The sequence below is a fragment of the Microcoleus sp. BROC3 genome (genome assembly GCF_036702515.1).
In the GTDB taxonomy this organism is placed as follows: domain Bacteria; phylum Cyanobacteriota; class Cyanobacteriia; order Cyanobacteriales; family Microcoleaceae; genus Microcoleus.
Genome location: NZ_JAUBTQ010000018.1, coordinates 57,672 through 115,342, shown reverse-complemented (window position 1 = coordinate 115,342; position 57,671 = coordinate 57,672). Strand labels below are relative to the sequence as shown.

Annotated in this window: 50 protein-coding genes and 1 tRNA gene (2 of these 51 cut by a window edge); 34 read left to right on the top strand and 17 right to left on the bottom strand. The window is 45.7% G+C overall.

Features of this window, described 5'->3' with window-relative positions; all coding sequences use genetic code 11:
- Positions 1 to 2,087: the 3' portion of a PAS domain S-box protein gene (locus tag QUB30_RS13950; RefSeq protein ID WP_333334136.1), read on the top strand. The gene continues 1,330 nt to the left of window position 1, outside the view; only the last 2,087 of its 3,417 coding nucleotides appear in the window; its start codon lies beyond the left edge, outside the window; the stop codon is at positions 2,085 to 2,087.
- A gap of 112 nt (positions 2,088 to 2,199) precedes the next feature.
- On the opposite strand, the gene QUB30_RS13945 is transcribed toward QUB30_RS13950, so the two are convergent.
- Positions 2,200 to 3,564 (bottom strand): HEAT repeat domain-containing protein, encoded by a 1,365-nt coding sequence (locus QUB30_RS13945; protein WP_333334133.1) that lies wholly within the window; start codon positions 3,562 to 3,564, stop codon positions 2,200 to 2,202.
- 223 nt (positions 3,565 to 3,787) lie between these two features.
- On the opposite strand from QUB30_RS13945, the gene QUB30_RS13940 reads away from it, so the two are divergent.
- Complete coding sequence (locus tag QUB30_RS13940; RefSeq protein ID WP_333334132.1) at positions 3,788 to 4,657, top strand: lipid kinase; 870 nt, start codon at positions 3,788 to 3,790, stop codon at positions 4,655 to 4,657.
- Positions 4,658 to 4,906: 249 nt separating this feature from the next.
- On the opposite strand, the gene QUB30_RS13935 is transcribed toward QUB30_RS13940, so the two are convergent.
- From QUB30_RS13935 to hemW, 3 genes are all read right to left on the bottom strand, one after another.
- The gene (locus QUB30_RS13935) at positions 4,907 to 6,472 is read right to left on the bottom strand and encodes an FAD-dependent oxidoreductase (protein WP_333334129.1); all 1,566 of its coding nucleotides are present in this window, start codon (positions 6,470 to 6,472) and stop codon (positions 4,907 to 4,909) included.
- Between the two features lie 254 nt (positions 6,473 to 6,726).
- Positions 6,727 to 6,999, bottom strand: a complete 273-nt coding sequence (locus QUB30_RS13930) for a DUF1830 domain-containing protein (protein WP_333235468.1) — start codon at positions 6,997 to 6,999, stop codon at positions 6,727 to 6,729.
- 589 nt (positions 7,000 to 7,588) lie between these two features.
- Complete coding sequence (gene hemW / locus QUB30_RS13925; RefSeq protein ID WP_333334127.1) at positions 7,589 to 8,956, bottom strand: radical SAM family heme chaperone HemW; 1,368 nt, start codon at positions 8,954 to 8,956, stop codon at positions 7,589 to 7,591.
- A gap of 376 nt (positions 8,957 to 9,332) precedes the next feature.
- Here hemW and QUB30_RS13920 point away from each other — a divergent pair, with 376 nt between their 5' ends.
- Both QUB30_RS13920 and QUB30_RS13915 read left to right on the top strand, forming a co-directional pair.
- A complete protein-coding gene (locus QUB30_RS13920; protein WP_333334125.1) occupies positions 9,333 to 10,412 on the top strand; it encodes a PIN/TRAM domain-containing protein in 1,080 nt (359 codons plus the stop codon).
- 589 nt (positions 10,413 to 11,001) lie between these two features.
- Positions 11,002 to 11,457 (top strand): hypothetical protein, encoded by a 456-nt coding sequence (locus QUB30_RS13915; protein ID WP_333334123.1) that lies wholly within the window; start codon positions 11,002 to 11,004, stop codon positions 11,455 to 11,457.
- Between the two features lie 218 nt (positions 11,458 to 11,675).
- On the opposite strand, the gene QUB30_RS13910 is transcribed toward QUB30_RS13915, so the two are convergent.
- A complete protein-coding gene (locus tag QUB30_RS13910; protein ID WP_333334121.1) occupies positions 11,676 to 12,749 on the bottom strand; it encodes a radical SAM protein in 1,074 nt (357 codons plus the stop codon).
- A gap of 451 nt (positions 12,750 to 13,200) precedes the next feature.
- Here QUB30_RS13910 and QUB30_RS13905 point away from each other — a divergent pair, with 451 nt between their 5' ends.
- The 3 genes from QUB30_RS13905 (at position 13,201) to QUB30_RS13895 (ending at position 15,902) form a co-directional block, all read left to right on the top strand.
- Complete coding sequence (locus QUB30_RS13905; protein ID WP_333334119.1) at positions 13,201 to 13,995, top strand: ABC transporter permease; 795 nt, start codon at positions 13,201 to 13,203, stop codon at positions 13,993 to 13,995.
- Between the two features lie 222 nt (positions 13,996 to 14,217).
- On the top strand, positions 14,218 to 15,081 hold the full coding sequence (locus QUB30_RS13900; protein ID WP_333334116.1) for an aldo/keto reductase: 864 nt from the start codon (positions 14,218 to 14,220) through the stop codon (positions 15,079 to 15,081).
- Between the two features lie 143 nt (positions 15,082 to 15,224).
- On the top strand, positions 15,225 to 15,902 hold the full coding sequence (locus QUB30_RS13895; RefSeq protein WP_333334114.1) for a GIY-YIG nuclease family protein: 678 nt from the start codon (positions 15,225 to 15,227) through the stop codon (positions 15,900 to 15,902).
- A gap of 145 nt (positions 15,903 to 16,047) precedes the next feature.
- On the opposite strand, the gene QUB30_RS13890 is transcribed toward QUB30_RS13895, so the two are convergent.
- Positions 16,048 to 16,896 carry a DUF3598 family protein gene (locus QUB30_RS13890; RefSeq protein ID WP_333334112.1) on the bottom strand — a complete coding sequence of 283 codons (849 nt, stop codon included), beginning with the start codon at positions 16,894 to 16,896 and terminating at the stop codon, positions 16,048 to 16,050.
- Between the two features lie 18 nt (positions 16,897 to 16,914).
- On the opposite strand from QUB30_RS13890, the gene QUB30_RS13885 reads away from it, so the two are divergent.
- The gene (locus tag QUB30_RS13885; protein ID WP_333334110.1) at positions 16,915 to 17,724 is read left to right on the top strand and encodes an SAM-dependent chlorinase/fluorinase; all 810 of its coding nucleotides are present in this window, start codon (positions 16,915 to 16,917) and stop codon (positions 17,722 to 17,724) included.
- Between the two features lie 207 nt (positions 17,725 to 17,931).
- On the opposite strand, the gene leuS is transcribed toward QUB30_RS13885, so the two are convergent.
- The 3 genes from leuS to aat form a co-directional block, all read right to left on the bottom strand.
- Positions 17,932 to 20,490, bottom strand: coding sequence for a leucine--tRNA ligase (leuS, locus tag QUB30_RS13880; protein WP_333334108.1), 2,559 nt, complete (start codon positions 20,488 to 20,490; stop codon positions 17,932 to 17,934).
- 250 nt (positions 20,491 to 20,740) lie between these two features.
- Positions 20,741 to 21,463, bottom strand: a complete 723-nt coding sequence (locus QUB30_RS13875) for a Uma2 family endonuclease (RefSeq protein ID WP_333334105.1) — start codon at positions 21,461 to 21,463, stop codon at positions 20,741 to 20,743.
- Between the two features lie 100 nt (positions 21,464 to 21,563).
- A complete protein-coding gene (aat, locus tag QUB30_RS13870) occupies positions 21,564 to 22,160 on the bottom strand; it encodes a leucyl/phenylalanyl-tRNA--protein transferase (protein ID WP_445300499.1) in 597 nt (198 codons plus the stop codon).
- A 46-nt stretch (positions 22,161 to 22,206) separates the two neighbouring features.
- Here aat and QUB30_RS13865 point away from each other — a divergent pair, with 46 nt between their 5' ends.
- The gene (locus tag QUB30_RS13865) at positions 22,207 to 22,536 is read left to right on the top strand and encodes a hypothetical protein (protein ID WP_190740107.1); all 330 of its coding nucleotides are present in this window, start codon (positions 22,207 to 22,209) and stop codon (positions 22,534 to 22,536) included.
- A gap of 171 nt (positions 22,537 to 22,707) precedes the next feature.
- Here the strand turns inward: QUB30_RS13865 and rpsN are convergent, their stop codons facing one another.
- The 4 genes from rpsN to rseP form a co-directional block, all read right to left on the bottom strand.
- Positions 22,708 to 23,010, bottom strand: a complete 303-nt coding sequence (rpsN, locus tag QUB30_RS13860) for a 30S ribosomal protein S14 (protein WP_333055623.1) — start codon at positions 23,008 to 23,010, stop codon at positions 22,708 to 22,710.
- A gap of 303 nt (positions 23,011 to 23,313) precedes the next feature.
- Entirely contained in the window at positions 23,314 to 23,976 is a 663-nt protein-coding gene (gene nth / locus QUB30_RS13855; protein WP_333334103.1) for an endonuclease III, read from the bottom strand.
- A 42-nt stretch (positions 23,977 to 24,018) separates the two neighbouring features.
- Positions 24,019 to 24,756, bottom strand: a complete 738-nt coding sequence (locus QUB30_RS13850; protein WP_333334101.1) for a Uma2 family endonuclease — start codon at positions 24,754 to 24,756, stop codon at positions 24,019 to 24,021.
- A 185-nt stretch (positions 24,757 to 24,941) separates the two neighbouring features.
- Positions 24,942 to 26,042 carry an RIP metalloprotease RseP gene (gene rseP / locus QUB30_RS13845; protein ID WP_333334098.1) on the bottom strand — a complete coding sequence of 367 codons (1,101 nt, stop codon included), beginning with the start codon at positions 26,040 to 26,042 and terminating at the stop codon, positions 24,942 to 24,944.
- 254 nt (positions 26,043 to 26,296) lie between these two features.
- On the opposite strand from rseP, the gene QUB30_RS13840 reads away from it, so the two are divergent.
- From QUB30_RS13840 to QUB30_RS13815, 6 genes are all read left to right on the top strand, one after another.
- Positions 26,297 to 26,974, top strand: coding sequence for an ATP-dependent Zn protease (locus QUB30_RS13840; protein WP_333334096.1), 678 nt, complete (start codon positions 26,297 to 26,299; stop codon positions 26,972 to 26,974).
- A 120-nt stretch (positions 26,975 to 27,094) separates the two neighbouring features.
- Positions 27,095 to 27,649 (top strand): hypothetical protein, encoded by a 555-nt coding sequence (locus QUB30_RS13835; RefSeq protein ID WP_333334094.1) that lies wholly within the window; start codon positions 27,095 to 27,097, stop codon positions 27,647 to 27,649.
- A gap of 80 nt (positions 27,650 to 27,729) precedes the next feature.
- Entirely contained in the window at positions 27,730 to 28,266 is a 537-nt protein-coding gene (locus tag QUB30_RS13830) for a Uma2 family endonuclease (RefSeq protein ID WP_333334092.1), read from the top strand.
- A 213-nt stretch (positions 28,267 to 28,479) separates the two neighbouring features.
- A complete protein-coding gene (locus tag QUB30_RS13825) occupies positions 28,480 to 29,910 on the top strand; it encodes an MFS transporter (protein ID WP_333334090.1) in 1,431 nt (476 codons plus the stop codon).
- A gap of 567 nt (positions 29,911 to 30,477) precedes the next feature.
- On the top strand, positions 30,478 to 30,624 hold the full coding sequence (locus QUB30_RS13820) for a hypothetical protein (RefSeq protein WP_333334089.1): 147 nt from the start codon (positions 30,478 to 30,480) through the stop codon (positions 30,622 to 30,624).
- A gap of 329 nt (positions 30,625 to 30,953) precedes the next feature.
- Complete coding sequence (locus tag QUB30_RS13815; protein ID WP_333334086.1) at positions 30,954 to 33,311, top strand: polysaccharide biosynthesis tyrosine autokinase; 2,358 nt, start codon at positions 30,954 to 30,956, stop codon at positions 33,309 to 33,311.
- 191 nt (positions 33,312 to 33,502) lie between these two features.
- On the opposite strand, the gene QUB30_RS13810 is transcribed toward QUB30_RS13815, so the two are convergent.
- Positions 33,503 to 35,962, bottom strand: a complete 2,460-nt coding sequence (locus tag QUB30_RS13810) for a CBS domain-containing protein (RefSeq protein ID WP_333334084.1) — start codon at positions 35,960 to 35,962, stop codon at positions 33,503 to 33,505.
- Between the two features lie 268 nt (positions 35,963 to 36,230).
- Here QUB30_RS13810 and QUB30_RS13805 point away from each other — a divergent pair, with 268 nt between their 5' ends.
- The 19 genes from QUB30_RS13805 (at position 36,231) to urtE (ending at position 55,474) form a co-directional block, all read left to right on the top strand.
- A complete protein-coding gene (locus QUB30_RS13805; protein WP_333158560.1) occupies positions 36,231 to 36,905 on the top strand; it encodes a HEAT repeat domain-containing protein in 675 nt (224 codons plus the stop codon).
- A gap of 177 nt (positions 36,906 to 37,082) precedes the next feature.
- The gene (locus QUB30_RS13800; protein ID WP_006633832.1) at positions 37,083 to 37,337 is read left to right on the top strand and encodes a hypothetical protein; all 255 of its coding nucleotides are present in this window, start codon (positions 37,083 to 37,085) and stop codon (positions 37,335 to 37,337) included.
- Positions 37,338 to 37,574: 237 nt separating this feature from the next.
- Positions 37,575 to 38,690 carry an inorganic phosphate transporter gene (locus tag QUB30_RS13795; protein WP_333334081.1) on the top strand — a complete coding sequence of 372 codons (1,116 nt, stop codon included), beginning with the start codon at positions 37,575 to 37,577 and terminating at the stop codon, positions 38,688 to 38,690.
- Between the two features lie 139 nt (positions 38,691 to 38,829).
- Positions 38,830 to 39,171 carry a metalloregulator ArsR/SmtB family transcription factor gene (locus tag QUB30_RS13790; RefSeq protein WP_333334079.1) on the top strand — a complete coding sequence of 114 codons (342 nt, stop codon included), beginning with the start codon at positions 38,830 to 38,832 and terminating at the stop codon, positions 39,169 to 39,171.
- Positions 39,172 to 39,275: 104 nt separating this feature from the next.
- Complete coding sequence (locus QUB30_RS13785) at positions 39,276 to 39,980, top strand: MIP/aquaporin family protein (protein WP_333334077.1); 705 nt, start codon at positions 39,276 to 39,278, stop codon at positions 39,978 to 39,980.
- Between the two features lie 7 nt (positions 39,981 to 39,987).
- Positions 39,988 to 40,644, top strand: coding sequence for an arsenical resistance protein ArsH (arsH, locus tag QUB30_RS13780; protein WP_333334075.1), 657 nt, complete (start codon positions 39,988 to 39,990; stop codon positions 40,642 to 40,644).
- A gap of 29 nt (positions 40,645 to 40,673) precedes the next feature.
- Complete coding sequence (gene arsC / locus QUB30_RS13775) at positions 40,674 to 41,069, top strand: arsenate reductase, glutathione/glutaredoxin type (protein ID WP_333334073.1); 396 nt, start codon at positions 40,674 to 40,676, stop codon at positions 41,067 to 41,069.
- A 201-nt stretch (positions 41,070 to 41,270) separates the two neighbouring features.
- Positions 41,271 to 42,257, top strand: coding sequence for an arsenosugar biosynthesis radical SAM (seleno)protein ArsS (gene arsS / locus QUB30_RS13770; protein ID WP_333334071.1), 987 nt, complete (start codon positions 41,271 to 41,273; stop codon positions 42,255 to 42,257).
- Positions 42,258 to 42,377: 120 nt separating this feature from the next.
- The gene (locus QUB30_RS13765; protein ID WP_333334069.1) at positions 42,378 to 43,103 is read left to right on the top strand and encodes a TVP38/TMEM64 family protein; all 726 of its coding nucleotides are present in this window, start codon (positions 42,378 to 42,380) and stop codon (positions 43,101 to 43,103) included.
- 406 nt (positions 43,104 to 43,509) lie between these two features.
- Positions 43,510 to 45,960 (top strand): ATP-binding protein, encoded by a 2,451-nt coding sequence (locus tag QUB30_RS13760; RefSeq protein ID WP_333334067.1) that lies wholly within the window; start codon positions 43,510 to 43,512, stop codon positions 45,958 to 45,960.
- A gap of 240 nt (positions 45,961 to 46,200) precedes the next feature.
- Positions 46,201 to 47,100: a class I SAM-dependent methyltransferase gene (locus QUB30_RS13755; protein WP_333334065.1), complete on the top strand. Its 900-nt coding sequence runs from the start codon at positions 46,201 to 46,203 to the stop codon at positions 47,098 to 47,100.
- A gap of 262 nt (positions 47,101 to 47,362) precedes the next feature.
- Positions 47,363 to 48,091 carry an HAD family phosphatase gene (locus QUB30_RS13750; RefSeq protein WP_333334063.1) on the top strand — a complete coding sequence of 243 codons (729 nt, stop codon included), beginning with the start codon at positions 47,363 to 47,365 and terminating at the stop codon, positions 48,089 to 48,091.
- 120 nt (positions 48,092 to 48,211) lie between these two features.
- Positions 48,212 to 48,284, top strand: a tRNA-Ala gene (locus QUB30_RS13745).
- 532 nt (positions 48,285 to 48,816) lie between these two features.
- On the top strand, positions 48,817 to 50,133 hold the full coding sequence (gene urtA, locus QUB30_RS13740; RefSeq protein WP_333334060.1) for an urea ABC transporter substrate-binding protein: 1,317 nt from the start codon (positions 48,817 to 48,819) through the stop codon (positions 50,131 to 50,133).
- A gap of 289 nt (positions 50,134 to 50,422) precedes the next feature.
- Entirely contained in the window at positions 50,423 to 51,577 is a 1,155-nt protein-coding gene (locus QUB30_RS13735) for an ABC transporter permease subunit (protein WP_333334058.1), read from the top strand.
- Between the two features lie 27 nt (positions 51,578 to 51,604).
- Positions 51,605 to 52,747, top strand: a complete 1,143-nt coding sequence (gene urtC, locus QUB30_RS13730) for an urea ABC transporter permease subunit UrtC (protein WP_333334056.1) — start codon at positions 51,605 to 51,607, stop codon at positions 52,745 to 52,747.
- A gap of 188 nt (positions 52,748 to 52,935) precedes the next feature.
- Positions 52,936 to 53,658, top strand: coding sequence for a TIGR00266 family protein (locus QUB30_RS13725; protein WP_333334055.1), 723 nt, complete (start codon positions 52,936 to 52,938; stop codon positions 53,656 to 53,658).
- 133 nt (positions 53,659 to 53,791) lie between these two features.
- Entirely contained in the window at positions 53,792 to 54,538 is a 747-nt protein-coding gene (gene urtD, locus QUB30_RS13720) for an urea ABC transporter ATP-binding protein UrtD (protein WP_333334052.1), read from the top strand.
- 237 nt (positions 54,539 to 54,775) lie between these two features.
- Positions 54,776 to 55,474 carry an urea ABC transporter ATP-binding subunit UrtE gene (urtE, locus tag QUB30_RS13715; RefSeq protein ID WP_333334050.1) on the top strand — a complete coding sequence of 233 codons (699 nt, stop codon included), beginning with the start codon at positions 54,776 to 54,778 and terminating at the stop codon, positions 55,472 to 55,474.
- Between the two features lie 228 nt (positions 55,475 to 55,702).
- On the opposite strand, the gene QUB30_RS13710 is transcribed toward urtE, so the two are convergent.
- The 3 genes from QUB30_RS13710 to QUB30_RS13700 all read right to left on the bottom strand — a co-directional run.
- Positions 55,703 to 56,428 (bottom strand): pentapeptide repeat-containing protein, encoded by a 726-nt coding sequence (locus QUB30_RS13710; protein ID WP_333334047.1) that lies wholly within the window; start codon positions 56,426 to 56,428, stop codon positions 55,703 to 55,705.
- A 62-nt stretch (positions 56,429 to 56,490) separates the two neighbouring features.
- Positions 56,491 to 56,967 (bottom strand): chemotaxis protein CheW, encoded by a 477-nt coding sequence (locus QUB30_RS13705; RefSeq protein ID WP_333334045.1) that lies wholly within the window; start codon positions 56,965 to 56,967, stop codon positions 56,491 to 56,493.
- Between the two features lie 176 nt (positions 56,968 to 57,143).
- On the bottom strand, positions 57,144 to 57,671 hold the final stretch of the coding sequence (locus QUB30_RS13700; protein ID WP_333334041.1) for a hybrid sensor histidine kinase/response regulator. The gene runs 1,341 nt beyond the window's last position; only the last 528 of its 1,869 coding nucleotides appear in the window; its start codon lies off the right edge, out of view; the stop codon is at positions 57,144 to 57,146.

Below are 57,671 nucleotides of genomic sequence, written 5' to 3'. Positions count from 1 at the left end.
GACAGTCTGAAGAGCGGTTTCGGATTGCGGCAGAAAGTGCCAGCGATTTGATTTACGAATGGGATATCGAGACCGGGATCGTGCTGTGGTTCGGTCACGTAGACGAACATTTGGAGTACGAAAAAGGCGGATTTCCGAGGACGAGAGCAGCTTGGAACAGTATCTTGCACCCGATCGACCGCGATCGAGTCCTGGCTGCGGTCGATCGGTATTTGACCGCACCAGACAGTTCTGGGGCCCCATTTTTTCAGGAATACCGCGTTCAGTGCCAGCGGGGCGGCTTGCTGCACTGGATCGATCGGGGCAAAGCAGTGCTTGACAAACAAGGCAATCCCTACAAATGGATCGGCGTGATTAGCGACATCAGCGATCGCAAAGAGGCCGAAGAACAGCGGAATCTAGCCTTGGCGCGGGAACAGGCCGCCCGCCGCGAAGCCGAAGCCAGCGAACAGTTGTACCGCGTCCTCGCTGAAGCCATCCCGCAAATAGTTTGGACTGCCACAGCCGACGGCTGGCTGGACTACTACAACCAGCGCTGGTTTGAATATACTGGCTTGACGCTGGAGGAAACTCAAGGCTGGGGGTGGCAGCTAGCCCTGCATCCAGATGACGTGGAAGATGCCGTAGAACGCTGGAAGACCTCGGTGCAGACGGGGAATACTTACGAGGTGGAATACCGCTTTAAACGGGCATCTGACGGGGCTTACCGCTGGCATTTGGGTCGGGCATTGCCCGTGCGGGACGCTGAAGGGAAAATTCTCAAATGGTTCGGGACTTGTACCGATATTGACGATCGCCAGCGATCGGCCCAAACAGCCAATTTTCGCGCTCGAGCCTTGGCTTTGCTGTCGTCGGCTTCCCTAGATTACGAGGAGGCGCTGCAAGGTTTAGCAGATTTAGCAGTACCGGGGCTGGGCGATTGGTGCTGCGTGCATTTGCTCGATACGGACGGCTCGATCCGCTTGCAAGCAGTTGCTCACTCCGATCCGAGCAAAGTCGCTCTGCTGTGGCAAATCGACCAGCGCTTGCCGCTAGATCCCCAGGGACGGCACGGAGTAGCAAAGGTGCTGCGGACTGGGGAGTCGAAGCTCTACCCAGAAATACCGGACTGGGTGATCGAGGCGGTTGTACCGGACAGGGAACTGCTGTTCGTGCTGCGATCCCAGGCGCTGTCGGCAATCTGCGTGCCGCTGATCGCTCGCGGACGGACGCTGGGAGCGATTTCGCTGCTGTGCGGGGAGTCCGGCCGCCGCTGCGGGGAGGGGGATTTGCTGTTGCTGGAGGATTTGGCGCGGGATGCGGCGGTGGCGATCGACAATGCGCGGCTTTACCGGGAAGCAGCCCTGGCCAACCGGATTAAAGATGAGTTTTTGGCAACGCTTTCTCACGAGTTGCGGACGCCTCTGAACGCGGTTGTGGGCTGGGCTCAGATACTGCGGCAGCGCAAGTTGACTCCCGAAAAAACGGCTGTGGGTTTGGAGACTATTGAGCGAAACGCGCGGTTGCAGACTCAGATGATTGAGGATTTGCTCGACGTTTCTCGGATTGTGAGCGGCAAAGTGTGTTTGAAGCTGTGCCCGGTGGATTTGGCACGGATTGTAGAAACGGCCGTGAAGGCGCTGAGTCCTGATGCTGAAGCTCGGGGAATTGAATTGGTGAGTTTTTATGACGAAGGGGTGAGCTTGGTGAGGGGCGATGCTACTCGTTTGCAGCAGGTGGTGTGGAATTTGCTCTCGAATGCTATTAAGTTTACCCCGCCGTCGGGTCGCGTGGAAATCAGGCTCTCGGAGGATGGGGAACCCGGAGCAGCGGGTGGCGCTATGTTGTCTGGGCAGTCTCCGGTTCACTCTGTTTCGATCGTTGTCAGAGATACGGGAATTGGCATTAGCAAGGAGTTTTTGCCCTTTGTGTTCGATCGCTTCCGCCAAGCTGACAGCACTTCTACGCGCAGTTACGGCGGTCTGGGACTGGGATTGGCGATCGTCCGCCATCTCGTGGAACTCCACGGCGGCACTGTCTGGGCCGAAAGTCCCGGGGAAGGACTCGGCTCGACTTTCGGAGTGCGGCTGCCAATTGAGCCCAGCTAAAGTTTTGATTTTTCAGTTATCGAGTTCAAAATTCAATATTTAAGTTCTACGTAAGGTGCTTATGGCGCACCCTATATTTAAATGTTCTCCGCAAATCCGCTCGCTCTTAATTTTATTGCCATTCTTGCAGGGCGATCGCAATTCCCTGTTTTAATCTTGGTTCGAGACTCTCTTGGTTAACTAAAATTTCTAATTGCTGTCTGGCCTGAATCGCATTTAGCTGTTTTAGCGCAGCCGTACAGTGCAGCCTGATGCTGTTATCGGCATCTGCTAACAGTTGAATCAGCACATCTAGCGCTCTAATATCTCCTAGTTGCCCTAACCCTAAAGCTAAAGATTGTTTGATTGCTACGGACTGCACGGCGGGATGATTGCTTTCGAGCAAATCGATCATAATTTCAGCAGCTTTGGCTTTTAATTCCGGATTTTCCACTCGCCCTAAAACAGTTATAATCTCTTGAAAAACAGTAGGTTTAATGTTATGAAGTGGCAATCGATCGTCAACAGTTAGCATTTGATTGGTATTTGTCAATTCCCCGAGTTCTGCGTTAACAGCCGATCGCCCAATCAGCGCTGTTTGCAAATATTCTAAAGCGGCTGCGGTTTCGCTCCAGGTTAGGGCGCGCACTGTTTCCATTTGCAATTCAACCGGAGTTGCGGGCGATCGCAGCAATTCAAATAAAGCAGCCGCTGCAGCATCGGTTTTCACTCGCCCGAGCGCGATCGCCGCTTGCTGACAAACTTCTAATCGGATGTCCGACAGCAAAGGTTTGAGCAAGTTCACTAAATCTAATTCTGCGTCTAAATAGGCGCGCGCGCCGAGAGCTCGCACAGCTTCTTTTCTAACTGCTGTCGCCGGATCTTTGAGTGCTGCTACCAGTACCGGCGGGATGCGGGAGTCGTGAAAGCTGCTCAGAGCCTCGATTGCGCCTGCCCGCACCGCAACTTGAGAGTCTCCGACTACGCTCAACAGCGGCGCTATGGTTTCCGTGCGCCGAATTTGGGCGAGTGCTGCTGTTGCAAACTGTCGCGAGTCTTGTTGCTGCAAGAGAGTTGCTAGGGATTCTATGGCTGTCGGGCCGAAATTCCCTAGGGTTTCGGCCGCGATTTGGCTCAATTCTTCGTCGGAATTTTTGACTAATTCTACTAAAGCTTGAATCACTTCCGGGCGATCGAACTTTCCGAGAATGCGGGCGGCGAACCACCGGGATTCCGTGTCAGCGTCTTCGTCTTCGAGCACGGCAATTAAAGGTGCGATCGCGCCATTTCCCAGATTCGGCAATACTTTAGCAATTTCCCAGCGGTCTTGAAAATCCCCCCATTCCAAGGCTTGTATTGCTAAACTGACAGCTTGCTCTAAAGTGTGTTGTTCCTGCGGCTTGCTGCCCTTGGCTGTCACTTGCTGCAAGCATTCGACTAGCCCAGGCCAGTTTTCGCGATCGGCAGCGACTTGCGCTTCTTCTAAAAAATTAGACATAATTTTAGTTTTACTTCTTTAAGGAGCTAGGTAGATGGCAGCTAGCGGAGAACGCAAGATACTTTTTAGCAATCTTTTGCTACAATTATCCATTTTTTGACATTTTTGTCAATCCAGCTTAATTGGTAAAATCGAAATCAAGCATTAATTTGATCCACTTAAGCCATCAAGCTATACTTGTGGTAATTAAAAACACTCAATATTCCCCATTAAAAATTAACAAATGAAGAAAGCTCTACTTTTAGTAAACCAGCACTCCAGAAAAGGGCAAAAGCTATTATCTCAAGCCACTGTAGAATTAGAAGCACGGGGTTTTGAGTTAATTGTAGAATCTACGGAGCACGCCCGCGAACTTCCCGACACAATTCGCCGCTACCAAAATCGAGTTAAATTAGTAATAATCGGCGGTGGCGACGGCACTCTCAACGCTGCCATAGAAGGTTTGACAGACACCAAGTTACCCTTGGGGATTTTGCCGATGGGAACTGCTAACGACCTAGCCCGCACTCTGGGAATTCCTACAGATTTATCAGCAGCTTGTCAAGTAATTGCTAGCGGTAAAGTTCGGCTAATAGACTTGGGTTGGGTGAACGGCCAACATTTTTTTAATGTTGCGAGTTTGGGATTGAGCGTGCAAATTACCCAGCGGCTGACTAAAAACGTCAAGCAGCGTTGGGGAGTTTTAGCTTATGCTTTTACTGCTTTGCAGACAATTTTGTCAGCGCGACCGTTTCGAGCAGAAATTAAGGTAAACAACCAATTTTTTTATGTTAAAACTATTCAAATTGCCATTGGCAACGGCCGCTATTACGGCGGCGGCATGACAGTTGCCGAGGATGCCACAATCGACGACAGGCGACTGGATTTGTACAGTTTGGAAACAAAAAACTGGTGGGAAATCATTGCTTTGCTGCCGGCTATGAAGCAAGGCAATCATACCAGTCGGCCTAACGTTCGCACGTTGCAAGCTCAAGAATTTGAGGTTAATACTAGCAAACGCCGTCCGATTAATACTGACGGTGAAATCACAACTTACACCCCTGCCAAATTCCGAGTGATTCCCCAAGCTTTAGCAGTTATAGCTCCTTCATGACTCACAACTAATATAATTAAATATGAACAGGTATTTTACCTGTTCATATTTAATTATGTTGTGGAACAGGCATCTTGCCTGTTCATATATAATTATGTTGTGGAACAGGCATCTTGCCTGTTCATATATTAGCCACGGGCAAGATGCCCGTGCCACAATTAATCAATAAATTATAGTGTGTTGTGGAACAGGCATGTTGCCTTTTCATATATTAGCCACGGGCAAGATGCCCGTGCCACAATTAATCAGTTAATAATCGCCTCCAGCGCCATATTGCCACGCTTCAACTAATCGGTGAAAATAGTATTGCTGCTCCGGCGCTAATTTTTTTACCTGCGGTTCTACGGCTTTCCCCAAAGGCTGCAATCCCGTATAAACCCCTAAATTTACATAATGAATCATCCAATCGAGCAAGTTGGCTATTCCTACCTGCGGGATAATTTTCATAACTAATCCGGGATGGCTTATTGCTGTTTTAAATAGGGTTTGGGACAAAGCCGGAAACAGCACGATATCTTGAAGAAACGGTTTGAGTACCGGTTCTCCCAACTCTTCCATTACCTGAAATACGGCAGCCAAAAGTTGATTGATTTGATTGGGGTCTATTTTTTGATTCATCGCAGCACTCATCGAACGCTGGAACAACCAGGTAACTGATAGATTCGGCTGGTAGGGTTGCAAAAGTGCGAGGGAATTTTTGCTGAGACTATCGCTTGTCAAAGCTTCCTCAATTCCTAGAGTCAAGCGTTTGAGGTGGCGCACCATTGCGCCGAAACCGCCGAAGCTGAGGGGAGATTGGCTACCGCTGCTGTCTCCGACTGGGAGTATGCGATTCCAAGGGGTTTTTAGAGGACTTTGGCGATAGCAGGGGAAGAATCCGTAGAGTGCTCTTTGGAATTTTAACTGTTCGAGTTCGACGTTTTGATATTGGGGAAGCAAGCGCAAATAGTCTTCAAATAATGTTTCTAAACTGAATCTTTCTGTGTCGGCGTCTATGTAGGTAAATAAGTAGGTGGTGCGGCCGTCTCTGGCTGGAAATGCTTCCCAAAAATATTGGCACTGGTTTTGCATTGGCGTGAAGGATGCAAATATATCGCCAGTGTCGTTTTTGGGGTATCCTTGAGCGCAACTGCCGACTACTAAACATACGGCGTCGGGTTTTTTTCCTTGTCTTGCTTGGCGGACAATGGGCGAAAAATGTCCCATTGCGTCTAGAAATAATCGGGTTTTAAATATTTTTGTAGCTGCTTTTTCCTCGCTACTTGCAGATTCTACCAAGACTCCTTCAGGGTGAATTGTTGCTGTTTTAAATGGTGTATTTTCAAATAGCTTTCCTCCCGCTTTTATAAATCGCTTTTTGAGGGTTTCGAGGAGGTAAACAGGATCTATTCCGATGTTTAGTACGCCAGAAATCCAGATATCGGGGGTGTTGGCAAAGCTGATGCGGGCTGGGTTGTATTCGGTGGCGATGGCTTTTTCTATCTCTGCAACAGATAGCAGATTTAGTTCTAAGAATGCGTCTAATTCTTTGCGAGAAATGTTCCATTCTTGCTCGCGTCCTCGCAGGGTGCCGCGTTCGAGCAAGGCTACTCGCCAACCCCGCAGGACTAAGGCTGTACCGATTAATATTCCTAGGGTTCCGCCGCCGATAACTATGTCGAAGTCGAGGGTTTCGAGGGGTTGTTGGCTGTGCTTGACTGCTTGGGGTGCTGGTGCGGTATTTTGTTTGAGGTTCTCCCAGAGTCGATCGACTTTTCTCAGGCCTCCCAGGGCGTCTCCTGGCAGTTGAGAGAGGATTTGTTCGGTGAGGGACATCGGGTTTTAATATTGAAGAGCGGTGGATTTTATCTAATTTAGCTTACATCCACACTTCCGACAGTTTCAGGGCTGACGCATGAGGGTTATAAACCCGGTTTCTACGAATTTTGCGACGAGGAACCAGAAGTATACGAAGAAACCGGGTTTTTGAGGTCGCGAGTGCGTAAGCCAACTAAGTTTTTATCATCACACAGAGAAACCCGGTTTCTGAAAAAACCGGGTTTCTCGTTGGTCAGTCTGGAGAATTATCTTCAATCAGCCTTGCTTAATTCTTCAACTCGCAGCCGATCGCACAAAATTCGCTCGCACACAATAGCACCCGTCTCCGCACTCCTGCAAACTTCTAACTGAGCTTCCGGCAACGCTTCAAACAAAAAACGCTCTCCCGGAAAAACCGTCCTCTCAAAATACCAATTAGGAATATTAGTAATCCGAGCAATTTGCACTTTGTTAGTATTATTAAGATACCAACACAAAATGCGCGCCTCACGTTCGGAAATTACCTGATTCATTGTAAAATTCATGTTTTTAACTTGTTGGTGAAATTGTGCGATCGATCGACTACTGGCCTAAGCTCAATATAGCATATTACCAGTTAAAACAAAATTTATTCTACATTTTTTTTGTTAATTAATAACTGACCCCGAGGAAACATTGGCGCATTCCACCTGTTCCCAAGAAGGTGCAAAAGCAGGCCTTGCTAAAGTGCAAGATTTCCATCCTGCCCTAACAGGTGCGTTCAACAATTGACAGTGACCGACTGAACCTCTTGCCTGTTGGTAATGACCGCAAAAATTACACTTGGAAGCCGGATTGCAAACGCGATCGCTAATTACAAGGCAGGGCTGGTTTTGGGTTTGGTTACGCTCGATAGTTAAAGTATTCATTAAATTACTTTTTAAATGTTCAGTCTTAAGTATGACGGCTTGAGTGCAGTCGTGGCGTCTATCTCAAGGCTTAGTTCGCCTTTAAGTTTTGTTTAGGGATCGATATAAAATATATTATTTTTGAGACGATCGAGCTAGGGAGCAATTGAATTTCCTTTCATCGCATTGGCGGCCCCGGCTTGACTGCAGATCGCGATCGCCTGGGGGTATACTTCCTCAGACAGAGCTAATTATCCTCGCCTAACTTGCTGAACAAATCGGCTAAAATTGTATTAGAAAATAAAAAACCTTCGGGATCGCTTAACCTCAAATTTCCCGAAAGCGGCAGTTTCGCGGCCTCGCCTAAAGTTGCGTGAAGCGGAGCTATCCCGTAGGGAATCGTCCTATCCTCCGTCATAATTTCCACCCATCCTTGCCGCCAGTAGGGCTGCAAACAACGCCAAATTTTATCGACCGTTTGTTGAGTAAACTTTTGAGTCAGCCGCGACAGGCTAACTCCTTCTGCTAAACGCAAGCCTAGCATCAGGGTTTCTAACAAAACGTCATTTTCTGAGACTTGAAAATTTTGCTCAATTGCTGGGTAAATATCCGGCTGGGTTTCCCCTCCAAGTTTTGAGGGAACAGGGGAATGGAGGCGAGAGATCGATCGCACCCACTGATAATATTCTTGAGTTTTGCGAGGCCTCGTCAACCTCCGGCCTTCCACGTAACTCGCCGCCCCCATTCCCAAACCGTAATAAGGGCGATTTTCCCAATAAACGCGGTTGTGGCGGCACTGATAGCCAGATCGAGCGTAATTAGAAATTTCGTAATGTTCGTAGCCAGCGTTGGTGAGAATTTCCCGCGCCAAACGGTACATTCCAGCAGCGGTTTCATCTGCTGGTAGCGGCTGGGCTCCTGCTTCAAAGTAGCGCCCGAAAGCAGTTCCCTGCTCAACAATTAAGTCGTAACTCGACAGGTGAGTCGGGGAAATTTCCACCGCAGCTTTCAGAGAAGCTTCCCACTGTTCTAAAGTTTGGTGCGGCAGTCCCGAAATCAGGTCTAAACTGAAATTGACGATACCAGCCGATCGCACTATTTCCACGGCTTCAAAAATATCAGCGACAGAGTGCGATCGCCCGCAAGCTTGCAGCAATTCATCCTGAAAAGCTTGCACTCCCAAACTAACTCGATTTACTCCCGCCGCTGCATATCCCCGCAACTGTTCTAAAGTAAACGTACCCGGGTCTATTTCTATAGAAATTTCTGCCCCAGCAGCAATGCCAAATTTGCCGTCGAGAGTCTCTAAAATATTGCTCAACTGACTGACAGAAAGCAGCGAAGGCGTGCCGCCGCCAAAAAAAACTGTGTTCAGAGATGCGCCTAAATTTAAAGTTTCTTCAATTTCTTGACACAGTACGGCAATGTATTGGACGATGGTGCCGGAATTCTCGCCATTTTTGCGATCGCCCACCACAAAAACCGGAAAATCGCAGTAGTAACAGCGACGGCGACAAAAAGGTATGTGCAAGTAAGCCGAACTAGGAATGCCGGAATTTGCCGCTTGCACACTTTTTTTTAATTCAAAGGTTAAATAATCTGTGGTAGGGTTCATTACATCTGACGCCGAAAGCGCCACTTCAAATCTAAAGTTTTAATTAAACCATCATGAATAATTATGTATATTATGACATTTTCTTACCAAAAAAGCGCTGCGAACGATCGGCTCTTTACTGTTTGACCTTGTACTGGTTGGCAGCGGCAGCAATTCCCGAACAGCCCACAGGGCGGTCTATTGACACGAAGTGCCCGGACTCGGCGGGGCGGGCTAAATGCCGATCTGCTCGATCGCACATCCCGCACAGGGTACAACCGCGAAATATAAGTTTATGAAAATTCCTCAGTATATATAGCGATATCCGACCGCAACTAGGAAAAAACTATCAGCACTGGAAAGATATAATGTAAACACATTCATTAACCTAGAACTAATGCTAGACGCAATCATAATTATCTCATTCATAATCGCAGGCGGAGGCATCGGCTATTACGGAGTCGAACTGCTGCCGAGCAATCTGCTGCTGCAAGTTACAAATATACAAGGCTTAAGTTCTGTACTAGGTTCCTTTGGAGCATTAATCGGCTTCGTGATGGGATTAGTGGCTCAAACAACCTACCGCCGGCTGGAAAAACAAGTCCGCGATATGCCGGTGGAAATGCTGCTGACGCGGGCGATCGGCTTAATCATCGGACTGCTAGTAGCGAACTTAATGCTGGCTCCGCTCTTCCTGCTGCCAATTCCCCGCGAGTTCGGCTTCATCAAACCTCTAGTCGCAGTCTTGGGAAGCGTCATGTTCGGCTTCACAGGCGTAAGTTTGACCGACACCCACGGCCGCGCTTTCTTGCGGCTGATCAACCCCAAAACCTTAGACACGGTGTTGGTAGCCGAAGGTACTTTTAAACCAGCCTCTGCCAAAGTTGTCGATACTAGCTGCATTATTGACGGCCGGATTGAAAACCTGCTAGAAACAGGTTTCCTCGAAGGTCAAATTATCGTGCCGCAATTCGTTCTCCAAGAACTGCAACTGGTAGCTGATTCAGCCAACGATCAAAAGCGAGTGCGCGGGCGCCGCGGCTTAGATGTACTCAACCGCATCAAAGAAACATATCCAGAACGGATTCAAATTCACTCGGCTGACTACGAAGATCTTGCCACAGTCGATGCGAAATTAGTCCGCTTTGCCTTGGATATCGACGGCATTTTGCTCACCAACGATTACAACTTGTCGAAAGTAGCTACCGTCCAAAAACTGCCGGTTTTGAATATCAACGATTTGACTCATGCGGTGCGCCCGACTTATTTGCCGGGAGATACGATCGAACTAAAAATCCGCAAAGAAGGCAAAGAACCCTCTCAGGGAATCGGTTACTTGGATGACGGCACAATGGTTGTCGTAGAAGCCGGCAGCAGTTACGTCGGCGGCGAAGCCCGAGTCGTAGTCACCAGCGCCCTGCAAACTAGCGCCGGCCGCATGATATTCGCCCGCCCTCAAGAGTCAGTTATTGTTTGAAACTGAGTAACAATGCCCAGGCCAATCAGAATCAAATATTGCGATCGTTGTTCCCAATCTGCCCCGACTCTCTACCGCGCCCGGTATGACGAGTCGGGGCAGTGGTTTTTTTTGTGTCTTAAATGTTGGGAATCGGTAAGTCAAAACAATCCTTTTTACTTCTACGGCGGCACTTGGAAAGCCACCAAGAAAAAATAGCAATTACTAACTCCCTACCCCGATTAATGGTAGGGACACTCTTGCACTAGCGGTGTCCTCTACATCATTCCGATGCAACCGGAAACGATATCAGATGGTAAAATTTTGAATCTTCCGCCAAGAAATCCAAAGTTGCTTGTTGCCAAAGGCAATTCAACCGTCCCTGGGACAAACGTTATTGTTATATCCATAACCAAAAGTTGATGATACTTACCCGAAGCTAGCTGACGAATATGTTAAAGCTTTTGTACAGGATAAACAGCAAGCATCAGTAGACTTTCGCGCCGAAGCAAAGTTATTCGGTAGTCCGATTTGTGAGTAGGACAGCCGAGAAGATAATGCGCGTCAGCGGTGTCACATTCTAGTATGGTTGCAAGAGAATTCCCAAACTTTGAAATTCGCAACGCTGGCGTTTAACTCTTGCTTGATGAATCTGCTGTGTTCTCGCCTTAAAATGGTATTTATCTATCGCGAAGCTAGGAAAAAGTATCGCAAAGCACAGCCAACAGTCAGCGATTTAGAAAATAATCTTCCCGAATTCAGTCGAATAGAAAGCGAACAAGATAGACAAGTTAAGTTGCACAAGTTAAAGCAATTGCTGGCTGAAGTCCGAACCAAAATGTTTGGTTGCGCTCAGCAAGTGGAGTATTTGCAAGAAGACAGAAATACCATTAATACTAATGCTGAAAATTATGGTGAGGGCTTGACAAGAATTAGAAATTTGTGCATCCCAGGCGATAATCGGGATTTTTTGCAGAGGTTTCAGGATTTGGCTGAGAATAAATATCAGCGGCAAATTGAAGTCGATTTACACTACTTGATTGCCAGTCAAGATTTGTTCCAGTAGTCGATATCTGCTGTGGGGGGATGGTGGAAATCTAACAGGTGGAATCGGAAAGGGAACAAGAAGAAGGGGAAAAAAGCGCGATCGCCAACCGGAGAATATGATCTTTTTTGTCTGAAGTGCGATGGCGGACAAATTTTTTCCATTTATCAAACAAAAAGCCGGGTTTTCGATCGAACCCGGCTACCATTCACACAAGCACTATTCACACGGCTCAAACCTCAATTCTTTAATAACTTCATCCCCATTTTCACTTTGTCCAAAATCGTCTTTTGCGAGACACAAGTAATCAGACAAAGCTTGCCACAATTCAAAGTATCGCGGCGGACTTCCTGAGCTTTTTCGCCGTACCAAATCTCGCGGGCGCTGGCGTTTTTCACATTACCAATCACCGGAAACTCATCGCACAATTTTACATCGCCGCGCGTATCAATCCAGTAATTTCGCAGTCCAACGCGACAAGGACGAGTTGAATCAGGAGCTTTTTCTTCCGCAAAGTGAGGAATCATCAATCGCAACACTTCATCGCTGTTCATAATTGGAGCACCGTGGTTCTTCATTTCAATTAGGCGCTCGATTACTTGTGAAAATTCCTCCATGTCTTCTTTTTCAATCCACAATTCCTCGTATGTTTCTGGCGTCCAGCGGTTGACCGGTTGGAAGTTCACTGTCGTCGCCCCAATTCCCTGAGCCCAGGTGACTATTTCGGGGAGGTGGCGGAAATTGAGTCGGTTCATCGTCGGTTTGACGTTGATCGGAAACAGGACGTTCTGTTTTTCTTGTTCTTGGCGCAGATAACCGATTCCTTTAGAAAGCCGATCGAATAATCCCGGTTGACCCCGCAAATAATCGTGCAGTTCTGCATTCGGCCCGTCAACGGATATATTCACATTAAAAGGACGCGCGGCCACAGTTTTGGCTGCGTTTTCTCTGGTCATGCAATAGCCGTTGGTGGTGACGCCTGCGTGAATGCCATTTTTATTCGCAAAGGCCAGTAAGTCTAGAAAACCTTTTTTAATATAAGGTTCGCCACCGCTAAAGTTGATTGAAAATTCGCCCACAAATTCTTTGACGCTTAAGAGAGCATTTTGCCATTCTTCGATCGTCATTTCGTCTTTATATTCTTTGAGCCGCCAATACTCGCACTGGCGGCATTTAACATTGCAGCGCTCGTTGACGATTCCGTAAAAAGTGACTGGGCTGGTCATGTCGTATCCTGTATTGATACGCAGCGATTCGGCTACTGCACTCTTGGTGTGCTTGACGCCCAGTCTCGATAATGTTAAAGCATCCATGTCTTTTTTTCCTTACGTGTTGTTATTTAAGTCAATTTCTCGAACCTTCTTTTGTGCGCAGGATTACGTATTGCTGATTACGTATTCCTTTTAAGTACGTATGCACCATCCTAAGAGTTCGGTTTGGGTATGGCTAGATGTTTTTCAAACATTTATAATGTTAATGTATGTAACATATTAGTATTATTTATCAAGTTAAAGCTTTTTTTTATGGAAACATGAATCCTGCTTTAATGCGTGACAAATAATAGCGGATTGAGATTGATTTAAGTCAATAAATTGTAGTTTTTATTTAACTTTAGTTAAATAACTTAATAATTTACCTAAGTAAAAATATTTATGTAAGCTGTCTCTATAACTTAAAGTTATAGTGAAGTGAGCGGCCCATACAGCAGTTGACTTCATCAAACCTTTACAATATGAGGGAATTTAAGTATTTCAACGGTGAAAAATGGCTATAAACATGGGACGATATTTGCACGTAGTGAAATTGTTCTGGGGTGCGGCCATCGCAGCAGAACTAGAATACCGAATCAACTTTGTCCTCGCGACCCTCAGCAGCCTCGGAAACCTTACGGGCAGCTTGTTCGGGCTATTTTTGTTCTACCGTACCGGCTATACGTTTTCGGGCTGGAAATGGGAAGAGGCTTTAGTTGTACTCGGCATTTTTACTGTTTTGCAGGGGTTTTCGTCAACTTTTCTCGCGCCCAACCTCAGCCGTATTGTCGATCGAGTCCAGCAAGGTACTCTCGATTTCGTACTCCTGAAACCCATCAGTTCGCAATTCTGGCTGTCTGCAAACACAGTTTCCCCTTGGGGAATACCCGATATAATCTTCGGTGTGGTATTGTTGCTGTACTCAGCTAACAAACTCGGAGTGAAAATCGGCAACTATTTCCTAACAGCAATACCGCTGTTATTTGGCATGGTGAGTCTTTACAGCATCTGGTTTATATTAGGTGCTATGAGTATTTGGTTTGTCAAAATTTACAACATTACCGAAGTTCTCAGAGGATTGTTAGAAGCCGGTAGATTTCCCATGGCAGCTTATCCCGCAGCTTACCGATTTTTCTTCACATTCGTAGTCCCCGTTGCCTTCTTTACCACAGTACCGGCCGAAGCAATGCTGGGCAGAGGTGATATAGTTTGGATAGGAGGGGCTGGAATATTGGCGATCGGGCTTTTGTGCGCTTCCCGCTACTTCTGGCAATTTGCACTCCGATTTTACACCAGCGCTTCGAGCTAGTGAAGTAGCTAGATACACATAAACATCGCGTGGGGAGAGGGGCCTGCGTGAAACGGTTAACTCGCTTCTACAAGAGTTCCTTGCCTTACCAGCTATTACAACTTTATACAAAATATTTTATTCATATCTACTTATATACTTTAAAAAAATGTAAAATTTAAACAGAGCCTTATATTCTTGAAATCTCAACAGTAAATAAACCACGCAAACGAGGGCAAATAAATGAAAAGAAAACAACTGGGAAACACTAATTTTACTATCAGCGCGCTCGGTCTTGGATGTATGCCGATGTCCTTAAGCGGCCGGCCACCAGAATCGCAATCTATTGCGGTAATTCACCGCGCCCTCGATTTGGGTGTCACCCTAATTGACACCGCAGATTCCTACTGCCAAGATCAATCCGACAAACACCATAACGAAGAACTGATTGCCAAAGCTTTACAACAGTATACTGGAGATATTAGAGCTGTCACTATCGCCACTAAAGGCGGCTTAATGCGGCCTCAAGGTGGATGGACGCGCAACGGAAACCCCCACCATTTACGCAAGACAATTCGCGAAAGTTTTGAAGCACTCGGCGGTAAGGAACCGATCGACCTTTGGCAATATCACTCGCCCGATCCCGCTTATACCATCGAAGCAGCCCTAGCACCCGCAAAAGAAGCAGTAGAAGCAGGAATGATTCGATTTATTGGAGTTTCCAACTTTTCTGTAGAGCAGATCAAACGCGCCCGCGATACAGTAGAAATTGTCTCCGTGCAGAATCAGTACAATCCTTGGCACAGACAGCCAGAATCAGACGGTGTGCTGGAATATTGCGAAACCGAAAAACTGACATTTTTTCCTTGGAGCCCTCTGGGAGGAAGCCGCCGCGCCACAAGCTTGCAAGATATGCCCGCGATCGCAAAATTAGCAGCAGAAAAAAACGTTTCAGTTTACTGTATAGTATTAGCTTGGTTGATGGCCCAATCGCCCTGCATCGTTCCGATTCCCGGTGCGACAAAAGTATCGAGTATTGAGGACTCTGTGCGGGCGCTCGAAGTTAAATTGACTGACGAGGAATTGCAACAAATTGCCGTAAGTTAAGTATATAAGGGCAAAAAAAACAATAGAACAGGCTTTCCGGCCTGTTCCACAAAGAGAACTTTATTGTGGGGTGGGCCGGAAAGCCCGCCCCTGAAAGCCGGATTTAATGAGTAAAGTTGACATTTTTTGAGGAATTGAATTTAATGGAAGCTAATCAAGTGAATGCCGATCGAGACGTAGCAATTGAACATCAAAACGTACCAGTCGCCCATGAAGGACTGCACAACTTTTTATACAGTTCGGACTCAGAACACAGCGCAGCGGCCGCTATTTCTGAATTAGAAAATGACGGCACGCAAGTAATGTCGATCGATACGTGGCGCGATTTGGCAACTAACGCGAAAGTCGCCGGCGTTTACGCTGTAATGGACACTTCCCGCAACACTCAGTTTATCGGTTATTCGCGAAACATCCTGCTTTCAATCAACGGTCACATCGCCCAAAATGGCGTCGAAAATTGCGCTTTCCTGCGCGTGCAAACTTTCAAATTCCCGAAGCGGGAAGAAATGGAAAGTTTGCGCGATATGTGGATAGCCGAACTCGCCAGCATTCCGCCTGGAAACGATGCAGACAGCGAAATGTGGGCGAGTACCGTAGGCCAAGCAGCGCGATCGGCAATGTCTGCTGAGGAACAAAAAGCTTATGAAGAAAAAAAGCTAAAATTACGCAAAGCAATGGCAGATTCTACTCTTACCAAAGAGTTAGAAACTGCCGCCAAAACTGACGGCGAACGCGCTAATGATTTGGAAGCTGCTGTTAACAATGATGACTGGAGTGCCGTGATTCAGTCGCAAACTCAGGAAACAAAATCCGGTTCCTAAATCTGAAAAATGTTTGTAGTGCTGATATCTTGTACTATTTTTATAACGGGTAAGATGCCCGTTCCACAATACATCAAGTTTATTGTGGGGTGGGCTTCTAGCCTGGCCAAAAGACTAAATCTTAATCCTCAACAACTGATAATGACTAAGGACTAACTTTGCGTTCAGTAACTAAAGTCAAACTTACCCATTCACCCCGCTCATTGTAACTGCGAATCATCCGAAACCGCAAGTCAGGTTCTACCAACCAACCGGCCTCGAAAAATATAGGTTTTCTGAATTCAGCTTTGACAGGTAAAGTGCAAGAACCGCCGTCAGGAAGCAGCACAACTTGCACGGGCGAAGCACCTTCGTTAAAGTGCAGAACTGAACCGTCAATGCGGCCGCTAGAACTGATAACAGTACCATTACTGCCAAAAGTGATTTTGTTTACTAGGCGATCGCCATTTTCCAAATGCAATTGCAGTTTTGTAGAATAAAAGTCAGGAGAACGCAAATCAGGATACATTGTCACGGCCTCGCCCTCCCACTCTCCCAGCAAATCGTCAACACTTAAAGGCGGACGTTCGGGGACATTTTTATCAAGCTGCTTTTCCCGAATTAAGGTAAGGTTTGATAAATTGCCGTCGGTATTGTAGAGCTGAACGAAGCGCAATCGGCGATAATTGTAGATAAAACCAAACTCGGCACCGCACTGAGAATAAGGCGCTATTTGAATAGTTCCCTGACAAAAAGCTCCATTTTCAAAAAACAGGATATCTCGTCCCAAGCTTTGATATTCTCGCACAAGTTCGCTCACTTCAGGTTCGCCGACACCGCTGGGATTGGGGGAAAAGCGACGGAGTTTCAATCTCACAGTTTTGTTGTCATTTAGACCTTCGAGAGAAATAATGCTAGGAGTATCTTGAAGTACCTCTCCCCGCGGCGATAACTGGGTAAAGGAACCGTGCCATTCTCCCAAGTTTTGCAGAAAGTTTTCCCATTGTGATACCATATTTTTACCTTTGCATATATGTCTAAAAATAGAATTATAACTCTACTGACGGATTTTGGATTAAGCGATGTTTATGCAGGAGTGATGAAAGGTGCGATCGCCCAAATTAACCCGCAACTCAAAGTCATTGACATTACGCACCAAATACCCTCTCAAAATATTGCGGCTGCGAGGTTTTGTTTGATGACTGCTTTTGCTTATTTTCCGCCGGAAACCGTACATATTGCTGTCGTCGATCCGGGGGTGGGAAGCAAGAGACGCGGGGTTGCGGTTAAATGTGCTAATTGCTTCCTTGTTGGGCCGGATAACGGGTTGTTTAGCGGGGTGTTGAGTCGGGAAAGCGCGATCGCATCTGTCGAACTCACCAACCCCAAATACTGGCGCACACATCAACCCAGCAGCACTTTCCACGGTCGAGATATTTTTGCAGCAGCGGGCGCTCACTTGGCGAATGGGGTGGCTTTGGAAGAGTTGGGGGAGGCGATCGACCCTGCAAGTTTAGCCGAGTTAGAGATACCAAATTGTGCCGTTACAGCCACAGGTATAGAAGGCTGTGTTCAATATGTCGATCGCTTCGGCAATCTAATTACCAATATCCCCAATAATTGCATTATAGGTAACAATTGGTCAGTCACAATTAGCAATAGTTCTGATGCAATTCACATCCCCAGCGGTAAAACCTACAGCGACAGCGAACCGGGCGATTTAATTGCCATAACTGGTTCTGACGCTTGGGTAGAAATTGCCGTTAATGGCGGCAGCGCTCAATCAGTATTAAAATTGGAATGCGGAGCGATCGTGCAATTGCTTTTTGAAACTAACAATTAAATAGGACTTAGGCATGAGTGATCAAAAACCTGGTTTTTTACGAAAATACTTTGTTGGAATCAGGAGATTCCGTAAAAAACCAGGTTTCTTTGGCGGAGTGCGTAAGTCATAGTCGGGAATTTTTTAGATTACTCATTTTTGGACTGGCTAATTCTTAACTGCAAGTATTAAAAACCCGGTTTATTGAAGCAACCGGGTTTCTCATCTTTATCCCGCTACCACGAAATTCACCAACTTTCCAGGCACCACAATTACCTTTTTAATCTCCTTACCTTCCAGGTGACGATTGGCCAATTCCGACTCCCGAGCAAACTTTTCCAACGCAGCTTTATCAGCACCAGAAGGCACTTGAATTGTGCCGCGAGTCTTGCCCATAACTTGAATTACCAGCGTAATTTCATCGGTAATTAATGCAGATGGATCGACAGTCGGCCAAGTTTGCGTATGCACCGATTCACTGTTACCAGTATTGTGCCACAATTCATCAGCAATATGCGGTGCAAAAGGCGCTAACAAGCGAATCAAAGTGTTAATTCCTTCTGCATAAACTGGCGAATCTTTAAATTTAGCATCATTCAAAGCATTGCTGAGTTTCATCATTTCCGAAACAGCAGTATTGAACTGATAATCACCCTCCAAATCTTCGCTCACTGCCTTAATTGCAGTGTGAATCGCCCGCCGCAAATCCTTCTCAGGTTTGCTTAGCACGTCTTTCTCCCCCCCTTGGCAAGGGGGGGCTGGGGGGGGTGAAGCAAACTCTGTCACCAAGCGCCAAACGCGATTTAAAAAGCGAAATTGCCCTTCTACATCAGCATCATCCCACTCCAAATCCTTCTCTGGCGGTGCTTTGAATAAAATAAACATTCGTGCCGTATCTACCCCATATTTGCCCATAACTTCCAAGGGGTCAACACCATTGTATTTTGATTTGGACATCTTCTCGTAGAAGACTTCCAAAGCTTCGCCAGTTTGAGGATCTTTGGGATTTCCGGGGTCTATATCTGCTGGGGGAACGTATTTGCCAGTAACGGGGTTTTTGTAGGCCATTGCTTGCACCATGCCCTGAGTTAACAGGCGTTTAAATGGTTCGTCACAATTGATCAAACCCCGATCGCGCAAAACCTTGGTAAAGAACCGCGAATACAGCAAGTGCAAGATTGCGTGTTCGATGCCGCCTACATATTGGTCTACAGGCATCCAATCATTAGTTTTCGCCGTATCGAAGACTTGCTCTTGATTTTGAGCATCGGGATAGCGCAAGAAATACCACGATGAATCGATAAAAGTATCCATCGTGTCTGTTTCCCGCTTCGCCGCAGTGCCGCAACTCGGACAAGGAACGTTTACCCATTCTTCCATCTTTGCCAAGGGCGAACCTTTGCCCGTAAATTCCACATTTTCCGGCAACAATACGGGCAAATCCGATGCGGGTACGGGGACTGTTCCGCAGGTGGGGCAGTGAATTACGGGAATCGGAGCGCCCCAATAACGCTGTCTAGAAATTAACCAATCTCTCAAGCGATATTGCACTCGCGCTTTGCCATAACCTTCATTTTCGGCATATTGAATCACTGCTGCTTTGCCTTTAATTGAATCCATGCCGTTGAAGTTTTCGGAATTAATCATAATTCCGGGTTCTGTGTAAGCTTCGGTCAGCGGAATCTCATCATCATCCACAATTACTACTTTAATTGGCAGTTGATATTGATTGGCAAATTTGAAATCTCGCGTGTCGTGGGCTGGTACTCCCATAACTGCGCCGGTGCCGTATTCGTACAGCACATAATCGGCAATCCAAATCGGAATTTCTTCGCCGTTGAAAGGATTGATTGCTTTGCCGCCTGTGGGGATGCCGCGCTTTGGTTTGTCTTCGGCTGTGCGATCGATCTCGCTTTGCAGTGCAACTTCTTTGATGAAGGTTTCTACGGCGGCTTTTCTATCTTCGGTGGTCACGCGCTGAGTTAGTGGATGTTCCGGCGCTAAAACAAGGTAACTGACGCCGTAAACTGTATCGGGACGTGTGGTGAAAACGGCGATTTTTTCATCCATTGCTACAATCGGAAATTCTAAGTAAGCGCCGACTGATTTGCCGATCCAGTTGGCTTGCATTAATTTGACTCTTTCTGGCCAATCTGGCAATTTGTCTAAGTCGTTTAATAACTGTTCGGCGTAATCGGTAATTTTGAGGAACCACTGCCGCAATAATTTGCGCTCGACTTTGGCACCGGAACGCCAGGAACGACCTTCGTTATCTACTTGTTCGTTTGCTAAAACTGTTTGGTCTATGGGGTCCCAATTAACTGCGGCTTCTTTTTGATAAGCTAATCCGGCTTCTAAAAATTGCAAGAAAATCCATTGAGTCCACCGATAATAATCGGGAGAACAAGTTGTAACTTCTTTTGTCCAGTCGAAAGAAATACCCAAGCGGCGAAATAAGCCTTTCATTTGGGCAATATTTTCATAAGTCCATTGTGCGGGGGGAATTCCTCGCTCGATGGCTGCATTTTCTGCGGGCAAACCAAAAGCGTCCCATCCCATCGGATTGAGTACGCGATAGCCTTGCATTCGCTTGAGTCTGGCAATTACATCGATGATTGTGTAGTTGCGGACGTGCCCCATGTGCAGGTTTCCCGACGGGTAGGGGAACATGGATAAGGCATAAAATTTAGGCTTTTGGGTATCTTCTGGCATCTGGTCTAAGTTTTGCTCAGCCCATGTCTGCTGCCATTTTTCTTCTATGGATTGGGGGTTATATCTGGAATCCACAACAATTGCTCCGTGCAGGGTTTAGTAATGTTTGCTTCAGTATTTTTACACATTCAAGGGGCTTCGATTCTGATTTTTCTGAGCTCCAAGGATTTTGGCTCAAATCTCTGTATTATGTATTGTAGTATATGTAATTTTAGCTGGAGGGCGATCGACCAAATATCCCGGTTCGCCCTGAAAAAAGTAAATAACTGCTATCCCCAGAAACCCGATTTCTTTGACAAACCGGGTTTATTCTCCTGGTTCGAGCTTAGATGCTATCTGGATCGATGTTCAATTCGCGCAGTTTGGCGGCTAAACGTTCGGCTTTTTGAGCTTCTTGTTCGGCACGCTGCGAGGCTTCTTCGGCGCGCTGCGAGGCTTGTTCGGCACGCTGAAATTCTTGTTCTGCGCGCCGTCGCTCTAATAGCCGTTCTGCATTTATTTCGGAATAGGAAAGAAACTTTTCTCCATCAGAGCGATAGATTTCTAACCCTTCTTCTGGTAACTCAAACCGCACTCCCAGTCTGGGACTTATCCATCCCTCCATCGGTTCAATGGGTTCTAAGATTCCTTCAATTCTTTGCCAACCTTCTAACTGATTTCTTTCGGGATCGTAAAGGTAATACTCCTCGACTCCATAACGATAGTAAAATGAAAGTTTCTTGTTCATTTTTGTGTTATTATCGTTGTGGGAGCGAATTTCAAAGACGACTTGGGGAGCAATATTATCTTCGCGAGACTGTATGTAGGAACGTCGCTCGCCTTTTGGTCTACCAAATATCACCATCGTATCCGGCGCTTGAGAAATATCTGGTCTACCTTCAACCGGATACCACAGTAAATCGGCGGCTACAAACACGTTGGGGTCATCTTCAAACAGCGATTCGCAACCTTCTTTGATTGTGACAATTAATTTGTATTGAATTGTGCTGTCTGCCATTGGTTGACCGTCGCTGGAGGGATAAATAATTTCTTCGGTTGTGACTTGCATAGTGGTTGTCTTCGAGAAGTATCTGAGCTTAATTATACTATTGTTTGAAGCAACTATTCGAGCCGAAAATGACATTGCCATTTCCCTACTGACCGAATATTCAAAATAGCGAGCAACGGCGCTTCAAAGCTGCTTGCAAAAGAGTGTTGTACAGTTTTTCTTTAACAGTATAAGCGCCGAATCTTTCCAAGTGCGGATTGTTCATTTGAGCGTCGAACATCAGATAAGATCGATCGCGCAATCTCTCCACCAACTTCACCATCGCCACCTTAGAACCCTCGGGAATTCGGTAAAACATCGACTCCCCAATAAACGCACCGCCGATCGACAATCCTAAAATACCGCCCGCCAATTCGTCGCCGCACCAAGTCTCGAAGCTGTAAGCCCAACCGGCCTCATACAAAGCCCAGTAAATCTTCTTGAGCTCTTTAGAAATCCAAGTCGTTTCGCGATCGGCACAACCCTCAACCACCGCGCCAAAATCGCGGTTTACAGCCACCGAAAACCGATTTTGATTGAGTTGGCGGCGCAGCGACGTGGGATAGGTAAATCTTTCATCCAGCGGAATCAGCGCCCGCTGACGGCTCGAATACCACCCCAAACTTTCCTCCCCGTCATTGGCCATCAAGAAATAGCCTTGTGCATATCCTTGTATAATTGTCGGTATATCATATTGCATATATTTATCAGTTGTCATTTCTCAGTTAACTTTTCAAAGTCAACATTAGCAATTAGGAATAATCATGTCTGAAACCATCGAACCTATTACCTTACCGCCCGCCAAAAACCCCGAACAAGAAGGCCAATGGCTCCAACAAACGCTGCTGGCATGGCTAGACTCCGAGTTTATCCCAGAAGCAGCCAACCAGCAAATAGCTAAAAGAGCTGCCCAAATCTATGTCCGCCAGCGCATGGAAGGCGAAAATGACGTGGGCAGCCTCGTAATTGCGATCGTCACCGAAATGCAGGCCTATGATTTTTCTAAAAGCTTCTACGGCGAATTTGCGATCGCCAACGCCGTCAGCGACTTGTTACTCGAAAGTCTCGGCATCGATAAATGCTGCGGCCAGTGAAGCAAGAAGGAGGAAAATTTAACTCATAAGTCTGAAACAAAAATCAACCCCAAACCTAATCCTGCCGATTAATTGTGAGTTTTTTTCTTCCTTCTTCCTTCTTCCTGACATCCGTTACATCCGTTACATCCGTCGAGCGAATCCGTTGCCGAACTTCCTTCTTCCTTCGTGCTACCAGCTAGACTTCACAACACCGGGCAAAAGACCTTCGTGAGCCATTTCTCGCATCATGTTGCGAGACAGTCCGAAGTCACGATAGTAACCTCTGGGCCGTCCAGTTGCCCAGCAGCGGTTCCGCAAGCGAGTCCGCGAACTGCTGCGAGGTAGCTGTTGCAGTTGGCGGTGAATCGCCATTTTGTCCATCTGATTGGTAGCTTGGTCAAACTGGTCTTTCAGGTCTTCCCGCTTGTCGGCGTACTTGTCTACGAGTCTCTGGCGCTTTTTCTCGCGCTCGACCATGCTCTTCTTAGCCATAATCTGTTGATATCCTTAGATAAATCACAATCTACTATTTTACTATATTTTGGTGATTTCGGATCTCTTTTATTTGAATTATTTCTTTTGTTAACAAGATTTTTAGCAACAGGCAAGATGCCTGTTCCACAATAACTCAACATTTTTAGCAACAGGCAAGATGCCTGTTCCACAATAACTCAACTTTTTTGTGGTACAGGCATCTTGCCTGTACTTAACCTTGGTGCAACACCAAACTATTAGCAAAAGGGTACAAATCTGCAATAACTCAACATTTTTGTGGTACAGGCATCTTGCCTGTACTTAACCTTGGTGCAACACCAAACTATTAGCAGAAGGGCACAAATCTGCAAGTTCGCAAATATTGCAAACCGGATTTCTCGCATTACAAACTGCCCTACCGTGATAAACCAACCGAATCGACCAATTTTCCCAATCCGGCTGCGGCAACAATATCATCAAATCCCGCTCGATCCTTGTAGGATCGGTATGTTCGGTCAATCCCAACCGCTGAGTCAAACGTTTGACGTGAGTGTCTACCGTCACGCCCATATTAATACCAAAAGCGTGAGCGAGAACGACATTAGCTGTTTTGCGGGCAACTCCGGGTAATTCTAGCAACAGTTCCATCCGCTGCGGCACTTGATTGTTAAATTTATTGACGATCGCCTGACAAGCACCTTTAATATTTTTAGACTTATTGCGGTAGAAACCAGTCGATCGCACGAGACTTTCGAGTTCTTCTAAATCAGCATTTCCCAAAGCAACCGCATCGGGAAAACGCTCAAACAAAGCCGGCGTTACCAAATTTACTCGATCGTCCGTACACTGAGCCGAGAGAATCGTCGCCACCAGCAACTGCACGGGAGTTTCGTAGTTGAGAGTGCAAGGAGCTTCTGGATAGAGGCGTTTGAGGCGAATCAGAATTTCTAGCGATCGTTGTTTTAAACTTAACTTTTTAGTCATTAGTCATTAGTCATTAGTCATTAGTCATTAGTTATCAGTCATTTACAAAAGATTAGGGTCGATTCCCATTTCGCGGAGTCGAGCTTCTAAAGCTTCCGATCGCGATCGTTCTTGTTCCAGCAAAGCTTCTGCTTGCTCGGCCCTTTGCCGTTCTTGTTCGGCCCTTTGCTGTTCTTGTTCAGCTCTTGATTCTGCTTGCTCTCGCAGTTGAGCGAGTTCCACAAAACTTACAAATGGCGCTCCGTTAGGTCCGAATATTTGTAGTGCGGTTTCTGATAGTTGAAACCGCACTCCTAGTCTGGGACTTACCCAACCGTCCGCCGATTCTACAGCTTCTAATTCTTGGTCTCGACGCTGCCATATAGTTAAATCCACTTGTTCAGGGTTGTACAAGTAATATTCTTCCACGCCGTAGCGTTCGTAAAATTTGAATTTTTGAATCATCGGAGTTAAACGGTTTCCCGGCGACAAAATTTCAAACACGACTTGCGGCGGAATGTTATCTTCGTTCCACTGTTGGTAGGAACCTCGATATCTTTTCGGTCTGCCAAAGGCTACCAGCACATCTGGTGCTTGAGCAAGTTTATTATTTCCTTCTACTGGATACCACAGTAAGTTACCCGCCACAAAAACATCAGCAACGCTCGCAAATAACAGTTCTAAGTTTTCTTTGATCCAGACGATTAATCGAAACTGTTCGGTATTATCTGACATGGGTTCTCCGTTGTCATCTGGGTAGACGATTTTTGATTTCTCGGGAGATTGCAGTTGTGTAATCATTGCTTTTTTCCCCAAATTTAACGATCGAATATTAGTCATTAGTCACAAGTGCTGTAATGACTAATGACTGTTAACTGTTAACTGTTAACTGTTGACTAATCTTATTGGTTATTGGCAACAAACAAATAACCAATAACCAATAATCAATAACCAATAACAACCAACTATTGACTACTGACTGCTGACTATTGTTGCCGAAAATTGCCCATCAAATCGAACCCAGCCAAATTAGCTGTATCCCGAATAATCAAGAAAATTCCCAAACCCAGCAACAACACCAAACCCGTCTGCATCACATTTTCCTGAATCCGGTTCGGTAAAGGTTTACCCCGCAGTCCTTCTATTAATAGAAAAGCTAGCTGACCGCCATCTAAAGCAGGTAAAGGCAAGATATTAATCACAGCTAAATTGACGCTAATTAGCACAGCATACTGAAACAAACTCGCAGCATCCGATTTGGCAATCCCTGCACCAATGGCCACAATCGCCACAGGCCCGGACAACTTGTCGGCAGTCTGGCTGAAATTGCTAAGTAACTGCCCGAAACCTTGAACCGTCAGCAGCACAATCCGCTCAAATTCTTTGGCGGCCTTGCTAAACGCCTCTACAATTCCTGCCCTCTGCCGCACGACAGTGCCGTTAGAAGTTAGCTGCACGCCAATGCGACCTTTGCCGTCGGGGGACTGTTCGGGAGTTACTGTCACCAAAAATTTTTGTTCTTGGCGCTGAATTTCCAACGCTAGGGGTTGGTTGGGATGATCTTGGATTGCTGTGACCAATAATTTGATTGCTTCGCGGGAAGCGCCCAATTCCTTGCCGTCAACAGACAGAACAACGTCGCCCGATCGAATTCCGGCTTGTTTCGCGGCAGAACTGACTTCTGCGGCGACTTCCGGGACTTTAACTCCCGGTAGGTAGTTCATTTCTGCCGCGCCGACAGTGCCCAATTGCACCACCAGCAGGAAGTAAGCAAAAACTAAGTTGGCAATTACCCCAGCACTAATGACGATCGCCCGATCGAGCACGGGGCGATTTTTGAGCAAATTCGGGTCATTTGGGGGAATAGTGCTGTCGGGATCGTCGTCCGGGAAACCCACGAAACCTCCCAGGGGAAAGGCGCGGAGGGCATATTCAGTTTCCGGGCCTTGGTACTTCCAGAGGATGGGCCCGAAACCGATAGAGAAGCGGTTGACGTGGATGTGTTGAAGTCTCGCCGCCAGGAAGTGGCCGAGTTCGTGAACGACAATCAAGATACCTAAAACTGCGATCGCTGCCAAAACTGACATGAAGGATTCCACTAACACTTTTATTTGACTTTGATTTATTTTAATATCTTTTTAATATCGGTGGCTTCGGAGCGGCAATTTTCAGTCAAACTGGAAGGTGGAGTTTTTGTCGGAAGTCGGGGGCGCGGAGATCGACCCGACGCTGCCAAACCGATCGCGCTATCGTACCTGAGTTTACCTCTAAAACCAATTCCCATTACCAATTCCCTATTACAAATTCCCCATTACCAATTCCCAGTTACCCATTCCCCATTATGAAAGACACTTCTTTGAATATTATCGCTATTTCTATCTTTGCCATCACCGTTTCAATATTGTTAGGGCCCCTATTCAACTTGCCAGAAGCCGTACCTGCGATCGCCACTTTTTGCCTGTTGGGGCTAGCTACCCTTGACAGTTTCCAGTGGCAAGGTCAAGGCGGTACTATTTTATTAGATTGGCTGGGGGGAACTTCCAAACAAAAGCGCGATCGTATCCTTCACCACGAAGCCGGACACTTCCTAGTCGCGTACCTGTTAGGAATTCCCGTAACCAGCTACGCCCTCAACGCTTGGGAAGCTTTCAAACAAGGTCAAACAGCCCAAGGCGGCGTCCGATTTGAAGACGAACAATTAGCATCTCAACTGCAAAACGGCACTCTTTCCTCCCAACTTTTAGACCAATACTGCACCGTGTGGATGGCCGGAATAGTCGCAGAAAAATTTGTTTACGGCAGCGCACAAGGAGGAGCAGAAGACCGCACAAAAATTAGTGCAATCTTAACACAAATGCGCCGTCCCAGTTCCGAAATCCAACTCAAACAAAACTGGGGTTTGCTGCGAGCAAAAAACCTGATCGAAAGCAACAAATCAGCTTACGAAGCCCTAGTAGCAGCAATGGAAAAAAGAGCAACCGTCCCTGAGTGCTGCGAGATAATCCAGCAAAATTTGTAGGAGAAAGAATACGCACTCTTGCCTTATAAACCCGGTGTTTTTGTATATTTGTTACTAAAAACCCAGATTTTGCGTAGAAACCGGCTTTAAGAGCGTAAATTTTATACGGATTCAAAATTCATGTCAGAACCAAAAAATTTTGCAACAACACTGCAAACAGCGAACCCAAATCCAGAAAAATTGCTGTGGCTGTTCGGTTTCCGCATCGACCCCGAAACCGAAATACCGAATCTATATACTCTAATTGTCTATGGAGAACAAGAGCTGCCTTTAGTAGCCGGCGGTCAACTGGTATTTTTTACCCGTCCAGAACTAGCGATTAACGCTCTCCAATTGTGCGATATCGATGTCAGCGAACTGGAAAACTTACCCACACAAATAGACGCTATTTGTGACATAGCAGAAACGCTTTACTTGCTCGATGCCGAAGATTTTGACGAGTCAGCTACTATCCTCAACTGTTTGAACCCGCTTTTAGATTTAGTGAAAGCTACTTTAATACCGATGCCAACTGAATACAAGCGCATACTTTATGATTTTGCAGATCATTTGAATATTGAGGAAGAGTTTGCAAGTTTTTTAGACGCAGAAGATATTCCGCGATCGGAGATTGTCAATGCTATTTTGTGGTGTGTGGGAGCAATTACAGCAAAATCTCGATTGTTGACCGAGTAATTTAAGAAAAACTAGAATGTGAATCGATAATAGATAATACCGCAAAAGGAAATTGTGCCAGGACTCTAACAGAGGTACGCTTGTGGACTGTAGAGGAATATCGCCGCATGACCGCAACTGGCATTCTCTATCCCGATGAACGAGTTGAATTAATTGACGGGCAAATTATCTCAATAAGTGCAAAAAATCCTCGCCACGCAGCAAATAATCTCTGTGCAGCCGACTATCTGAGAAATCTGCTGGCAGGACTTGCTTTAATTCGCATCCAAGACGCGATCGCTCTAAGCTATAATTCAGAACCAGAACCGGATATTGCTGTAGTCCAAATCGACCCCCGGCTGTACCAAGATTTTCATCCCGCACCAGACAATATTTTATTATTAATAGAAATAGCTGACACGAGTTTAGAAACAGACCGCAGGCGGAAAGCACCGGCTTATGCTAAAGCGGGAATTACTGATTATTGGATACTTGATGTTAACACGCGGCAAGTTTATGTTTTTCGCGAACCGGGCGAGGCAAACAACCGACAAGAAACAGTATTTAATGAAGATGATGTTTTGTCAATGCTGGCTTTTCCAGAAATAGAAGTTCAGATTTCGCAACTGTTTCCTTAAGTAGGGGCAGGTTTTACCAAGAATAATTGCCTAAGACCAATAATCTCGTAAACCTGCCCCCACCAACCTATCAATTACCGATTACCCAATTATCAATTACCAAATCTTCAGGGTCGTCCCGATCGCTACAAAAAACTTAGTATTAGGGCGTAGCGTGAGTTATACTCCTACTGGAAAGACTGTGACTGCAAAAACATCCCGAAATCAAAGTTTATGAGCAACACTTCCCCGCCTCAACCAGCCGCCAAGAATCCCGCAACACAAAAACTTAGTTTCTCAACAAAATTAGCTTACGGGGCCGGCGACCTCGGCCCGGCAATTACCGCTAATGTTTTGGGATTTTACCTCCTAGTTTTCTTTACCAATGTCGCTGGTTTACCTGCCGGCTTAGCCAGCAATATTTTGGTAGTTGGCAAGGTTTGGGATGCCATAAATGACCCGATTGTGGGGGTTTTGAGCGATCGCACTTCTCACCCTTGGGGCCGCCGATATCCTTGGATAATATATGGTGGCATTCCCTTCGGCATATTCTTCTTATTGCAGTGGATTGTACCTAGCACGGATCACACAGTGTTATTTTGGTACTATGTTGCAATCAGCATTTTGTTCAACACCGCCTACACGGCTGTCAATCTTCCCTACACTGCCCTGACTCCAGAACTTACTCAAGACTACAACGAACGCACTAGCCTTAATAGTTTTCGGTTTGCTTTCTCAATTGGCGGCAGCATCTTTTCATTAATCTTAGCTCTAATTATCTTTGCTGTATTTCCAAACAACCCGAATCAACAATATTTCTTATTAGGTGCAATCTCTGGAGTTATCTCTGTCTTGCCTTTGTACTGGTGCGTTTTGGGAACTCGCAAGCACGTCGCAGCCCAACTATTAGAAAACGCAGAACTAGATAATTCTACATCCTTGCCACTGAAAGAACAGTTGCAGATTGCATTTAGCAATCGCCCTTTTTTGTACGTGATTGGGATTTATCTTTTTTCTTGGCTGGGAGTGCAGTTGACTGGTACTATTATTCCCTACTTTGTTGTTAACTGGATGCAACAGCCACAGTACGTTTTTAGCTTGGTTGCGATCGCAGTTCAAGGCACTGCATTAATCATGCTATTTGTTTGGAGTAAAGTCAGCGAGAGATACGGCAAAAAAGCCGTATATTTTATGGGCATGAGTTTGTGGATTATTGCCCAAGCTGGACTGTTTTTCCTCCAACCAGGACAAGTATTGCAGATGTACCTATTAGCAGTCATGGCAGGTGTCGGAGTTTCCACGGCTTATCTAATACCTTGGTCGATGATACCGGATGTGATCGAACTCGACGAACTGCAAACAGGAGAAAGACGCGAAGGCGTTTTCTATTCGTTTATGGTACTGCTGCAAAAAATTGGATTGGCAGGGGGTTTGTGGTTGGTAGGCCAAGCATTAGAAAGAGCTGGATTTCTATCTACAGTTCCCGGACAGCCAGCACCCGTACAGCCAGAGTCTGCACTGTTTGCGATTCGAGTTGCGATCGGGCCGCTGCCCACAATTGCTTTAATTGCTGGCATGATTCTTACATATTTTTATCCCATAACCCGCGAAGTTCATGCAGAAATATTGTTAAAACTGCGAGAAAGAAAAGCACAAAATCAGTAATTGCTAATAATCAGTAGTTGACAATTAGTAAAATCGAAAAATAACAACTACCAATAGCTAATCCGAGCGAGATCAATAGCAATCCTCCCATCCTGTGCCAACTCTTTTTTTTCTTTAACAATGTGTCATCTTCTTATTGTATCGGTTAATTCAAAAAAAGCCCGTTGCGCGTTTCCCCAAAGGATTGCTATAGCTTGCTCGGAGGGCGAATCAAAGCGATAGTTTTAGTAATAGCCCCGGAACGCAGAAACCTAGTTTTTTTACGAAAATACATAAATCGCGCAGCGCCATCCGCCCCGGTAGAAAAACCCCGAATGCTTGAGTTGTTCGAGATGTCGATCGAGTTTGACAACACAAATTATTAATTTTTATGTCCTTAGTACAGTAGTGAGAGTAGTTTGTGATAAAGTCGCGGCGATGAGTAAGTCTATAGACTTAAGCAGCCATCCAGCTCGTTAAAAAGTTTATAATTAAAATAAGAGACAGATTTTTATCGAAAATTGATTCGATTAGTTGCAGTTCCAAATATCTACTGAATTCTGCTAATTATATCTACCTAAATGGAAAATGCAAAACTTTTTAGCCGATCGGTTAGCGGGTAAGTTAACAAGTGCCGCTGCCGTTGACCGAGAACAGAAAAATGGCATAGATGACAACGCAATACCACCGCAAGCGGCCGCTGAGGTGTTACGGCAAATTGTAAAATTTTGGTAAAGTTATTGAACGACCAAGGACGAAGCTTAGCGACACCCCAAAAAGTCGCCATAGCCCCCCTGAGACCCTAAATACAAGGACAACACAGCAGACAGAAATGCAGTCGGATACAACTCTCTCTTCACTTAGTAAAAAAAATTTGCTGCCGACATAACATAGGGATTTAGTTATTTTTGTATACTATGTGAAAGTTGTGAGAACTATTAGAAGGAAGTGGAACCGACCAACCAAGAATTTCCTGTGATATCCTTAAGTCAATGGTGAAAGTATCAACCAGAAAGTCCGCACAACTGAGCTGATTTTACCAACAAAATCTCAAAGAGGTCAACATGGAAAGAGAACAGGATGCTCATATCGTACCAATTAGCAGCCAGAGCAGACAGGTGCAGCAATTTTCCGTTGACGAGGGAGAAGAATTAAGCGCACAGCCTCAGAAAGGATTGAATCTAAAGCCGTTGTTGAGGACTTTTCAGCGAAAAGCCCTAATCATTATTGGGATTATAGGTCTAGCAGGCGCTGGAGTTACTTATCAGATCAAGGGAGGTAAGCAAACATATCAAGGCGATTTTCGGATGCTAGTGGAACCCGTGACAACGGAGGCCAGAATTGCTGACCCCGCTGCCCTAGCCAATCGCGGCGAGGGGGGGGCAGTGCCTAGTCGAGAATTTTTTAGTTTGGACTACGCAACTCAACTTCAAATTCTTCAAAGTCCTCAGATGCTGTCGGCTATTGTTAAACAAGTCCAAAAACGATATCCAACATTTACCGAGGAACTTCTTCAAAAAGGATTAGTCGTTTTGCGGATAGGAGAAGATGAGACGACGATTACTAAAATTTTGGAAGTTCGCTTCATGGCGACTGACTCTCAACTAGTTGAGTTTGTTTTACAAGAAACTAAAAAGAAATATTTAAAGTACAGTCTTGACGAACGCAAGAGTAGCATTGGTCAAGGTGTTAAATTTATTGAAGACCAGCTTCCGGGACTCAACAAGCGCGTAAATAACCTGAAGTCCGAGTTACAGGTGATACAGCAGCAGCAAAAGATTACCGATCCTAAAGAACAAGGCGCGCAATTGATCCAGCAAGTTCGCACCGTAGAAACTTTAGAGTTAGAAACTCAAAGGCTGTTGCAAGAACAGAAAACGCTGTACGCTAACTTGCAAAAACAATTAGATTTTACACCAAATGAAGCTATTGCCGCTTCAGCTTTAAGCGAAGAACCTCAATATAAAGATTTGCTGACCAAGGTTAAGGAAGTAGAAGGTCAGATTGCTGTAGAAACAGCTCGTTTTAAATCTGCTAACCCTATAGTGGAAGCTTTAGAGCGCAAGCGGGCAAATTTAGTAGCTTTGCTAAACCAGCAAACCGATCGCATTTTGGGCCAAAATTTAGCAGGCACGGCAGCCAATCCTAAAGTTCAGAATTTTCAAAATTCGATTCGCATAGGCTTGATTAAACAATTGGTTGATACTGCCAACCAAGTTCAAGTCTTAGAAGCTCGCAGTCAGGCAATCGGCCAAACTAAAAACGATTTGAACCGAGAAGCAAGAGAATTTCCCAGCATAGCTCGCCGCTACAACGAACTGCAACAGCAATTAGAAATAGCAGCCCGCACCCGCGATCAACTTTTAAGTCAGCGGGAAACTCTCCGCGTCCAAGCAGCTCAAAGCCAAGTACCTTGGGAAATAATTTCTGAACCCCGGATACCGCGAGAGCCTAATGGCAAATTGATTCCAGTTGCATCAAAAAATAAAAACAAATTGGTGATGGGAGTTGTTGGGGGGCTAGTGTTGGGTCTGGGAGCAGCTATCCTCATTGAAAAGTTGCGCAATATTTTCTACTGTGCTGATGACGTTAAAGATGCGGTCGAAGCGCCTTTATTGGGAGCAATTCCTCTGGACAAAAATGCTAAAAGATTTCCGCCTTCTATTGCTAATTCCTATGCTTATCTTGAAGGAAAAGAGGGTAATAAGAAAATTGCTTCGGAATTTATAGAAGCTTTTGACTCTCTTTATACTAATATCCGCTTTCTTTCTTCAAACCGAACAATTAGCTCTTTGGCAGTTGGTTCGGCTACAGTTGGCGAAGGCAAATCTACCGTTGCTTTAAACTTAGCTCACGTGGCAGCGCTGGCGGGTCAACGCGTGCTGTTAGTAGACGCGAATTTGCATTCGCCCAGCCTGCACTTGCTGTTGGAACTGCCTAATGTCAAGGGATTGAGCAACTTGCTCGACAATCAAAACGAACCCAATGAAATTATCCAGCGATCGCATCTAGCAGATAATCTTTTTGTATTAACTGCCGGTCTCCCTCATGCCGGTACTTCCAGACGGCTGGCGTCATCTCAGATGCAGTATTTAATGGAAGAACTTCAGGCAAAATTTGACTTAGTTATCTACGATACGCCGGCGCTGGTTGACAGTAAAGATACGAATTTTTTAGCGGCGCGCACCGATGGAATACTGCTGGTTGTAGCAATTCGCCAAGTCAAGTTTTCTGTAGTCAAAACAGTTGTGAGTCAATTAGAAAATTTTGGCATACCCTGCTTGGGCACAGTTGCTAATCATGCCACCAAAGGCAAGAAGTATCAAGCATCTAAATCCTCAGTTGTTGAAGAGAAAAATGAATATTTGAACTTTTCACCAGCAGCGTCTGGCATCCGCAAACTAGCTCCCAAAAAAGAGTGAGAGCAAAAAATATGACCCCACCCCAAAATGGATACCGTGCCACGTACTCCTGTCGTGGAGATCCCAAAATTTTAGGCTCTTGTTCAAGCTCCAGATTCAATGTTGCAAGTAAATCTAAAATCGTTCTCCTCTAGCGCTCACGCCGAAGTCTAAAATCTAAAATCTAAAATCTAAAATCGACTGACGGCGGACTAATTCCCCTCCGGCTTGGTAGGAAATGTGACAATAAAATTAGTCCAGCCATTGCTGCTTTCAACCTCAATTTTTCCCTGCAACTGTTCGACAAGTTTTTGAACCAAAGCTAAACCCAAACCTGTACCTCCTTGTTTCCAGGGGTCGGCGTTGGGAACGCGATAAAATTTCTCAAAAATTCGAGGTAATTCCTGTATCGAAATGGAGGATTGATTGCTGAGTGTAAATTCGATTTCGGCAGGAACATCACTTGCTTGTCGCGGATTTTGCCCTTGTCCTCCCTCTTCCCCGACTCCCTTTTTGCACTCAACTTTCAGAGAGATTTCGCCGTCATTGGCAGTATATTTGCAGGCATTGTTGAGGAGTTCTGCAAAAATTCGTCCCAAACTAGCGCGGTTGGAACTGATCGTGGGGAGGTGGCGATCGCACTCTACTCGCAAATGCTGGTGACGGTTGTGGGCGCGGGTGTAAAACGGGTCTATAATAGTAGGCAGCCAGACTTCTAAGTTTACTGGTTCCAGATCGATCGGACAAGCTGCTGTTTCGAGCCGCTGCAAATCCAGCAAAGCATTAATTAAATCTGTTTCTCTAGTACATTCTGTTTCTAAAATTTCTAAATAAATCTGACGCCGCTCTGGTGTGGGAGAAATTTTCAGCATATGAATAGCCATTTTCATATTAGCTAAAGGCGTCCGCAGTTCGTGAGAAACTGTGCTGAGAAATTCATCTTTTAGGACGTTTAAATGCTGGAGTTCCTGAACTTTTTGCTGCAATTCGGCGGTGCGTTCTTGGACTTGGCGTTCGAGGTCGGTGTTGAGGTTTTGGACTTGCTGATAGAGTTGGGCTTGCTGAATGGCGATCGCGATTTGAGTTGCCAGTTGCAGCAGCAAATCCACTTCCGAAGGCTGCCACTGCCGGGATTCGGAACACTGATGGACACACATCATCCCCCACAAATTGCCGTCTTGCAAAATTGGTACAATCAAATAAGCTTTGATTTGCGCTTGCTGGAACCGCGCATATTTTTCGGCGCTCAAACGGGCTTGGTCGATGTCGGGGACGGCATAAATTTCCTGTTCGAGCGCCGAAGCAGATTCTTGCCAAATATTATCGGGCAGGATTTCTCCCAAGATTGAAGGCCAATTTTCGGCAACGGATTCTGCCACTACAATGCCGGAATTGCAGGACTCTAAATGCAGGATTGCTACTCGGTCAGCTTGCAAAACTTGGCGGACTTCATCGACGCTGGCGTTGAGAATTTCTTCGAGGTTTAAGGATTGGTGAATCCGCAAGGAAATGTGAGTTAACAGCCGATCGCGCTGCAATTGTTCGTGGAGTTTGGCTGTCCGTTCCCGCACCTGCTGTTCCAGTTTGGCGTTGCGGCTTTGCAGCAGTTCCACTTTTTCGGCTTGCAGTTGATAAACCGACTGCTGCAACTGTTTGACAACTCGGTACATTTCTGTCGGGTCGAGGACTCTGAGCAAGCTGGTCTGAGTAATAATTCCCAACAGTTCACCGCGCCCCCCGCACACGACCAACCGCTGCACTTGTTCCTGCTGCATTTGTTTGTGCGCCGTCCACAGAGAATCGGAAGGTTGAAGAAATTGCAGGGGAGTTCTCATGACTTTTTGAGCTGGGGTTTGGTCGAAATTTAGTTCGAGAAACTGTGCCTGCACGATGTCGTATTCGGTAATAATTCCCAAGGGTTTGTGAAAGGAATAGTGAAAAATGGAGGTATAGTCATCTTTGGGCTTCTCCATTGTTAATTCTGTGTTTTTTGTAATGACTACGCAACTGACTTGATGCTCTGACATCAGTTCGGTTATTCTTTTGAGCGAAGCGGTGTGGGGCGCTGTAATTGGCGTAGTCATCAATTCAGCTACCCGCCGCAGTTTGAGAATATTTGAAGGCTGCAATACTTGGCGAATTCTTTCCCGCGTCAGCACTCCTACCAAGTGGCCCAATTGATTGACTATCGGCAAATAGCGAATCTTGTGCTGGCGAAATAAGGATAAAGCGGCGAACACGTCTTGGTCGTCGGATTCTGTGAGGGAGACCGACACCGGGGACATCACTTCGGAAATTGGTATTTTGTGCAGGGCTACTTTGTGCTGGCTGTCTATTTTGCCAGAAGCTATCAGCCTCACTAAGTCGGCGGGAGTTAATATGCCCCTTAACAGCCCGCGGCTGGGGTTGTCGGATAAATTGCCTGTGGTAATAGTCTGCTGGTTCTCCACAACGAACACGCAGCGGGCCCGCACCTTTTCCGGCGCTGATGTTTCGGTCATCGCCCCCCGGTCTGAGGGTACAGGTGTTTTGACTAGGGGACAACTGTTTTGCAACTGACTCATCAGGGCGATCGCCACTGCTAAGGAAGTTTCTGGCCCGGCAGTTAGGGGGTACCGGTCGATCGCTTGTTCTAAGGCTGAGGAGTACAAGGGCGGGTGGTAAAAGGGCATAGTTGATTGCAGGTTGTCAGAGGGCGGCTAACTATCGGGCAAAGCCTTGGGGAACGGCAGAAACACCTCGCCTGTGCTTGGGATTTAAATAATAGACTTTCTTATTTATTATTTCCACGCAATCTCAGCTTTAGATTAATGGTGTCACTGATTCGCCATCTCACCGATCTCAAATCTTTGGGCGGTTTTTACTGCCTCCTTTTCTCCTGAGACTCCCCTATAATCAAAATAACCCGAATGTAAAGTTTTACTACAAGATTTATCCATAATGACAACTTTAAGCTTAGAGCAAATTGCCGCCAAGTTAGAAAGCCAAAATTCAGCCGATCGAATGGTGGCTTTGGCCAACTTGCGGAACGTGCCTGCTGCAGAGGCGGTGCCTTTGATTAAAAAGGTGTTGAACGACGAAAGTTTGCAAGTGCGATCGATGGCTGTGTTTGCTCTCGGGGTAAAACCGACAGCAGAGTGCTATCCCATTCTAGTCAAATTGCTAGAAACAGACCCGGATTACGGCATTCGCGCTGACGCTGCAGGCGCTTTGGGCTATCTGGAAGATATCAGAGCTTTTGATGCTTTGGTGCGGGCTTTTTACGAAGATACTCAATGGCTGGTGCGCTTCAGTGCTGCTGTTTCTTTGGGAAATCTCAAAGATCCCCGGGCCCGCGATGTGCTGCTGAAAGCTCTCGACAGCGAGCAAGTGGTGATCCAGCAGGCGGCAATTTCGGCTTTGGGGGAAATTAAAGATATTGGGGCGATCGATCGCATCCTCAATTTTGCTCAGTCGGAAGATTGGCTGATCCGCCAGAGGCTCGCTGAAGCTTTGGGCAATCTGCCGAGTGTTAAAAGCGTTTCGGCTTTAAAATACTTAGAAAAAGATAGCAATTCTCAAGTATCTGAGGCGGCAACTATTTCTCTCGATCGTTTGTCAAAAGCAGAAGCGTGACATAAAACTTTTAGTAAGTTGAGAAACCCGGTTTATTGAATAAACCGGGTTAATCCTTATTTTAGCCATCTTAATAAAATTTATAGAGTATTCAGTAAAACCAGAATGTATTATTTAAGCTGCGAGGCTAAATCGCAAGTTAAAATAGTTGTCGATCTCCTTTAACCCAAACTAACCATGAATCAAGCGCCCAATCCCTTTAACTCAAATCCCTCCAATCCGCTAGACCCCTTGGAGCAAGAAGTTGACGATCAAGGTGAAGCATTGCCGAGACAGTACCACCCGGCCACTAAAAAAACTCTGCAAAAAGTCTTTATTATCCTGGTAGTTGTCGGGGCAATTATTGGGGGAATTCTGTCTATAGGGGTGATTTCGCTGATGCAGAAGGCGGGACTGACAGATGTGCCGGCAAGGGTACAGAATCCTAAGTGAATGGGTGGGTTGAGCGTACCTGAAGCGATCGCCGAGCCTTAATTATAGTATCGTTCAATATCGTGCCCATGTTGCTGGCGCGAAATTAAGATGCGATCGCTCGCCTAGTACCCAAAGAAATCTTAATATTTTCCTTATTTTTTTTGATGCAAGTGTGTCTCTACAATCAAATTCGGTGCTGTAGCGGCCCGGGCCAAAAACAGTTTTAAATAAACCACACTTATTCTGAGTAAGAGAATGTTACTTATTGCCCTATTTATCGCCACGTTTTTTTTAGCATACTGCAATGGTGCTAATGATAATTTTAAAGGCGTGGCGACACTGTTTGGCAGTCAGACGACGAACTATAAAACAGCAATTGGTTGGGCAACGATCACAACTTTTGCAGGTTCAGTATTTTCTATTTTTTTAGCAGAAACGCTGGTAAAAAGCTTTTCGGGAAAAGGCCTAGTTCCAGACGATATCGCCAATGCCCCAGATTTTCATTTGGCAGTCGCGATCGCTGCGGGTTTAACCGTTATTCTTGCTACTTTAACTGGATTCCCTATTTCCACAACTCACGGTCTTACAGGTGCCCTTGGCGGTGCAGGTTTAGTAGCAATTGGTACTCAAGTTAATTTTACTGCATTGCAGAAAAATTTTCTAATGCCTTTGTTGCTGAGTCCCATGATTGCGATTTTATTAGGAGCTTTAATTTATGCGCTGTCTCGCTACCTGCGAGTTTATTTAGGAATCCAGAAAGAATGGTGTATTTGCGCTGGTCAAACTCAACAAATTATTCCCATTCCCCAGCCCGATGCAACTAACATACTCAAGTGCATCACAACCGCTGATGTCGCGGTCGATTCTTTAGATAAATGCACGCAAAGGTACCTGGGAAAATTCTTACAAATCCCCAGCCAAAACTTAGTGGATGTTTGCCATTTTATGAGTGCGGGAATCGTCAGTTTTGCCAGAGGATTGAACGATACGCCGAAAATTGTTTCCCTCATGTTAGTCGGTCAATCAATATCAGTTCAGTGGGGAAGTTTGGCAGTAGCTTTGGGAATGGCGATCGGCGGTTTATTGAATGCTAAAAAAGTTGCCGAAACCATGAGCAAAAAGCTGACAGCAATGAATACCGGTCAAGGGCTGGTGGCAAACTTAGTGACTGGCTTTTTAGTTATTGTTGCCAGTCGTTATGGGCTTCCAGTTTCTACTACCCATGTTTCGGTAGGTTCAATTTTTGGTGTTGGATTGATTTCAAAAAAAGCTAATGTGCGCGTTTTCTATCAGATTCTACTATCATGGATTTTGACCTTGCCAATTGCTGCGGCAATCAGCGGCTGTGCTTACTGGGTGTTGCATCGGTAAAAGAATTAATCGTTAGTCCTAGAATAGAAAGAGTTCGCAGTTGATTTGGGATTGCCATCAAAGGATAACCCGATCAAATCTAACGGTAATAACAAGAAATCGCGCCGGGAGTTGTTGAATAAAAATTTAAGGGTAATTTATGGTTAAAAATTCTACGATCGCGCCACCTGTTGCAGATAAATCGATCGCTGCTGGCTTTCACGCTCTTTCCGATCCTTTGCGGCTTCAGATTTTGGAGTTGCTGCGGGAACAGGAGTTGTGCGTGTGCGATTTGTGCGATCGACTTTCTGTCTCCCAGCCTAAACTCTCTTTCCACCTCAAAACCCTAAAAGAAGCCGGTTTAGTTCGCCGCCGCCAAGAAGGGCGCTGGATCTACTACAGCCTCAATTTAGCTCAGTTTGTCGCCCTCGAACAGTACCTCGCCGAATACCGCCGCTTCAGCCAGATCCTGCCGGCGCGCCCCTGTTCCGACGCGGGTTAACCCATCAACATTTCTTAATCACTCAAATACTGATATGGCTTCTTTGATGATTGACATATCAATTTTTGTTGATATGATGGGATGGAACAAATTAGTTGAGAGCGATGGATGCAACAGCGCAGAGGTTAGCTTGTGCTCGGCCAGATTGCAGGCGAGAGGCGATCGCCGAATTTCTAGGTACATTTATTTTGGTTTTTGCAGGCACCGGTGCGGTGATGGTTAACAAAACTAGCGCTGGTTCCGTAACTCATTTAGGCATCAGTTTTGTATTTGGTGCAGTAGTAACTGCGATGATTTACGCCCTAGGACACATCAGCGGTGCACACTTTAATCCGGCCGTAACTTTAGGGTTTTGGGCGAGCGGTTTTTTCCCAAAATACAAAGTTTTGCCTTACGTTTTAGGGCAGTGTGCGGGTGCAATCGCAGCTTCTCAACTGCTGCTAATTACTTTAGGTGAAGTAGCAAATCTCGGTGCAACTATCCCTCTCAATGGTAACTGGTTGCAGTCTCTAATTTTAGAAACTGTTTTGACCTTTATCTTAATGTTTGTTATCCTCGGTTCTGGATTAGATAGACGCGCTCACATCGGCTTTGCCGGGATAGCAATTGGGCTAACTGTAGGGTTAGAAGCTGCATTTATGGGACCGATTACCGGAGCGAGCATGAATCCGGCACGCTCTCTCGGTCCCGCTTTAATTGGCGGTATTTGGAACCACCATTGGGTTTACTGGGTTGCTCCTATCTGGGGATCACAATTAGCAGTCGCAGTTTATCGGGAATTGTCTAACGGATTTCGGGATTTTAATTGAAAGTATCATGACAAGTTTTACGCACAAACCGAGAATTTTGTTTCTATACGGCTCGTTAAGAGAGCGTTCTTACAGCCGCTTGTTGGCGGAAGAATCGGCGATAATTATTGAGGATTTCGGTGCAGAAGTTAGGTTCTTTAATCCTCTTGAATTGCCGATTTACGGCAGCGTTCCCGATACTCATCCGAAGGTTCAAGAGTTGCGGGAATTGAGCCTGTGGTCGGAGGGTCAAGTCTGGTCGAGTCCAGAAATGCACGGCAATATTACCGGCATTATGAAAAATCAAATTGACTGGATTCCTTTAAGCATTGGGGCTGTCAGACCGACTCAAGGCAGAACTTTGGCTGTGATGCAAGTTAGCGGCGGTTCGCAGTCTTTTAATGCTGTCAATACTTTGAGAATTTTGGGCCGCTGGATGCGGATGTTTACGATTCCGAATCAGTCTTCGGTTGCGAAAGCTTATCAGGAATTTAATGAAGATGGGACGATGAAGGATTCGCCTTATCGCGATCGCGCGATCGACGTAATGGAGGAACTGTACAAGTTTACCTTGCTGTTGCGGGAGCAAACCGACTATTTGACCGATCGCTACAGCGAACGCAAGGAACAAGCAGCTAAAGAGGCGATCGACGTAGCAAATCGCGCCCTTGAAACATCTAACTAACAACTAACAACCAACAACCAACCAAAACCATGAAAAAAGTAATGTTTGTTTGCAAAAGAAACTCCTGCCGATCGCAAATGGCAGAAGGCTTCGCTAAAACCATTGGAGCCGGCAAGATTGGAGTCACCAGTTCCGGGTTAGAATCAAGCAGAGTTCATCCGACAGCAATTCAAGTCATGTCAGAAATCGGCATTGATATCACAGATCAAACATCAAACCCATTAAGCGAATTCAATGCAGAAGACTACGATGCAGTAATTTCTTTGTGCGGCTGCGGTGTGAATTTACCCGAAGCGTGGGTATTGCGACAAGTGTTTGAAGATTGGCAACTCGACGACCCCGACGGACAACCCCTCGAAACTTTTCACCGCGTTCGAGATGAAATTAAAGCACGAGTTGAAACATTAGTTGACTCTCTAAAGTAAGATTAATAGTCCTACACGCACGAGTGGTCAGAAATCGGGTTTTTTTCTAAGAAGACGCTTTACATCCCGCAAAAACGGCACAAAACCCGGTTTCGTGGGTTTTGATGCGTCCAGAACTATTGGAATTAGTGCTAAATTATGAGAGGCGTTCCGCCGGAACGCCTGTACATTCGTTGCGAGCACAGACCAAAAGGTGAGCAAATGATTCAGACAGCAGTCACGCCTTTCAAAAACAAAATTAACTCAGCTTTAACTAAAAAGCAGATTACAGTTTTACAAATTAATCTCGGCAAACGCTGCAACCTCGCTTGCACTCACTGCCACGTAGAAGCTAGCCCGAAACGAACAGAAGAACTTTCCCCGGAAATTTGCGACCAATTAATTGAAATCATTCGCCGCTTTCCTCAAATTAAAACTGTTGACCTCACCGGCGGTGCTCCCGAAATGCTTTACGGTTTTAAACCGCTGGCGGAAGCTGCCAGGGCGGCAGGTAAAGAGGTAATTGTTCGTTCTAATTTGACGATTTACTTTGAAAAAGGTTTTGAAGATATTCCCGAATATTGCGCCCAGCACCAACTCAGAATTGTGGCGTCGCTTCCCTGCTACCAAGCTGACAATGTGGACAAAATGCGCGGCAACGGGGTTTTTGACAGTTCGATTCGGGCGCTGCAAAAGCTAAATCAGTTGGGATACGGAAAAAACCCAAATTTAACTCTGGATTTGGTGTACAATCCACAAGTGCCGGCAACAGACAAGTTTTCGCTAACACCGGAACAAGGCAAGTTAGAGCAAGATTACAAGATTTATTTAGCCGAACATTTTGGGATTTGTTTTAATCAATTGTTCGCGATTACTAATTTGCCTGTGGGACGGACTAAGTTTCATTTGGAACATAAGAAACTGCACAAGCTTTATCTCGGGTTTTTGGAGGATAATTTTAATCCCGGTACTCTGGAACATTTAATGTGCCGCAACGAATTGTCGATCGACTATTTGGGCAATGTCTACGACTGCGATTTTAACCAAATGGAAAATCTGCCAGCGAAAACTGGCAGCGGGGAAAAGATAACTGTTGCTAAGTTGCTCGAATCTGGCAGTTTAGATGTGATTCAAGAGGTGCAAACTGCTGCTTATTGTTATGGATGTACGGCAGGTTGCGGTTCTAGCTGTGGCGGTACTTTGATTTAGTTTAAGGGAAAAGTTGCGCTTGATATCATCAATCGGATGAATACAGTAGGGACACGGCAGTGCCGTGTCCCTACCCTGGAAACGACGGTGTATGCAATGAATGAATGGGGAGTTTAGGTAATGAATGATTCGCGATCGCCCGATGAAAATCCGCCAGCATCAAACAGGTGGAAGCTGATTTTAGGGATTGGTTTAGCTGTGGCTTTGATTGTGGCGGCAAAGTTTTTTAACTTCCAAGGAATTCTGAAAAATGCCCTGGAGTCGATCGGCAATCTCGGCCCGTGGGGCCCGGCAGCTTTTATTCTAATTTACATTGTAGCAACGGTTCTATTTATCCCCGGTTCTTTGCTGACTCTCGGTTCTGGGGTTTTGTTCGGAGTCGTTGGCGGTTCGGTTTGTGTTTCCATCGGAGCGGTTTTAGGCGCAACTTGCGCTTTTTTGGTAGGGCGGTATTTAACTCGCGACTGGGTTTCCAAACAGATAGAGGGCAATCAAAAATTTAAGGCGATCGACTCCGCAGTTGCCTCTGAAGGATGGAAAATTGTGCTGCTGACGCGGCTTTCTCCCATTTTTCCATTTAATTTACTTAACTATGCTTTTGGAGTCACGCAGGTATCTTTAAAAGATTATTTTTTGGCATCTTGGATCGGCATGATTCCCGGAACTGTGATGTATGTTTATATCGGTTCCCTGGCCGGGAGTTTGGCTGCACTCGGATCGCCAGGGCGATCGCGCACTGCTGCTGAGTGGGCTCTCTACGGAATTGGTTTGCTAGCAACGATCGCCCTCACCGTTTATGCAACCCGCTTCGCCAAAAAAGCTTTAGACGAAAAAATTTCTCCTTGAAGCCACATCACAAATTAGTCAAACTGTCAATAAGTATTTACCTCTATATTAGAATACATTGCTAATTTAAAAAACTCCGTATTTTCTCTGTGTTATTTACAATTATTTTGTTATACAAACGAGATAGATATTAAAGATATCGTAAAGCACAAACCTCAAATAGGTAAACCGAAGGTCGAAATATAAAATTGATGCCAAAATAGAATGCGAGCGCCCAATCATAAGAAAAATTGTTTGCACTCAGGAATGCAAGTCATACCATTTTAAATTTTAGATTTTAGATTTTAGATTGGGAATGACTGATGACTAGCAGGGTTGGGAGCACCGATCTGCAGTTGCATTATTTTCTGAAACTGGTCTCACGACTTGGCTGATATTAATTCTGCCGAATGACCAATACCGTTTGATGAATTTGATTCGGAGAGAACATTTGATGATGCAAAACCCAGCAAATCAAGCCGGATCTGTGTCTGCGCCGCCGCACCAAACAAAAAATCTGCGCCGCTTTTGGCAAAACATCAGCAATTCTGCTCAATCGCGGTGGCAGCAAGCGCAGAGTCTTTGGCAACACAGACGGCAGCGCCGCCATTTGCTGACCCTGCTAATTCTTGGCACCACCGCTTTAACCATTAGCACAACTGCTTGCATCAGCTATTTTTTTGTGCGCGGACTAATCCTCGACAATTTAAAGGAAATAGCACTATTAAAACTAGAAAAAGGCACTGACGAAATCGACCGCTGGCTCAGCACTCGCAAAGCAGAAATAGAAACCCTTGCTTACGATCCTACGGTTAGCACTCTCAATTGGAAATTAGTCGAACCCAGGTTGCAAGGAGAAATATACAGGTTAAAAGAGTATTTTATCCTGTCATTAACTCAACCCGACGGCTCATTTATCAACACTCTAGGCAACCGCGCGAACAGCAAAGACCGCCAACACTTTAAAAAAGCAATGGCAGGGCAGCTCAACGTTTCCGACCCGCTGATAGGCCGCAGTACAAAAGTTCCGACGATCATCATTTCAGCTCCTATTTGGGCCTTACCTCCCGCTCCTAATAAAGTAATTGGAGCCCTATCGGGCAGCATTAAATTAGACCGAGTAACATCTGTCGCTAACAGCTTGCAGTACGGTTCCGACAGTTATGCTTTTGCGCTCAATTCACAAGGAGTGCCAATTGTTCATCCCAACAATAACTTAATCGGAAATATCGACTGGCCGGCCCCAAGCTTTTTAAAGTCACAAGACCCCGCACTCTCCACAATTGCGCGGCAGATGATCGACCGCCAGAAGAACATCGAACTGGTAAAAATAGATAACAAATGGGTGTATGTGGCCTATGCTCCCCTCAAGGAAGTTAACTGGTCGATGGCTTTAGTAATTCCCCGCGAAAATATTGAATCCCAACTGCAAGCATTAAATTTGCTGACATCCGTAGTCGCCGGACTGCTCGTCCCGGCAATGCTAGCAGCAATTTGGCTAATTTACTCCTCCGAAAACAATCGCGCTCAAGCGGAGCGAGAAGCCATGCTCAACCGGATTGCCGGACGCATTCGCGCTTCCCTAGAATTAGACCAAATCGTGCAAAGTACAGTCGAAGAAATAGTAAGTTTGCTGCACCTAGAACGGGCGGCTTTTGGTTGGTACAAACCACAAGAAAAAATGTTACAAATCCTGTGGGAATGTTGCCCATCTGATTCTCCGACGCCAGCTAAAAAGTTTGAGCCTTACTTTGTCGGAAATTTGTCAATACCGAGTGGCCAATGCGAGCCAATTATTCTTTCGAGGGACACTTGGGCGGAGCGTGTAACTCAACCGCTCGAAATTAAAGCTAATAGCTATTTAGCCGTTCCTGTCCAGACTCAAAACCAGCCGCAGGGTTATTTAATTTGCAGCCACGCTACTCATTGGCTTTGGAGCAAGGAGGAAATCCAACTCTTAAAAGCGGTGGCCGACCAATTGGCGATCGCAATTACTCAAGCTCACCTTTACAGTCAAACCCAAGACCAAGTAAAACTGCTTAATAGTGCCTTAAATGAACTGAAAAAAACTCAAACTCATTTAGTGCAGAACGAAAAAATGTCATCCCTAGGTCAAATGGTGGCTGGGATAGCGCACGAAATCAACAACCCCGTTAACTTCATTTCGGCTAATTTGCCTCACACTAGCAAATATACTAAAGATTTATTAGAGTTGGTGAGTTTATACAAAGAAGCCTTCCCAGAGGTGCCCCAGGAAATCGCAGATTTTAGCGAAGAAATCGAGTTAGAATTTATCGAGGAAGATTTGCCGCATATATTGAATTCTATGAAAATAGGAACCGAACGCATTCGCAGCATAGTTCTTTCTTTACGAAACTTTTCTCGCCTGGATGAATCTGACAAAAAGCTAGCGGACATTCACGAAGGTATAGAAAATACCTTGCTGCTGCTCTCCAACCGCATTAAAAATAGAATTTATATAGTCAAGAAATACGGAAAAGTGCCTTCAGTCGAGTGCTATCCCTCTCAGCTCAATCAGGTATTTATGAACTTGCTGAGTAATGCGATCGATGCCTTGAACGAGATCGATCGCCTGGATAAAATTATTACTATTTCCACGGGAGTAGTTCGCGAACATGGCGGTAAATTTCTGAAAGTGGCGATCGCCGACAACGGCCCCGGCATTCCCGACAGCGTTAAAGACCAAATTTTTAACCCATTTTTTACTACTAAAGAGGTGGGCAAAGGCACGGGTTTGGGGTTGGCAATTAGCTACAAAATTGTAGTAGATGGACACGGCGGCAGCATCACAATTTCTCGACCTCCTGGCGGGGGTACGGAGTGTTTGGTAAAAGTTCCTATTACTAACGAGAAGTAATACAATTTGAGATTTGAGATTTGAGATTTTCAAAGGCATGATAAAACAAGCTTTTTAAGCTGGTATACAGTTGCATTTTTTGGAAAAACTGGTATAAGAAGGAAGTGGAAAGGAAGCCCACGGATTTTGTAACGGAGGTAAGGGCTAGAAGGAAGAGGGAAGAGGGGCTAAAAAGTTTTAATTCATGCTAAGTTGACGGCCGTTGGCTAAAATTAGAAGAGTTTTTGTTAAAGGAGTTTTATGGCTGTTGGCAAGGATACAATTTTCGAGCGCTTTTTGTCGCCCCTGATTCGACTGGCGATCGACGAAGAAGCACTGAAACGACTCTACGAAGGTATCGATTGGGAAACAGCGGGCGATCGCTACCGACAACCCAACTTAGTTTATCCCGAATATTACAGCAGCCAAAACTTTCACGGCATTAAAGGTGGCTACCTCAACCCCAGTGCCGCCGTTTCTTACGATCCCATTACCCAATATGTTTTGCCTCCCCACGAAACAGTCGTCAGGCAATGCTTAATTGACGCTGTGCGGGTGAAACCGCGCCGAATCATCGATTTGGGATGCGGCACCGGTTCGACAACCCTCATGCTCAAGCAAGCCTTTCCCGAAGCGGAAGTTGTCGGCCTGGACTTGTCGCCTTATATGCTGGTAGTTGCCGACATGAAAGCGCAAAAAGCCGGCTTAAATATCCAGTGGTTGCACGGAAATGCCGAAAGCGTTGCTTTTCCCGATGCCAGGTTCGATTTAGTCGCAGCTTCCTTGCTATTTCACGAGACGCCACCTGCTGTATCGCGGGCAATTTTGCGAGAAAGCTTCCGACTGCTGAAGGTTGGGGGACAATTGGCAATTTTGGACGGAAATCAAAAAACTTTGCGGCAAACAGAGTGGCTGACTGATATCTTTGAAGAGCCTTATATTAAGTCTTACGCGGCTGGCAGCCTCGATGCTTGGGTGGGGGCGGCTGGATTTGCGGCGGTGCAAACTCACGAACACTGGTGGACTAATCAGGTGACGCAGGGCGTGAAACCTTTGCCGGGGGAAGATTTGGAACAGGCAAAGGTGGCGAGGGGGTGGAATTGGGGCGATCGAACTCCTGATTTTGATGGCGATTTACCGGGCATTCCAGCTCCGGCTTGATTTATTGTTACTAATACCAATTTTAAAAAGTGTTGCTGCAATCCTCAAATCTTATACCAATTATTAAAAGTCGAAGCGGACGGTAAGGACACCGCATTGGCGTGTCCCTACAGATGCTCGCGTACAATTTATGTGTCACCTTACTTTTAATAATTAGTATAAATTCTTTTTTTCTTCTTCCTTCTTCCCTCTTTCTTCTTCCGGACATCCGTTACATCCGTTACATCCCGTACATTGCTCGTTGCCGAACTTCTTTCTTCTAATGACTCTAAAAGCAGTTTTATTTGATTTTAATGGCGTGATTGTTAATGACGAGCCAATTCACGAGAAAATAATCGATCAATTGATGCTCGATGAAAATCTCCAGCTCAAACGTGGGGAGGTTCGAGAAGTTTGTTTGGGAAGGAGCAATCGCGCTTGCATTACCGCACTGCTCGAGCGCCGGGGACGATTTTTGACAGAAACATACCTCGAGCGACTGCTGCAGCGCAAGGCCCAAGCTTACAAAGCTCAAATAGATACTTTGGAGAAACTGCCGATTTATCCGGGTTTGGCAGAATTTATTGACAAAATTCGGGTCGCCGGACTGAAAATGGCCGTAGTTAGCGGGGCAATGCGATCGGATATAGAATTGGTGTTAGATCGGGCCGGTTTGGCCGCAAACTTTGAGTTAATTGTCGCAGGCGACGACTTGACGGCGAGCAAACCAGCACCCGACGGCTATCTATTGGCTGTGGAACTTCTCAACCAGAAATATCCCGACTTTAACCTGCAACCGATCGAGTGTTTGGCGGTAGAAGATACTTTTGCGGGGATTGAAGCGGCGAAAAAAGCGGGGATTCAGGTTGCGGGTGTGACTCACACTTACCCGTTTCACATGATCCAGCGCCAAGCTAATTGGACGGTGGACTATTTTGCTGATTTAGAGTTGGATAGAGTGGCGGCACTTTGCTCGATCGCCCCCACTGAGCCGGCTGCGGAAAACACTTGACGTTTTTAGCAGTTACGTGCTAACGTAGGTGACTGTCTGCGAACGTGAGAGCAAGCAAGACCTGTAAGCCTTTTAGATTCGGCAATCCCGCATCTAAAATGCTAAATTAAAAGTCAATCCGGGGAATTAGCTCAGTTGGTAGAGCGCTGCGATCGCACCGCAGAGGCCAGCGGTTCGAGTCCGCTATTCTCCATAAATCAGGGGCATTTCTACAGGTGACGATCGCACTTCGCTTTGAGTACGATCGTCACCTGCTTTGATACTCGCCTATTTTATGCGATATACCCTGTTGCCGCCTCAGTTCTAGCATCAATAACCTGGGGAGAACCAGAAACCGGGTTTCTATTTTGTGCCATGACCCGGTTTCTGCCTCACTCCTAGCATCAATAAGATAATTTATGTTCTGAAACCCGGTTTCTAATGTCACACTAATTGCTGAAAAGACGTATTTTGGTGTCTAAACCCGGTTTCAGAACATAATGCAACGGTAGGTAAGCTGCAAAGCGTGATGTCATCAGTCAATCTAAAATCTACAATCTAAAATAATATCAGCCCTGTTTTTACAGCAGTTGCCATCAATTCCCAGAAAAGTTTCAATTTGTCAATAAATAATAATTTTTGTATCTAAAAATACAACAGTCTTATGAACCGAGTCTTAATATCAAGTCGCTATGTGTTATTATTCTCAATCATCTGACTCATCTATTGAAGAGTAACAAGAAAAAATGACAAAGCGATTCGATCGGCGGAAATTTCTTTTATACGGTTCTGCTACCCTAACATCAAGTTTATTTCTAAAAGCTTGTAGAACTCCCACTCCAACAACAACTCCAGCCGCTTCTCCAACACCAACAGGAACTACACCAGCAGCAAGCAGTGGAAACACGATCAAAGTAGGAATTTTGCATTCCTTGAGCGGCACGATGTCAATCAGCGAAAAAAGCGTTGTCGATGCCGAACAATTAGCGATAGAAGAAATCAATAAAGCTGGCGGTGTCCTCGGAAAACAAATAGAAGCAATAGTAGAAGATGGCAACTCAGACTGGCCGACTTTTGCAGAAAAAGCCAAAAAATTGATCGACCAAGATAAAGTTGTCACAGTCTTTGGCTGCTGGACTTCCGCCAGTCGCAAAGCAGTATTGCCGGTATTTGAAGAAAAAAATCATATGCTCTGGTATCCCGTACAATACGAGGGTCAAGAGTGTTCCAAAAATATCTTTTACACCGGGGCGGCACCAAACCAACAAATCGAACCAGCAGTTGACTGGCTGCTAGAAAATAAAGGCAAAAAATTCTTCTTAGTCGGGTCTGACTACGTTTTTCCCCGCACGGCAAATACCATTATCAAGGCACAGCTAGCAGCCAAAGGCGGCGAATTAGTTGGGGAAGATTACATTCCTTTGGGCGGGACAGAAGTCACGCCAATTATTACTAAAATTAAGGCAGCTTTGCCAGACGGCGGCGTCATTTTCAATTCCCTCAACGGCGACAGCAACGTAGCATTTTTCAAACAGTTGCAGGGTGCAGGTTTGGGTCCCGACAAATATCCGTCAATGTCTGTCAGTATTGCGGAAGAAGAAGTAAAGGCGATCGGCGTAGAATATCTTAAAGGCCATTACGCTGCCTGGAATTACTTCATGACTGTGGAAACTCCGGCAAATACAAAATTTGTGGAAGCTTTCAAGGCAAAATACGGCAACGATAGAGTGACTAACGACCCGATGGAAGCAGCTTATATCATGGTTTACCTGTGGAAGCAAGCCGTCGAAAAAGCAGGGACAGCCGACGATTTGGAAAAAGTGCGGGCAGCAGCTTTGGGTCAAACCTTTGATGCACCGGGGGGCACAGTAACGATGGATGTTAACCATCACCTTTCTAAATTTGTGCGCTTGGGCGAAGTGAGAGACGACGGTTTATTTAACATTGCTTTTGCTACACCAGAAGCAGTGAAGCCGGTGCCTTGGAATCAATTTGTCGCTGAAACAAAAGGCTTTGCGTGCGATTGGTCAGACCCCGCAAAAGGTGGCAAATTCAAAGCTTGATAAGTAGGTAATACCAATTTTTTTAAGGTTGGCAATGTATCTTCGATCCCCCCTAACCCCCCTTAAGAAGGGGGGACAAGAGCGTTCTTGCGTCACCCCCTACTCCCCTTAATAAAAGGGAACTGGACTCTTCAAAGTCCCCCTTATTAAGGGGGATTTAGGGGGATCGAGACTCGGCTACCAGCGAGATATACAGAGAGTTTTAGTTCTAAGTTGACATTAATGGGATAAAACCAGCCCCTAATTATCCGCGAAGAAAGTTAACAGACTTGATGCAGGAGTAACAAAATTGGCGATATTAGATGGTTTATTTAACGGCATTAGCATCGGCGCAGTTTTACTAATTGCAGCCCTGGGATTAGCGATTATTTTCGGGCTGATGGGCGTGATTAATATGGCTCATGGCGAATTGATGATGCTGGGGGCTTATACAACTTTCGTGGTGCAAAATGTCTTCAAAAGTATGGGAGGATTCGCTTTTGAAACCTATATTTTATTTGCGATTCCCCTAGCTTTTTTAGTAGCTGCATTGGTAGGACTAATTCTCGAACGCGGAGTGATTCGCTATCTTTACGGGCGACCGCTAGAAACTCTGCTGGCAACTTGGGGCGTAAGTTTAATTTTGCAGCAGTTTGTCCGCAGCGTTAGTTGGGTGCTGGTAATTGGGCTTGCGGTGTTTTGTGTGCTGTTTTTTGGCGGTTTGCGGGTGCTGAAATCTCGCTTGGATTTCGATCGCATTCGCAGCAAAATTATCGCCCTAATTTTGCCCTTATCTTTGGGTATTTCCTGGGCGGTGAGCGCCTTTTTAGGGCAAACTTACAAACTTGCAGTAACTCAACCTTGGTTTGGCGCTCAAAATGTGGATGTAACTGCACCGAAATGGTTGCGGGGCGGCATACCGCTGGGCAATTTTCAGTTGCCATACGCCCGAATTTTTATTATTGTCCTGACCGGAATTTGTTTGGCGGGAATTTACCTATTTTTGCAGCGTTCTGTGTGGGGACTTCGCATTCGCGCTGTGACGCAAAATCGCAGCATGAGCGCTTGTTTGGGAATTCCTACCGAACAAGTAGACGCGCTGACTTTTGCTTTGGGTTCGGGGTTGGCAGGTGTGGCTGGGTGCGCGATTAGTTTGATCGGTTCGGTAGGGTCAAATACCGGACAAAATTATATAGTCGATACCTTTATGGTGGTGGTTGTGGGCGGTGTCGGCAAGATTGTGGGGAGTGTAGTTGCTGCGATCGCGATCGGCACTGCAAATTACCTGATCGGTTCTGGAACATTAGCAATAATGTTCGCTCCAGTCAAGCCTTTAGCCGACTTCTTCACATTTTTCGCCACAACCAGCATGGCAAAAGTAATGGTATTCGCCTTAATTATGGCTTTTCTGCAAGTGAAGCCGGGAGGGATTTTCCCGCAAAAAGGGCGGACGGTAGAAAATTAAAATTTACAACTGCGAGTGTACCGAAAAATGCAGAACAAACATCAAAAACCCTGGCTAAAAGAAGCGGCAATTGTCAGCGCGATCGCCCTCACATTCATCTTACTCATCCCAGGAATACTCCCCGACGTTCGGCTCAATCAATTGGGGCGATTTTTAGCACTAGCAATTGCCGCCCTCGGCATAGACTTGATTTGGGGATACACGGGTTTGCTCAGTTTAGGGCATGGGGTGTTTTTTGCGATCGGCGGCTACGCCTTCGCCATGCACCTAAAATTGCAAATTCCCCCAACCGCCAGCAGTCAATTGCCAGAATTTATGAACCTCTACGGCGTTACCGAACTCCCCTGGTTTTGGCAACCATTTTATTCATTTCCCTTCTCAGCATTAGCAGTAGTTCTCATCCCCGCCCTCTTGGGTGCACTTTTAGGTTATTTAGTATTCCGAAATCGAATTCGAGGCGTTTACTTTTCAATTCTCACCCAAGCAGCAACCATTGTATTTTTCAACTTCTTTAACGGCCAGCAAAAACTAATTAACGGCACCAACGGACTCACCGACTTTAAAACCCTGTTCGGAGCCACAGTCAATGACCGAGATACTCAATATATTTTCTACATTCTCACCATACTATTTTTAGCAGCAACTTACGCCCTCTGCCGATGGCTGACCAGCGGGCGTTTCGGCCGCCTGCTAGTAGCCATTCGCGACGACGAAGTGCGCCTGCGTTTCTCAGGTTACAATCCCACAGGCTACAAAGTTTTAGTCTTTGCAATTTCCGCCGGTTTAGCCGGGATTGCAGGCGCATTATTTACCGTACAAACCGGAATTATTTCGCCAAAAGCAATGGATATTGCCTTTTCAATTGAAATGGTAATCTGGGTCGCAGTGGGAGGCCGCGCCACATTATCGGGAGCAATATTGGGAACACTGCTAGTCAACTTTGGCAAAAGTTTCTTGAGCGAACAATTCCCCGAAGTTTGGCTATTTTTCCAAGGTGCGCTATTCCTCATAGTAGTCACAGTGCTGCCCGACGGCTTAGTCGGATGGCTGCAACATCAAGGTTTCGGCCAAATCCGCAGGTTGTTCAGAAGACCGAAGTACGCATCTACTTACCCCAGCCTGGAACAAGACCCCCAAGTGCAGCTCGAAAAAGAAGAACTTGAACATTGAGTGCAAAAATATCGTGTAATTTATAAGTAGGCTGACATAAATAAATTTCACCTACAACAGACAAACAAAGCAATCGCAATAGACTTGACAAACGCTGCGTTTATCTCTGTCTGAGGAAACGTAATATATATGTACCTACTTAGATATTCGTAGCAAGTAGCTTCGTTCTTTAACTTGAGGGGCAACATATGGCAGATATTATTGACTACAAAATATACGGCGACGATTTGCAACTCATCGAGATTGAACTCGACCCCAAAGAAGGCGTCAGGGCTGAAGCTGGAACCATGACATACATGGAAGGCGACATCCAAATGCAAACATCGACAGGCGGCGGCTTATTTCAAGGTTTCAAACGAATGCTGACAGGAGCGGGTTTTTTTATTACCACCTTTGTCAACGCCGGAAATCGCAAGGCCCGCGTCGCTTTTGCCGCCCCCTATCCGGGTAAAGTAATTCCCCTAGATTTAGGCCAACTTGGCGGTAAATTTTTGTGTCAAAAAGACTCATTTCTCTGTGCAGCCAACGGGATTGAAATTGATGTAGCTTTCACCAAGCGACTCGGTGCCGGTTTCTTTGGCGGAGAAGGTTTTATTCTGCAAAAGTTGCAGGGTGACGGGCTAGCTTTTGTTCATGCGGGAGGAACAATAGTTGAGAAAAATTTGGGAGTTGGCGAAGTGTTGCGAGTAGACACCGGCTGTTTAGTAGCTTTTGCTTCCACAGTAGACTACGACATTCAATTTGTTGGCGGCTTTAGAAATGCTTTATTTGGAGGTGAAGGCTTGTTTTTGGCAAAGATGACTGGGCCTGGTAAAGTATATGTGCAAAGTTTGCCACTCTCGAAGTTAGCTGAACGCATTTTAGCAGCAGCTCCACCTCCAATGTCGAGCAGTTCTAGCAGTTTTACTTGAGAGTAAACTGTTAGCAAAAAGTAGTAAGTATGGTGTCACGGAAGGGGAGAAAATATCCTTAATAAGGGAGGATATTTGCGATCCGCACCTACAAGGTATCGGTTGTTGTCCATTAGTGAGTTAATTGCTAATTATGAATAAAAAAGTTTTAGAAATCGAAAACTTGACTGTTAGTTTTGATGGTTTCAAAGCCATCAACGGTTTAAATTTCAGTATGGATGCGGGCGAACTGCGAGTTATTATTGGCCCCAATGGTGCGGGCAAAACAACTTTTCTCGATTCAATTACCGGGAAGGTGCAGCCGACAGAGGGCCGGGTATTATTTAAAGGACAAAATTTACGCAAGTTGTCGGAAGATAGGATTTCGCGCTTGGGAATTGGTCGCAAGTTTCAGACACCGCGAGTTTACTTAAATTTAACGCCACGCGAAAATTTGGAATTGTCTTGCAGCCGCCATAAAAATGTTTTTTCGACTTTGTTCAAGCCTGCTTCTGCTGCTGAAAAACGCACGGTTGCGGGTTTGTTAGAAACAATTGGTTTAGTTGCTAAAGCTGATATTTCGGCGGGTTTGCTTTCTCACGGAGAAAAGCAATGGTTGGAAATTGGAATGTTGGTGGCTCAATCTCCTGATTTGTTGTTGGTAGATGAACCTGTGGCGGGTTTGACTGATGAGGAAACGGTGTTAACTGGAGATTTGCTGATTTCGCTGGCCCAAAGTCATTCGGTGTTGGTAATTGAACACGATATGGAGTTTGTGCGGCAAATTGCGCGGCAGGTGACGGTGTTGCATCAGGGTGCGGTTTTGTGCGAGGGGACTATGGATGAGGTGCAAAATGACGATCGGGTAATTGAGGTATATTTGGGAAAACCGGAAGAGTAACAAGAAGGAAGTTCGGCAACGGATTGTGTAACGGATGTAACGGATGTAAGGGATATCAGGAAGAAGGAAGTTCGGCAACGGATTGTGTAACGGATGTAAGGGATATCAGGAAGAAGGAAGTTCGGCAACGGATTGTGTAACGGAGGTAACGGATATCAGGAAGACGGAAGACGGAAGAAGGAAGAAGTTATTTGTTAGTTGCTACTATTTTCCAGACCCAATTACCAATTAAAAACTATGCTACAAGTTTCTAATTTGAATGTTTATTACGGCGAAAGTCACATTTTGCGTGATGTCGATTTAAGCGTCATGGCGGGGCAAATGGTTTGCTTGATCGGCCGCAACGGTGTGGGCAAAACTACTATGCTAAAAACGATTATGGGGTTGCTGCAACCCCGCAGTGGCACTATTGCTTTTGGCGGAGAATCTATTGCTTCTAAGTTGACTCACCAGCGGGCTAGATTAGGCATTGGTTATGTGCCTCAAGGGCGTGAAATTATTCCACGTTTGACGGTTAAAGAAAATTTATTGTTAGGTTTGGAAGCGAAACCAACCAAAATCAAAAATCCTGAAGTTCCTGATGAAATTTTTGAGTTATTTCCGGTTTTGAAAACTATGCTCGATCGCCTGGGAGGTGATTTGAGCGGGGGACAGCAGCAGCAGTTAGCTATTGCTAGGGCTTTGATGGGTGAGCCGCAGTTGCTGGTTTTGGATGAGCCTACGGAAGGGATTCAACCGTCTATTATTTTAGACATAGAAGCTGCGGTGCGCCGCGTAGTTGCGACTAGAGGAATTTCTGTTTTGTTGGTGGAGCAACATTTGCATTTTGTGCGGCAAGCTGACTGGTATTATGCTATGCAAAAAGGCGGAATTGTGGCTTCTGGAAGCACTAGCGAGTTAAGTGATGAGGTGATTCAGAGGTTTTTGGCTGTTTGATTCAAAAGGAAGTTCGGCAACGGATTCGCTCGACAGATGTAACGGATGTCAGGAAGAGGGAAGCTGCAAGCTGGAAAGGAGGAAACGAGGCAAAGCCTCTAGATATTTATTCCCAGGCTCTGCCTGGGAACAAGGAGGCAGAGCCTGGGAACAAGGGATTCCGTTCGCCCACCATCCCCACTTTGTTTGACAAGAAGCGATTTCAATCGCGCGGGAAACGAGACTATATTATTGATTTTTTCTGCCGTCGGGCATGGTGGTGCCGGCCATACTTGCTCGATCGATACTAGCGCCATCTATATTAGCATTGCGGAGGTTGGCATCGGAAAGATTGGCATCTCTCAAGTCGGAAAATCGCAGGTCTGCACCGTCGAGATTTGTCTTTGTCAAGTTAGCTTTTCTGAGGTTAGCGTTGCTGATTCTCGCTCCTACTAATTCGGCTCCGCTTAAGTTGGTGCGAGCTAGATTGGTGTTGACAAAATCTGAGATCTCGAAGCGACTACCGCTGAGGTTGGCATCTGATAAATCTGCTCCTGTAAGGATGGGATTTTTTAAGTTAATATTAACTAATTTTACGGCTCGGAGGTCGCAGCGGGAGCAGCTTTGAGTTAGCAGCAGCGTTTCGACGTTGGCGTTGATTAGGTCGATTTGTTGCTGGGAGAAATTTTCTGCAAATTCTGGGGAGACGTAGCCGAGGTTTTTGGGGTCGTCTGCTTTTGGTTGGGGTGTTTGGATTGGTTGGGGTGTTGGGATTGGTTGGGGTGTTGGGATTGGTTGGGGTGTTTGTGGTTGGGGTGTTGGGATTGGTTGGGGTGTTGGGATTGGTTGGGGTGTTGGGATTGGTTGGGGTGTTTCTATTTGCCCGATCGCACTTAGTTGCAGCCCCACCTTCGGCAGTTCGAGAGTTGCTGCAAAAATTAGCAGGGCGATCGACATTATTGTGAGTTTTTTCATAAATAACTTTTTGTTTGCGAAAATACCATTTATATGGTATAGTAACTCGAAAAGTGAACACCCTACATTTCGCTAAATAAATCAAAATTTATATAAAAAACTTCGGAACCATCAGGTGCGCGAATTAACTTTTCTATTACCGGAGGCAGTTCCTGTTGACGGTACAATTGGGGAATTTCGCAGAACCTTTCTTCTGAAATTTCCAAAATTTTTGGCATATTAGGAATGGGAATTCCCAACCGATCGCTCTTATTTAAGCTGCAAATAATCAGGTATTTGCAGTCAGCAATGCTTCGACTGCTGGGAAATATTTTAGATAAATTAATCAAGGTAATTAGTTCTTCTTGGTGTCGCACTAAACTTTGACCGTTATTTAAAAAACCGTAGGCGTGAAAGTCTTTAACAACGCGCTGCACCCTTTCAATAGGAACTGCATAGTAAATGTTCCCCAGTTCAAAGGAAACAAGTTTTCGAGGTGGCGTTCTGAGAGTGCCTTGTTTCTTGCTGCGAAAGCGGCGATTGTAATTGGCGTGAGTCATTCTATTTTAGATTTTAGATTGAAGATTGAAGATTGAAGATTGAAGATTGAAGATTGAAGATTTTAAATTTTAGGTTGAAGATTGAAGGTTGAAGATTGAAGATTGAAGGTTGAAGATTGAAAATTATTTGATTTGAGTAGGTTGGCATTCGGCACGTTACCGTTATTGGGGATTACTTAATGTTTGATTAATTTGGGGATGGCTTCTAAAAGTTGGGCTTCGCTGTAAGGTTTGGTGAAATATTGGTTAGCACCTAATTCCATTGCCATTTGCCTGTGTTTTTCGCCGCTGCGCGAGGTCAGCATGGCTACGGGAATATTAGCAAACCGGTGGGTCGATCGCATCGATCGCAATAACTCAAATCCATCCATCCGGGGCATTTCAATATCCACAATCGCCAAACTGCAATCGAGACCGTTTTGCAACTTTTCGAGGGCCTCCATGCCGTCTTTCGCCTGCACCACCCGGTAGCGAGCCCGAGTCAGCGTCATAGAAAGCAATTGACGAATAGTATAAGAATCGTCCACCACCAAAATCAGGGGTGCTTGACTCGAACTCGGTGGTAACTGGGACGCTTTACCGGAAACAGGGGCTATCGAAGTATTTGCTGAAGATTGACCCACCAAATCGTCCACATCCAAAATTGTTACGACTCGGCCGTCCCCCAAAATCGTACTCCCCAAAACCCCGCGAGGCTTAGACAG

Excerpts from the sequence above, each read along its gene's own strand:
- QUB30_RS13945 (WP_333334133.1), bottom strand. The coding sequence starts at position 3,564 with ATGTCTAATTTTTTAGAAGAAGCGCAAGTCGCTGCCGATCGCGAAAAC.
- QUB30_RS13940 (WP_333334132.1), top strand. The coding sequence starts at position 3,788 with ATGAAGAAAGCTCTACTTTTAGTAAACCAGCACTCCAGAAAAGGGCAA.
- QUB30_RS13935 (WP_333334129.1), bottom strand. The coding sequence starts at position 6,472 with ATGTCCCTCACCGAACAAATCCTCTCTCAACTGCCAGGAGACGCCCTG.
- QUB30_RS13930 (WP_333235468.1), bottom strand. The coding sequence starts at position 6,999 with ATGAATTTTACAATGAATCAGGTAATTTCCGAACGTGAGGCGCGCATT.
- hemW (WP_333334127.1), bottom strand. The coding sequence starts at position 8,956 with ATGAACCCTACCACAGATTATTTAACCTTTGAATTAAAAAAAAGTGTG.
- QUB30_RS13920 (WP_333334125.1), top strand. The coding sequence starts at position 9,333 with ATGCTAGACGCAATCATAATTATCTCATTCATAATCGCAGGCGGAGGC.
- QUB30_RS13910 (WP_333334121.1), bottom strand. The coding sequence starts at position 12,749 with ATGGATGCTTTAACATTATCGAGACTGGGCGTCAAGCACACCAAGAGT.
- QUB30_RS13905 (WP_333334119.1), top strand. The coding sequence starts at position 13,201 with ATGGCTATAAACATGGGACGATATTTGCACGTAGTGAAATTGTTCTGG.
- QUB30_RS13900 (WP_333334116.1), top strand. The coding sequence starts at position 14,218 with ATGAAAAGAAAACAACTGGGAAACACTAATTTTACTATCAGCGCGCTC.
- QUB30_RS13895 (WP_333334114.1), top strand. The coding sequence starts at position 15,225 with ATGGAAGCTAATCAAGTGAATGCCGATCGAGACGTAGCAATTGAACAT.
- QUB30_RS13890 (WP_333334112.1), bottom strand. The coding sequence starts at position 16,896 with ATGGTATCACAATGGGAAAACTTTCTGCAAAACTTGGGAGAATGGCAC.
- QUB30_RS13885 (WP_333334110.1), top strand. The coding sequence starts at position 16,915 with ATGTCTAAAAATAGAATTATAACTCTACTGACGGATTTTGGATTAAGC.
- QUB30_RS13875 (WP_333334105.1), bottom strand. The coding sequence starts at position 21,463 with ATGCAAGTCACAACCGAAGAAATTATTTATCCCTCCAGCGACGGTCAA.
- aat (WP_445300499.1), bottom strand. The coding sequence starts at position 22,160 with ATGACAACTGATAAATATATGCAATATGATATACCGACAATTATACAA.
- QUB30_RS13865 (WP_190740107.1), top strand. The coding sequence starts at position 22,207 with ATGTCTGAAACCATCGAACCTATTACCTTACCGCCCGCCAAAAACCCC.
- rpsN (WP_333055623.1), bottom strand. The coding sequence starts at position 23,010 with ATGGCTAAGAAGAGCATGGTCGAGCGCGAGAAAAAGCGCCAGAGACTC.
- nth (WP_333334103.1), bottom strand. The coding sequence starts at position 23,976 with ATGACTAAAAAGTTAAGTTTAAAACAACGATCGCTAGAAATTCTGATT.
- QUB30_RS13850 (WP_333334101.1), bottom strand. The coding sequence starts at position 24,756 with ATGATTACACAACTGCAATCTCCCGAGAAATCAAAAATCGTCTACCCA.
- rseP (WP_333334098.1), bottom strand. The coding sequence starts at position 26,042 with ATGTCAGTTTTGGCAGCGATCGCAGTTTTAGGTATCTTGATTGTCGTT.
- QUB30_RS13840 (WP_333334096.1), top strand. The coding sequence starts at position 26,297 with ATGAAAGACACTTCTTTGAATATTATCGCTATTTCTATCTTTGCCATC.
- QUB30_RS13835 (WP_333334094.1), top strand. The coding sequence starts at position 27,095 with ATGTCAGAACCAAAAAATTTTGCAACAACACTGCAAACAGCGAACCCA.
- QUB30_RS13825 (WP_333334090.1), top strand. The coding sequence starts at position 28,480 with ATGAGCAACACTTCCCCGCCTCAACCAGCCGCCAAGAATCCCGCAACA.
- QUB30_RS13820 (WP_333334089.1), top strand. The coding sequence starts at position 30,478 with ATGCAAAACTTTTTAGCCGATCGGTTAGCGGGTAAGTTAACAAGTGCC.
- QUB30_RS13815 (WP_333334086.1), top strand. The coding sequence starts at position 30,954 with ATGGAAAGAGAACAGGATGCTCATATCGTACCAATTAGCAGCCAGAGC.
- QUB30_RS13810 (WP_333334084.1), bottom strand. The coding sequence starts at position 35,962 with ATGCCCTTTTACCACCCGCCCTTGTACTCCTCAGCCTTAGAACAAGCG.
- QUB30_RS13805 (WP_333158560.1), top strand. The coding sequence starts at position 36,231 with ATGACAACTTTAAGCTTAGAGCAAATTGCCGCCAAGTTAGAAAGCCAA.
- QUB30_RS13800 (WP_006633832.1), top strand. The coding sequence starts at position 37,083 with ATGAATCAAGCGCCCAATCCCTTTAACTCAAATCCCTCCAATCCGCTA.
- QUB30_RS13795 (WP_333334081.1), top strand. The coding sequence starts at position 37,575 with ATGTTACTTATTGCCCTATTTATCGCCACGTTTTTTTTAGCATACTGC.
- QUB30_RS13790 (WP_333334079.1), top strand. The coding sequence starts at position 38,830 with ATGGTTAAAAATTCTACGATCGCGCCACCTGTTGCAGATAAATCGATC.
- QUB30_RS13785 (WP_333334077.1), top strand. The coding sequence starts at position 39,276 with ATGGATGCAACAGCGCAGAGGTTAGCTTGTGCTCGGCCAGATTGCAGG.
- arsH (WP_333334075.1), top strand. The coding sequence starts at position 39,988 with ATGACAAGTTTTACGCACAAACCGAGAATTTTGTTTCTATACGGCTCG.
- arsC (WP_333334073.1), top strand. The coding sequence starts at position 40,674 with ATGAAAAAAGTAATGTTTGTTTGCAAAAGAAACTCCTGCCGATCGCAA.
- arsS (WP_333334071.1), top strand. The coding sequence starts at position 41,271 with ATGATTCAGACAGCAGTCACGCCTTTCAAAAACAAAATTAACTCAGCT.
- QUB30_RS13765 (WP_333334069.1), top strand. The coding sequence starts at position 42,378 with ATGAATGATTCGCGATCGCCCGATGAAAATCCGCCAGCATCAAACAGG.
- QUB30_RS13760 (WP_333334067.1), top strand. The coding sequence starts at position 43,510 with ATGAATTTGATTCGGAGAGAACATTTGATGATGCAAAACCCAGCAAAT.
- QUB30_RS13755 (WP_333334065.1), top strand. The coding sequence starts at position 46,201 with ATGGCTGTTGGCAAGGATACAATTTTCGAGCGCTTTTTGTCGCCCCTG.
- QUB30_RS13750 (WP_333334063.1), top strand. The coding sequence starts at position 47,363 with ATGACTCTAAAAGCAGTTTTATTTGATTTTAATGGCGTGATTGTTAAT.
- urtA (WP_333334060.1), top strand. The coding sequence starts at position 48,817 with ATGACAAAGCGATTCGATCGGCGGAAATTTCTTTTATACGGTTCTGCT.
- urtC (WP_333334056.1), top strand. The coding sequence starts at position 51,605 with ATGCAGAACAAACATCAAAAACCCTGGCTAAAAGAAGCGGCAATTGTC.
- QUB30_RS13725 (WP_333334055.1), top strand. The coding sequence starts at position 52,936 with ATGGCAGATATTATTGACTACAAAATATACGGCGACGATTTGCAACTC.
- urtD (WP_333334052.1), top strand. The coding sequence starts at position 53,792 with ATGAATAAAAAAGTTTTAGAAATCGAAAACTTGACTGTTAGTTTTGAT.
- urtE (WP_333334050.1), top strand. The coding sequence starts at position 54,776 with ATGCTACAAGTTTCTAATTTGAATGTTTATTACGGCGAAAGTCACATT.
- QUB30_RS13710 (WP_333334047.1), bottom strand. The coding sequence starts at position 56,428 with ATGAAAAAACTCACAATAATGTCGATCGCCCTGCTAATTTTTGCAGCA.
- QUB30_RS13705 (WP_333334045.1), bottom strand. The coding sequence starts at position 56,967 with ATGACTCACGCCAATTACAATCGCCGCTTTCGCAGCAAGAAACAAGGC.